Raw genomic sequence first — 40,420 nt, 5'->3', positions numbered from 1 at the left:
TGCGCGCCGGGCACTCTCTCTTTTGTACTCCCCCTTTTTAATCGAGGGCCGCCAGGGCCTGGCCGATGTCGGCATCGATACAGATGGCCCGCCCCGCCAGCTCCCGCGGGGCGGAGGCCTCTCCCAGGTTGATGCAGCAGTAGGTGGCCCTGGGGTTTTCGGCGCTCATCTGCCAGAAGGGGTACTTGATGATGACCGGGGTGTTGCCCCCCACCCCCAGCGCCAAAAAGAGGAGGCGTCGGCCCCGGTGACCCTCCAAAAAGGCCCGGTAGCGCAGGGCCGCCTCATGCCAGCCCTCGTCCTCCACAAAGCGGCCGTCACAGCGCAGGTTCATGGCCATGGGCGCCCCACAGACCGGGCAGCGGGGCACCAGTTCACCGGGGACCCGCTGATCCTTTTGGCGCCGGACCATCTGCCGCACCACCTCCTCGTTGTCGTAGGTGCGGTCGTGACAGGGGCGGGAACACTGCCAGAGGCCGTAATCCCCCTGGGTGTAGAAAAGCCGCCTCTTGTCAAAGCCCGCCAGTTGAAACTGGTGGTCCACATTGGTGGTGAGGACAAAGTAGTCCCTCCCCGCCAGCAGCCGCAGCAAGTCGAGATAGGGTCCGCCCGGCGGCTGGTCGTAGCGGTTGAGGAGGATGTGGCGGCTCCACCAGGCCCAGTACTCCTCCAAGCTGCCGTAGGGGTAGAAGCCGCCGGAGTACATGTCCCCGATGCCGTACCGGGCCTTGAAGTCGGCAAAGTTCTTCTCGAACCGCTCCCCCGTGTAGGTCAGCCCGGCCGAGGTGGAGAGCCCGGCCCCGGCCCCCACCACCACCGCGTCGGCCGCCGCCAGGGCCTGCCGCAGCCGTTCAACCTCTGCCCAGCAGCAGCCGGTAGAGGGCGAGGTCCCTCTCTGTAAAGACATTGAACACCACCTCCAGTGGTCGCTTTGACAGGGCCCGGTGGGCCCGCACGGTTTTGACGGCGATCTCGGCCGCCGCCTCGGCGGGGAAGTGAAATTCCCCGGTGGAGATACAGCAAAAGGCCAGGGAGCGCAGCCCCCGCTCCTCCGCCAGCGCCAGGCAGGCGCGGTAGCAGTCGGCCAGTTGACGGCGGTGCCCCTCGGTCAGGGGGCCGGCCACGTAGGGGCCCACCGTGTGGAGGACGTACCGGCAGGGTAGGTTGAAGCCGGGGGTGATTTTGGCCCGGCCCACCGGCTCCTCCTCCCCCTGGCGGGCCATCAGCTCGGCGCAGGCCAGGCGCAGCTGCACCCCGGCGTAGGTATGGATGGCGTTGTCGATGCAGCCGTGGCAGGGGCAGAAGCAGCCCAGCAGTTGGCTGTTGGCGGCGTTGACGATGCCGTCGATGCGCAGGGCGGTGATGTCCCCCCGCCAGAGGGCGATGCCCCCCTCCACCGGGGCGAGGTCCGCCCAGTCGACGATCCCCTTGCGGGCGGTCTCCTCCTGCAAGTAGGCGTCCTGCACCTGTAAAAACGCCTCGCTGACCGGTTTGGGCTGGCGGATGTTGAAAAGGCTGCGCAGCAGCCGCCACTGTTCCCCCGGCGAGGAGGGGATCGTCCCCCCTTCCTCCTGCCGCTCTGCCAAAAGGGCCTGCAGCAGGTAGACCCTGCGCTCGTCCTGATCCATCGCTCCTGCTCCTCTCTTTATATCTGTCAAAGGGGACGGCAACGCCCCCGGCCGGTTTTGCCCTGCCGGGGGAATTGGCCCCTGCCGTTCAATTCGGTTGGTTTACCGCCCCCACCGGGCAGGCGTCCGCGCAGTTGCCGCAGTGGATGCAGTGGGCCGGGTCGATGGTGCGGGGGCTCTCCCCGCTGATGCAGCCGGTGGGGCAGACCTCCCGGCAGGCCTGGCAGCCGATGCAGCGGGCCGGGTCGATTTGGTAGGCCGCCGCCCGGCCCTCCTCCCCGCCAAAGGAGAAGGTCTGGCGAAAGGGCGGCAGCTGGGAGAGGTCGAAATACTCCCCCTCCCCCCGGTAGAGGCAGAACACCTCCAGCGCCCGGCGGCTGGCCTCGGTGGGGTAGATTTCCCGCATGTAGGGGTTTTTCTCGAGGATCTCCTCCAGCCGCTGCCGGCCGAGGGGCTTCACCCAGCCCCGCACCGAGACGGCCACGGTGGAGAGGGTGTCCTCCCCCTTCATCCCGCCGAGGGCCAGATAGCGCCGGGCCATCAGCCGCCGGTAAAAGGCCTTGCCCCGGGCGGTGAGGAAGTAGAGGCCCCCCTCGTCGGCGAGCATCATGTCGATGGCGCAGGTGTGGGGCAGCCCCTGCTCATCCACCGTGGCCGCCACGGTGGAGTGGATCTCCTCCACCAGGTAGGTCAAACACTGCTGTGCGTTCACCGCGTCCCCTCCCCCTTAAAGGGTGTACTCCCGGGGCGGGTTGCCGGAAAAGTCGGCCAGGACCGCCTTGGCCCCCTCCAGGTAGAAGACCACAAAGATCGGGTTGTCGGCGCTCTGGTACTGGCCCTTAACGATGGGGTTTTCCATGCACCCCTCCTTCGCCGCCCGGTCGTCGGCAAAGACGGCCTTGCCGCTCAGGCGGATCCAGGCGTAGGCGGGGCTGGAGGTGGAGACCTCCACATAGGGGTTCTCCTGCAGGTCCTTGTAGACCTCCTTGGTGTTGTTGGTGCAAAACCAGAGTTTGCCCTCTCTCTCAAAACAAAACATGAACGGCCGGCATTTGGGCTTGCCGTCCCGCCCCACGGTCGCCAGGTACTGCACCGGGTTCTCCTGCAAAAATGTGACCACTTCGTTCATCATAAGGCACCTCCTGTGTCGCTCAGGGGGAGGAGTTGACTTTTCCCTCCCACGACCCTATACTAGTCCCACAGGCGCTTTTCGTAAAGTACGCACTATAAAGTGGTGTAGTTACCAAATGGAAACCATTGTGTGATCGTGCGGTTTGTGGGGAACTTCCTTTTCCCCCCCGCGCGCAGAAAAAGGAGGAAACGAGATGGAAAAACAGCTGCCCGCCTGCCCGGTGGAGACCACCCTCACCCTCATCGGCGACAAGTGGAAGGTGCTGATCCTGCGGGACCTGCTCTCCGGCACCAAGCGCTTTGGCGAGCTCAAGCGCTCCATCGGCAGCGTCTCGCAGAAGGTGCTCACCGCCCAGCTGCGGGCCATGGAGGCCAGCGGCCTGGTGAGTCGCAAGGTCTACCCCGAGGTGCCGCCCCGGGTGGAGTACACCCTCACCGAGACCGGGTACAGCCTCCGCCCCATCCTCGACGCCATGTGGGACTGGGGCGAACAGTACAAGGCCCAAAACACCCCCTCCGCCTAGGAAAAAAGAAAAGAGGGCGGGCTGCCAGCTCTGCGCCGGCGGCCCGCCCTCTCCCTTTATCTCTCCCCCCGCCGCCCCCATCTCAGGGCAACGGGGCGGGCAATCAGTACAGGGGACGCCCCTCCCCCGCCCGGCAGAGGGCCTCGACATCGCCGCTGCGGATGGCGGGCAGCAGCGCCTCGATGGCCGGGCGCGGCAGGTCCCACCAGCGGGCCGCCAGCAGCCGCTGCACCGTCTCCTCGTCAAATCGGCGCTTGATGGGTTTCGCCGGCACGCCCCCCACCACGGTGTAGGGCGGCACGTCCTTGGTCACCACCGCCCGCGCCCCGACGATGGCCCCGTCGCCGATGTGGACGCCCGAGAGGACGACGGCCTCGTAGCCGATCCAGACGTCGTTTCCGACGACGATGTCCCCCCGGTTGTCCCAGGCGGTGGCGACCTCGGCCACCGGCAGCCCCCACTCCTCGTAAAAGAGGGGGAAGGGGTAGGTCGAGAGGGAGCGCTGGGTGTGGTTGGCACTGGTAAAGAGGAACTTGGCCCCACAGGCAATCGAGCAGAAGCTGCCGATGATCAGCCTGTCGCCGTTGACGGGGTAGTGGTAGAGCACATTGTTCTTGGCAAAGTCCACCGGGTCGTTGACAAAATCGTTGTACATGGTGTAGGCCCCCACCTGAATGCGGGGCCCCTCGGTGACCGCGTCCAGATAGACCGTCTGGCGGTCCCCGGTGCGCGGGTAGATGGTTTTGGCCGGAATAGGCATAACTGAAAAACCTCCTTGTAAGCGGTGTTTTAGTTCGGTGCTATCCCGGCGGCGGCAATGCAGCGCTTCACCTGATCCCCTTCTCTCTGTCTCTGCGGGCCGGGCGGCCCGCCTTCCCCTCTATCCTACCCCACAAAAGAGCCGTTGTCCACACCCGGGCGGTGGGAAAGGCAGAGGAACATCCTCCCCAGCCGCACAAAAAAGGGGCGTCCCCCGGCGCGGCCTCTCGCCGCGCCGCAGGGCGCCCACTGTATTTTGAAAGCGTTCTTCGCCGTCGGCCCATCAGCCCAGGGTCAACTGGCTGGCCAGGTCCTCCGCGGCGATTTTGGCCCCCATGGAGGGGATGGTCTTGGTGCGGTAGCGGTGCTCGTCGGCCAGCTCGGCCTCCCGCAGGGGGCGCACGCTCTGCAGCACCGCCTTTTTGGTCAGCTTGATGCCCGCCACCCCCTGGGTGTTCTTGGTCTGCTTGGGGGCGATGAGGGCCGAATTGACGATGAGCATCCGGTCCAGCGAGGTGCGCAGCAGATACTCCTTGTCCTCGGGGGCGTAGTCGATGGCCACCAGGGGGGACTTGTCGCTGTACGCGCCCACCAGCTTTTTGCGGTTGGTCTTGGTCTGGTAGGCCGAGAGGCCCACCTTGGCCACCTTGCCGTTTTCAAAGAAGAAGAGCATATACCCCTCAAAGGTCTTGGTGGCCACCATGTAGAGGCACTTCTCCCCCGGCTCCATCTCCAGCTTGGCGGGGATGAAGTCGCCGATGAGGCTGGCCTTGGTGTCGGCAAAGTCGGCACAGCGGGCCTTGTAGACCTGCTGGCGGTCGGTGAAGAAGAGCAGCTCGCAGTCGTTGTTGGCGTCCATCTCCTGGGCGATGAAGTCCCCCTCCTTGAGCTTGTGCACCTGGCTCATCCGCCAGGACTGGGGGGTGATCTTCTTGAAGTAGCCCTCGGCGGTGAAGAACAGCCGCACCTCGTAGCTCTGCACCTGCTCCTCCTCCGGCTCGTAGACGTGCTCGTCCACATAGCTGATTTCGGTGCGGCGGTCCTGGCCGTACTTGGCCATCACCTCTTTGAGCTCGCCGATGATGATTTTGTCCAGCTTCTTCTGACTGCCGAGGATCTCCTCCATCTCGGCGATCTCCGCCTTCAGGGTCTCGATCTCGCCGGTGCGGGCGAGGATGTACTCCCGGTTGAGGTGGCGCAGCTTGATTTCGGCCACGTAGTCGGCCTGGATCTTGTCGATGCCAAAGCCGATCATCAGGTTGGGGACGACCTCCTGCTCCTCCCTGGTCTCCCGCACGATGCGGATGGCCTTGTCGATGTCCAGCAGGATCTTTTCGAGCCCCAGCAGCAGGTGCAGCCGGGCCTTTTTCTTCTCCAAATCGAAATAGACCCGGCGGCGGACGCACTCCCGGCGAAAGGCCGTCCACTCCTGTAGCAGCTCCCGCACCCCCATCACCCGGGGCGACCCGGCGATGAGGACGTTGAAGTTGCAGGAGAAGTTGTCCTGCAGGGGGGTCATCCGGTAGAGTTTGGCCATCAGCTTGTCCGGCTCCACCCGGCGCTTTAGGTCGATGGCGATCTTGAGCCCGCCCAGGTCGGTCTCGTCGCGGATGTCGTTGACCTCCCGCAGCTTGCCCTGTTTGGAGAGGTCGATGATCTTGTCGATGATGGCCTCCACCGTGGTGGTGGGGGGGATCTCGGTGATCTCCAGGCAGTTTTCCTTCTCGTCATAGCGGTACTTGGCGCGGATTTTAAAGCTGCCCCGCCCGGTGTCGATGACCTTGCGAAGCTCTGCCTCGTCGTAGAGGTAGATGCCCCCCACCGGGAAGTCGGGGGCCTTGATGGTCTCGCTGATGTCGCAGTCCGGGTCCTTGAGGATGCCGATGGTGGCCTCGCAGACCTCCCGCAGGTTGAAGGAGCAGATGGCGCTGGCCATCCCCACGGCGATGCCCAGGTTGGCGTTGACCAAGATGGTGGGGAAGGTGGCCGGCAGCAGGGTGGGCTCCTTCATGGTGTTGTCGTAGTTGTCGACAAAGTCCACCGTGTCCTTGTCGATGTCGCGAAAGAGCTCCTCGGCGATGGCGTCCAGCTTGGCCTCGGTGTACCGGGAGGCGGCGTAGGCCATGTCCCGGGAATAGGCCTTGCCGAAGTTGCCCTTGGAGTCCACGTAGGGGTGCAGCAGGGTCTGGTTGCCCTTGGAGAGGCGGACCATGGTCTCGTAGATGGCGGCGTCCCCGTGGGGATTGAGCTTCATGGTCTCGCCCACGATGCGGGCTGACTTGCTGCGCCCGCCCTTGAGCAGCCCCATCTTGTACATGGTGTAGAGGATCTTGCGGTGGGCGGGCTTGAAGCCGTCGATTTCGGGGATGGCCCGGGAGACGATGACGCTCATGGCGTAGGGCATGTAGTTTTCCTGCAGGGTGTTGGTGATGGGCTGTTCCACCACGATCCCCGCCCCGGCGATCTCGGCGTTGGGGATGGCCCGCTTCTGCCGCGGGGCCTCTTTTTTCTTTTTGGGTGCCATATCATTTCCCTCTCAAAAGCGTTTTCCTGGGGCGCGTCTGGATCAGGACACGTCCAGCATGTCCAGGTAGTCCTGTCCGCGCTCGGCGATAAACTCCTTGCGGCCGGCCAGGTTGTCCCCCAGCAGGATGTCGAACATGGTGGCGGTCTCCTCCACCGAGTCGGGGGTGACCTTGATCAGCCGCCGGCTCTCGGGGTTCATGGTGGTCATCCACATCATGTCCGGGTCGTTTTCGCCCAGCCCCTTGGAGCGCTGGATGGTGTATTTCTGGCTGCCGATCTCCCGCAACATGTCGGCCTTTTCGCTCTCGTTGTAGGCAAAGTAGACCTTGTCCTTGGTGGTGATCTCATAGAGGGGCGACTCGGCGATAAAGACGTACCCCTCCCTTATGAGGGTGGGGGTCAGCCGGTAGAGCATGGTGAGGATCAGGGTGCGGATCTGAAAGCCGTCCACGTCGGCATCGGTGCAGATGATGACCTTGTTCCACTTGAGCTGGTCCAGGTTGAAGCTTAGGAGGTCCTTGTTGGCCTTGCTCTTGACCTCGACCCCGCAGCCCAGCACCTTGATCAGGTCGGTGATGATCTCGCTTTTAAAAATCTTGTCGTACTCGGCCTTGAGGCAGTTGAGGATCTTCCCCCGCACCGGGATGATGGCCTGAAACTCGGCGTCCCGCGAGAGCTTGCAGGCCCCCAGGGCCGAATCGCCCTCCACGATGTAGACCTCCCGCCGGGAGACGTCTTTGGTGCGGCAGTCCACAAACTTCTGCACCCGGTTTGCCATGTCGATGGTGGCGGTGAGGGTCTTTTTCAGGTTTTTGCGGGTGTTCTCCGCCTTCTCCCGGCTGCGCTTGTTGATGAGCACCTGGTCGGCGATCTTCCCCGCCTCCTCCGGCTTCTCGATGAAGTAGACCTCCAGCGAGCGCTTGAGAAAGTCGGTCATGGCCTGGGCGATAAAGGCGTTGGTGATGGACTTTTTGGTCTGGTTTTCATAGGAGGTCTGGGTCGAAAAGGAGGAGGAGACCAGCACCAGCGCGTCGGCCACATCCTGGTAGGTGATCTTGCTCTCCCCCTTGAGATACTTGGCGTTTTGCTTCAAGTAGGCGTCGATCTGGTAGACAAAGGCCGTCTTCACCGCCCGCTCGGGGGAACCGCCGTGCTCCAGGAAGCTGGAGTTGTGGTAGTACTCCACCACCTGCCGCCGGTTGGAGAAGCAGCAGGCCACCGACAGTTTGACCTTGTAGTCCTGCTTGTCGGCCCGGTCCCGGCCGGCCGTCTCGGTCTGCCAGTACTGGACAGCGGTGAGGGTGTCCTCCCCCGCCAGCTCCTGCACATAGTCCTTGATGCCGTTTTCGTACCGGTAGGTGAACTCCTCAAAGCCGCCGTCCCCCTCTGCCCGCAGCAGAAAGAGGACCCCCGGGTTGACCACCGCCTGGCGCTTGATGGTCTCCTGGTAGTACTCCAGTGGGATGTCGATGGCGGTGAAGACGTCCAGATCGGGCCGCCAGCGGATGCGGGTGCCGGTCTTTTTGCGGGTGGTGGGCTCCTTTTGCAGCTCCCCCACCGGCTCGCCCTTTTGAAAGTGCATCTCGTAGCGGAAACCGCCCTGGTAGATCTCCACGTCCATGTACTCGCTGGCGTACTGGGTGGCGCAGAGCCCCAGGCCGTTGAGACCCAGGGAGTACTCGTAGTTGTCCCCGCCCTGGCCATACTTGCCGCCGGCGTAGAGCTCGCAGAACACCAGTTCCCAGTTGTACTTTTTCTCCCGGGTGTTGTAGTCCACCGGGATGCCCCGGCCAAAGTCCTCCACCTCGATGGAGTTGTCCCGGTACTTGGTGACCACGATCTTGTCGCCAAAGCCCTCGCGGGCCTCGTCGATGGAGTTGGAGAGGATCTCAAAGACCGAGTGCTCGCAGCCCTCCAGCCCGTCTGAACCAAAAATAACACCGGGGCGCTTGCGGACCCGGTCAGCCCCCTTCAGGGCGGTGATGCTTTCGTTGCCGTACTGCTTGGCTTTCGCTGTCATATCTGCTCTACATCCTTTTTCTCTGTCGGTGCGGCGTCGGATAACGGGAGCGGCGCCCGGCGGACCCCTTAGAATCAGGGGGCGGCGGGCGCACTTCCCAACTTTATTAGAGTATCTCAAAACAGGGCGGACTGTCAAGGGCCGACAGCCGTCTTTGGTGATTCTGCGCCCTTTTTGCCCACTTATGCGCCCGCCCCGGGGCGCGCACAAAAGGGGCGCGGGGGGCCGGCCCACTGTGCAGCCGGTCCCCCGCGCCATCTATTTTTCTGCCGGCGGGCAAAAGGGAGCTATCCCCAGACCCCGCCGGGCAGCTTTCGGCGCAACAGCGCCGCAATTTCCTGCGCCTGTTCCAGGGGCAGGCCGCGGCGGTCCACCGCCAGGTGCCGCGTTCCGTCGCTCAGGTAGATGACGCCGCCCTGTTCGCGGGCACGCACCACCTCGGCGTATACAAGGCGCCATTCCCGCCCACCGGCGGTACAAATCATCTGCCGCCGCCCCAGCATCAGGTGCTGGCGGCCCAGCAGAGGGCCGTTTTTCCGGCAGTAGAGCTGGGGCAGCAACCCCTCCCAGAAGAGGGCGAGGGCCAACACGGTAAGCCCCAGCAAGAAGAAGGCGGCCTGCAGGAAGAGCCCGCCCCACACCGAGGAGAGGGCCGGGGCAAGGGCGGCGGCAAAAAAGAGGAGGGCGGTGGCAAGCAGGGCGGCGCGGGTGGCGCGCTGTACCCCGCGCCCGGGGGCCAGCGCCGCGCCCATGGCCTGCAGCCCCTCTCTCGTCACATAGCTGTCGATTTCGTAATAGCAGTCCATCGTGCCACCTCCCTGTGTTGATAGGATACCCAGCTTTTATGAAAAAACGGTGACGGGGCGGTGAGATTTGGGTAAAAAATGGGCGTCAAAGAGGAGGGCAAAAACCGCACCGGCCGCCAAGCAGATGCCCCCCTACGAGCGGGCGCAAAAAGGCGGCGGCCGGTAGTTCGGCAGCCGCCTATCTCTGTTTGGTAAAAAGTGCTATGCTTGGGGGCCGCTCTTGTCCTCTTCTCCGCCCTCGCCCGCATCGGGCTGGGCCGGAGGAGCGGGGGGCGTCGGCAGACCGCCGTTCCCCTCGGGCAGGACCGGGGGTTCGCCCGCCGGAGCCGAGAGGGCCGGAGCCGCCTCTTCCCCTTCCAGCAGCGGGGTCTCCATCAATTTGATGAAGGTCTCGCCGTCGACCTTTTCGTATTCCAGCAAAACCTTGGCCACGGTGTGCAGGGCGTCGGTGTGCTCCTCCAAAATGGTCTTGGCCTGGCTGTACGCCCTGTCGATGATGGCCCGCATCTCCTTGTCGATCTTGGAGGCCACCTCTTCGGAGTAGTTGCGCGCCTGGTTGAGGTCGCGCCCCAAGAACACCTCCTGCTGGTCGGTGCCGTAGACCAGGGGGCCCAGCTCCTTGGAGAAGCCGTAGCGGGTGACCATCGCCCGGGCGATGTTGGTGGCCCGCTCGATGTCGTTGGAGGCGCCGGTGGAGATGTCGTCGAGCATCAGCGACTCGGCCACCCGGCCGCCCAGCAGGGTGACGATGTCCTCAAACATCTGGGAGCGGGTGCGGTAGTTGCGGTCCTCCTTCGGCAGGCTCATGGTGTAGCCGCCCGCCTGGCCCCGGGGGACGATGGAGATCTGGTGGACCGGGTCCTGGGACTTACAGTAGTAGGTGACGATGGCGTGGCCCGCCTCGTGGTAGGCCGTCAGGCGGCGCTCCTTGTCGGAGACCACCCGGCTCTTCTTCTCGGGGCCGGCCACCACCTTGATGGTGGCTTCCTGAATGTCGGCCTCGGTGATGGCCTTGCGGTTTTTGCGGGCCGCCAGCAGGGCCGCCTCGTTGAGGAGGTTGGCCAGGTCGGCGCCGGTGAAGCCGTTTGTTGTCTTGGCGATGACGCCCAGATCCACGTCGGGGCCCAGGGGTTTGTTGCGGGCGTGGACCTGCAAGATCTCCTCCCGCCCCTTGATGTCGGGGTAGCCCACATAGACCTCGCGGTCAAAGCGGCCGGGCCGCAGCAGGGCGGGGTCGAGGACGTCGCGGCGGTTGGTGGCGGCGATGACAATGACCCCTTCGTTGGCGCCAAAGCCGTCCAGTTCCACCAGCAGCTGGTTGAGGGTCTGCTCCCGCTCGTCGTTGCCGCCGCCCAGGCCGGCGCCGCGCTGGCGGCCGACCGCGTCGATCTCGTCGATGAAGATGATGCTGGGGGCGCTCTTCTTGGCCTGGTCAAAGAGGTCGCGCACGCGGGAAGCGCCCACGCCGACAAACATCTCCACAAAGTCGGAGCCGGAGATGGAGTAGAAGGGGACTTTGGCCTCCCCCGCCACCGCCTTGGCCAGCAGGGTCTTGCCGGTGCCCGGAGGGCCGATGAGCAGCACCCCTTTGGGGATGCGGGCGCCCAGGGCGGAGAACTGGCCGGGGTTTTTGAGGAACTCCACCACCTCGCGCAGCTCTTCCTTCTCCTCGTCGGCGCCCGCCACATCCTGGAAGGTGACCCGGCCCGGGCCCTCTCCCTGCTGGGGTTTGACCTTGGCCTTGCCGAAGGAGTTCATCTTGCCGCCGCTGCCCGCAGACTGGCGGAACATGAAAAACCACAGCAGCGCCATCCCGCCGATGAGCAGCACGTAGGGGATCATGGCCGCCCACCAGGGGGCCTCCACCGGCGGGGTGTAGTCGTACTCAATGGGGGCGTCGGGGTGCTTCTCGTTGTACTCGAGCACGCCGGGCTCCACATGGTCCACAAACATCTTGACATTGGGCACGTTGTAGGTGACGGTCTCCTCCTGGCCCCGCAGCTTGGCCTTGAGTTCCCCGCTGCCGAAATCCAGGGTGAACTTCTCCACCTTCTGGTCGTCAAAATACCCGATGACTTCTTGGTAGGTCCTGGTCTCGCCCGTCTTGAGGTTGAGCAGGACGAAGGCGCAGACCACCAGCCCCAACAGGATGAGTACATAGATTCCTGTGCCGGAGCCTTTCCCTCTCTTTTTTGTCAACGGCTTAGCCTCCTAACTGACTGCTTTTGCTATTTCGTGTAAACTTCTGGTTTGAGAACGCCGATATAGGGGAGGTTGCGGTACTTCTCGTCGTAGTCCAGCCCGTAGCCGATGACGAATTCGTCGGGGACGGTAAAGCCCACATAGGCGGGGGCCACCGACACCTGGCGGCGCTCGGGCTTGTCGAGCAGGGTGCAGATCTTTACCGAACTGGGCTCCCTGGCCTCCAACATCTCCATGATGTAGCTGAGGGTCATGCCCGAGTCGAGGATGTCCTCGACGATCAGCAGGTCATAGCCCTTGAGGTCGATGTCCAGGTCCTTGATGATCTTGACCACGCCGGAGGTCTTGACCCCTGCGCCGTAGCTTGAAACCGCCATGAAGTCGATGGACAGGGGCAGGTCGATGGCCCGCATCAAGTCCGCCATAAAGGCAATCGAGCCCTTGAGCACGCTCACCAGCAGCAGGTTCTTGCCCTGGTAGTCCCGGGTGATCTGCTCGCCCAGCTCCCGCACCCGCTCCTTGAGTTCCTCTTCGCCGATCAGGGTCTTCAGCACGTCGTCTTTCATCATTTTATACGTCCTCCCCGCAGTACAGTACCGCTATCCTCTCGGTTTTTCCGGTCACGGCGACCCGGGCCGCCACGTCCACGCCGGGGATGCAGACCACCCCTTCGCCGTCGGCGACCACCGGGACCCGCCCCCGCTCTTCGGGGGGGATGCCCAGCTCGCAAAACAGCTTTTTCAGCGTTTTGGTGACGCCCCGCCGGGAGAGGGAGATGCTGTCCCCTTCCCGGCGGCCGCGCGCAACAAGTGTAGTCTTTAGTTTATCATAGTCCATACAATTTATTAAGTGGTTTTTGTGAACTTTTTCTAGAATTGCGCCATTTTCCGCTGTTGTGACACAGAGGGTGAGGGTTTTGCCAAAAATACTGGCGCTTTTGCCCACCGCCAGCTCGCAGGGCGCCGCCGGCGGCGGGGGGACGGTCCGCTCCCGGCAGACGAGAAGCCCCTCCTGGCGGCGCAGGTAGCGCCCGGCGGCCAGCTCCCGCTCCCCCTCTTCCCCGGCGGCCAACCGCGCCACCGCCTCGGCGGCCAGGGCGGTGGCGGGCAGGGCGCAGTCGGGCAAAAAGAGCCGGGCCACCCGCCCCTGCAACGCCGGGTGGAGGGCCGCAAAGGCGGCGGCGTTCAGGCGGGGGAACACCCCGCCGCCGGGGCCCTTGCAATCAGCGTATGCCTCGGCGGCCCGAAGATTGAGAAAATCCCGGTCCTGGGCCAGGTAGCCGGCGGTGGCGGCCACCGTTTTTTCCAGGCTGGGGTTGAGCTGCCGCAGGTCGGGCAACACCTGCAGCCGGATGCGGTTGCGGGCATAGGTCTCGTCCCCGTTGGTGGAGTCCACCACAAAGGGGAGCCCCTCCTCCCGGCAGTAGTCCTCCACCTCGGCCCGGGTGCAGCCCAGCAGGGGGCGGATAAAGGGGCCCCGCACCGGAGGGATGCCACAGAGCCCGTCGAGCCCGGCGCGGCGGGTGAGGCGAAAGAGGACGGTCTCCACCTGGTCGGTGAGCTGGTGGGCGGTGGCGATCTTCGCCCCCTCTCGCTCGGCCAGCTCGCCGAAGAGGCGGTAGCGGATCTCCCGCCCGGCCAACTCCTCTGAGATGCCCCGGGACCGGGCGGCGGCCCGCACGTCCTCGGAAAAGGCGTACAGGGGCACCCCCCACTCGGCGCAGAGGGCGCGGACAAAGGCCTCGTCCCGTCCGGCCTCGTCCCCCCGCAGCCGGTGGTTGAGATGGCAGGCCGAGAGCCGGGCCCCCAGCTCCTCCCCGCTTGCCAACAGGGCGTGGAGGAGGGCCACCGAGTCCGGCCCGCCCGAGAGGGCCACGATCACCCGCTCGCCGGGGGAAAACATCCGGTGCCTCCGCACCGCGGCGCAGACGGCCGCCCGCAGCCCCTCCCCCTCTGGGTTACGGGGCATCGCGGTAGGTTTCCAGCGAGGCGAAGCGGGTGTAGGAGCCGTCCCAGCTCAGCTTCACCGTGTCCACCTCGCCGTGGCGGTTTTTGGCCACGATGCACTCGGCGATGTTCACGTCCTCGGTGTCCCGGTTGTAGTACTCGTCCCGGTAGAGGAACATGACGATGTCGGCGTCCTGTTCGATGGAGCCGGACTCGCGCAGGTCGGAGAGCATCGGCCGCTTGTCGGGGCGGCTCTCGGGCCCGCGGGAGAGCTGGGAGAGGGTGATGATGGGCACGTCCAACTCCTTGGCCATGATCTTCAGGCTCCGGGTGATTTCGGACACCTCCGCCACCCGGCTCTCGATGCGGCGGCCGGAGGTCATCAGCTGCAGGTAGTCGATGACCACCAGCCCCAGGTTCTTGATCCGCCGCAGCCGGGCCTTCATCTCGGGGACGGTGATGCCCGAGGAGTCGTCGATGTAGATCTCCTTTTGGGAGAGGTGCTCGGCCACCGCCACCAGGTTGGCCCACTCCTGCCCGGTCAGGTCGCCGGTGCGAAAGGCCGAGTTGGAGATGGACGCCTCGCTGGAGAGGACGCGGGAGACCAGCTGCTCCTTGCTCATCTCCAGCGAGAAGATGACCACCGCCTTGTCGCTGCGGTTGGCCACGTTGGTGGCGATGTTGAGGGCGAAGCTGGTCTTGCCCATGGCCGGGCGGGCCGCCAGCAGGATCAGGTCGGACTTGTTGAGGCCGAAAATCAGGCTGTCCACCGCCGAAAAGCCGGTGGAGAGGCCGGTGAAGGCCTGCTTGTCGTCGCCGGAAATCTGCTGCAGGCTGTCGAAGGTGTCGATGATGATGCCGTCGATGCGCTGGGGCCCCTGGGTGGTGCGCCCCTGGCGGATGTCGAAGATCTTCTGCTCGGCGATGTCCAGCAGCATCTTGGCGTCCTGCTCCCCCTCGGAGGTGGTGTCGATGATGTCCCGGGCGGTGTAGAGGAGGGTGCGCAGGTAGTACTTCTCCTCGATGATGCGGGCGTAGGTCTCCATGTTGGAGAGGGAGGGCACCATCTGGGCGATGTTGGTCAGGTAGATCTTGGCCTGGTCTTTGGTCTCAAAAATCTGCCGGTCACAGACCTCGTTGAGCAGGGTGACAAAGTCAATGGGCTCGCCGGCGGTGAACATCCGGATGATGCAGGCGTAGATCTCCCGGTGTTGGGGGTTGTAAAAGTGTTCGGGCTTCAGCCTTTCCAACACGGTGGAGAGGCAGTTGGGGTCGATGAGGATGCCGCCCAGCACCGACTGTTCGGCTTCCAGGTTGTAGGGCATATTCAGGCCGTACACGTCCCCGGTTGGTTGCAGCGGTTCCACCGCAGTCCCTCCTTCTTGGGCGGGCGCCCCTCGGGGCCCGCCTCGACTTCTCACTTACACGGCGAAAGGGGACGCGGGCGGGCCGGTTTTCCCGGCCCGCCGTCGTCCCCCTGCGGCGCTGTTACAGCTCGACTACCGAAACCTTGATCTCCGCCTCGATGGAGTGGGCGAATTTCACCTGGGCGCTGTAGCTGCCAAAGGCCTTGATGGCCGTGTCCAGCTTGATCTTGCGCTTGTCCACCGCCACGCCGTAGGCGTCCTGCACGGCCTGGGCGATCTCCTTGCCGGTGACCGAGCCGAAGAGCTTGCCCTCTTTGCCGGCCTTGGCCTTGACGGTGACGGTCTTGCCGTCTATCTTGGCGGCCTCCTCCTTGCAGCGGGCGATGTCCTCCTGGGTGTGGTGCTCGGCGGCGGCCTGCTTGTTTTTCAGGTCGTTGATGGCCTGGGCGTCGGCCTCGATGGCCAGCCCTTTGGGGAGCAAAAAGTTGCGGGCGTACCCGTCGGAAACTTTATGTAACTCTCCCTTTTTTCCCGTTCCCTTCACGTCCTGTTTCAAAATGACCTGCATGGCAGTTCTCTCCCTTCTCTCCCCCGCTCGCGGGGGCCTTTTCATCTGGTGGTATCTATTGAATGTGGTTTTGCTCGTAGTAGAGGTCGATGGATTTTTCCAGCATCTTCACCGCGGTGTCCAGGCTGGTCTCCCGCAGCTGGGCGCCGGCCATGGTGTGGTGGCCGCCGCCGCCCAAACTCTCCAAAATCAACTGGACGTTGAGCTGCCCCAGGGAGCGCGCCGAGATGTTCACCTGGCTGCCCTGGGAGAAGAGGACGAAGGAGGCCCGCACGTCGGAGATCTCCAGCAGCTCGTCCGCCGCCTGGGCAGACACCACCCGGATGTCGGGGATGTCGTCGGGGGATTTGGCGATGGCGCAGCTCTTGTAGACGTGGGCCCCGGTGACGATGGCGGTGCGGTTTTGAAAGTCCTCCATGGTGGAGGAGAAGAGCCGCTTGACCTCCACCGTGTCGGCCCCCAGGGAGCGCAGATAGCCCGCCGCCTCAAAGGTTTTGACCCCGGTCTTGACGGCGAAGTTCTTGGTGTCCAAAACCAGCCCGGCCAGCAGGGCCTCGGCGAAGACGGCCTCCACCTCCTTCTCCCCGTCGCCCAGGTACTGCAGCAGCTCGGCCACCATTTCGGAGGCGGAGGAGGAGTAGGGCTCGTGGTAGAAGATGACGGCGTTTTCGATGTAGTCCACCCGCTTGCGGTGGTGGTCGATCACCACCACCGACTTGCACCGCTCCAGCAGTTCGGGCACCTCGACCATCGGCTTGGCGTGGGTGTCCATCACCACCACCAGGGTCTCGTCATCCACCAGGTCGCGGGCCGCGGCGGCGTCCACAAAGAGGGACTCAAACCCGGCGGCGCCGATCTGTTCGATGAGGGGGGCCGAGAGGGTGGTCTGCCGGTCGACGGCCACAAAGGCGTCGATCCCCAGCAGCCGCAGCCCCCGGCAGAGCCCGGCGGAGGAGCCCACGCTGTCCATGTCGGAGAAGCGGTGGCCCATGATGATGACCTGCCGGTGGATCTTGCAGAGTTCCAGCAGGGCGGAGGCGATGATCCGCGCCCGCACCTTGGTGCGCTTCTCCACCCCCTTGGAGACCCCTCCGTAGAAGTCGTAGCCGTTGACGGTCTTGACCGCCACCTGGTCGCCCCCCCGGCCCAGGGCCATGTCCAGGGCGTGGCGGGAGGTCTCCAGGTTGCCGGTGAGGTTGTCCGGCTGCATCCCCACCCCGATGGAGACGGTGATGGGCACCTTGCCGTCCACCGTGATCTTGCGCACGTCGTCGAGGATGGGGAAGCGCTCCTCAATGATCTTGTGCATGTAGCGGTACTCCACCACGGCGAAGAAACGGCGGTTGTTCATCTTGATGAGGATGCCGTTTTGCCGGCCCACAAACTCCTCCAAGCTCCGCTCCACCTCGCCGGTGACCCGGGCCTTCTCGCTCTCCTTGTAGGACTGGAGGATGTCGTCGTAGTTGTCCACCAGGATGCTGAAGATGCAGGGGCGGGATTGCAGGTACTCGATGGAGTCGCGCTTGAGCTTGGTGGTCTCGCAGAGGTAGACCACCGAGGTCTCCCGCCCCTCCCGCAGGGAGACGGCGGCAAAGGCCGAGAAGAACCGGTCGCCGATGCGCACCGGGCAGCCGGTGGGCTGCTTGGCCTTGGCCAGGTTGAAGCCGGAGATGAGCCGGGAGAGGCCGTCGCTGAAACAGTCCCCCTCCCCCTTGCCGAAGATGGCGGCAAAGAGGCCGTTGTGCCAGAGGATCTCCCCGTCCGCCGCGGTGACCGCCGTGGGCAGGGGGAAGGATTGGATGGCCGCCCCCCGCTCAAAGGTGATGTCGGAGGCCACCACGTCGATGACCTGAAAGGCCCGGCGGCGCAGCCCGGCGATCATCCACCAGGTGACGGCCACCACCCCGGCAGAGACCACACCCATGGCCGCGCAGAGCAGCGGGTGGACAAACCAGGCCAGCGCCGTCAGCAGCACACAGCAGCCGGCGATCACATAGAGGAGGGGGTAAAATCCCTTGTAGCTTTTTTTCACGCCTTCACCTTCCCAATGGCGCCGCCCCGCCGGGGGCGGCCAGATCGTTGCCTCAGACCTCCATGATGATGGGGAGGATCATGGGGCTGCGCTTGGTCTTTTGAAAGAGGAACATGGACAGGGCCTCGCGGATGTTCAGCTTGAGGTCGGCCCAGTCGTTGACCTCCCTCTCCAGGCACTTATCGAGGGTTTTGGCCACCACCGCCCGGGCCTCTTTGATGAGCTGTTCGCTCTCGCGCACATAGACAAAGCCGCGGGTGACGATGTCGGGGCCGGCGACCACTTCGCCGGTCTCGGAGTCGATGGTGATGACGATGGTCAGCAGCCCGTCCTCGCTCAGGCGCTTGCGGTCGCGCAGGACGATGCTGCCCACGTCGCCCACGCCCAGGCCGTCCACCATGACCTTGCCGGCGGTGACCAGCTCGTCTTTCTTGACGCCCCGGGGCCCGAACTCGACCACCCGGCCGTTTTCGCTGATGACGATGTTCTTTTCGGGGATGCCCAGAGAGCGGCCGAGGCCGGCGTTTTTGATGAGGTGGCGGTACTCGCCGTGCACCGGCATGAAGTACTGGGGCTTGGTCAGGGCGAGGATGGTCTTGAGCTCGCCCTGGCAGGCGTGGCCGGAGACGTGCACCTCGTACATGCTCTCGTAGATGACCTCGGCCCCCAGCTTGAAGAGGGCGTTGACCACGTTGCCCACATGCTTTTCATTGCCGGGGATGGGCCGGGCCGAGATGATGATGAAGTCGCGGCTGTTGACCGACAGCTGCCGGTGGGTGCCGTTTGCCATCCGCGAGAGGGCGGCCATGGGCTCGCCCTGGCTGCCGGTGGTGATGACCACCAGCTTCTCCGGCGGGTAGTCGCCGGCCTCGGCCAGTTCGATGAGCTGGCCCTTGGGCACCTTGAGGTAGCCCAGCTCGATGGCGCGGGCGGTGACGTTTTCCATGCTGCGGCCGCTGACGAGGACCTTGCGCCGGAACTTGTGGGCGGTGTCGATGATCTGCTGGATGCGGTGGATATTGGAGGCGAAGCTGGCGATGATGATCCGCCGGTTGCCCGCCTTGGCAAAGAGGTTTTCAAAGGAGCGGCCCACGCTGCGCTCAGAGGCGGTCATGCCGGGGCGCTCGGCGTTGGTGGAGTCCATCAGCAGCGCAGTGACCCCCTCCTTGCCCAGTTCGGCAAAGCGGGCCAGGTCGATCATCTCCCCGTCGATGGGGTCGTAGTCGATCTTGAAGTCGCCGGTGTGCACCAGCGTCCCCGCGGGGGTGTGGAAGGCCAGCGCCACCGCGCCGGGGATGGAGTGGTTGACCCGGATGAACTCGACTTGCATCCTGCCCAGCTGCACCCGGTCGCCGGCGGCCACCACGTTGAGCTTGCTCTTTTCCAGCAGGCGGTGCTCCTCCAGCTTGCCCTCCACCAGGCCCAGGGTGAGCCGGGTGCCGTAGAGGGGGACGCTGATCTCCTTCAACAGGTAGGGCAGGCCGCCGATGTGGTCCTCGTGCCCGTGGGTGAGGACCACGCCGCGGATCCGCTTTTTATTTTCGATCAAATAGGTGAAGTCGGGGATGACGATGTCCACCCCGGGCATGTCGCTGTCGGGGAAGGTGAGGCCGCAGTCGATGACCACGATGTCCTCGCCGTACTCGACGGCGGTGCAGTTTTTGCCCACCTCGTGCAGCCCTCCCAGGGGGACGATGCGCAGCGGCAGGGCGCCGCCCTTTTTGCCGGAAGCCGATTTTTTGCGGCCGCCGAAGGGGGTCTTTTTCTTCCCCTCGGCCTGGGGCTGCTCCTGGGGCGCGGCGGCCGGGGCCAGCGCGGCGCTCTGGGCGGCGGCTGCGGTCTTGGCCGCCTGGGCCGGGGTCGCCTTTTTGGGCTGGCGGCTGCGGCTCGAGGGCCGCCGCTGGCCGCCCTGGGCGGACTGTTTGGCCGCCGCGGCCTGCTTTTTCTGGGGGGCCTGTTTTTGGGCCGGCTGCTTGGCCGCGCCCGCCTGGGCCTGCTCCTGCGCCTTGGCCGCCTGGGCCGGGGTCGCCTTTTTGGCGGGGCGGCCCTGCCCCTGGCGGGGACGGCGGTTGCCGCCGCTGCGGCCGCTCTTTTTCTGCTGGGGCTGAGAAGCGCCCTGGGTCTTGTTCTTGTCGGTGGTTGATTCTGCCATTTGTTCCTCCTGTAACTGCGGGGCGGACCCTTTTGGGCACAGCCGCCGCAGGCGCCCCGCAGGGCGCCTCTTTATTTTCGTTGATTGGATTGTAGGATTTTCCGAATGCCCGGAAAGGGTGCGCGGCCGCCCGGCTCTGCCGACGCGCAGAGGGTCTGCGGCCACGCGCTGCGCCAAAGGGCGCAAGGAAAAACGTACAGATACAGATAAAATCATACTATCCGTTTTCCCCGCAAATGTCAAGGAAGGGGGAGCGTCTTCCCCGCCCTTCCGTCTTTTCCCAGTATGGGCCGATCGGGCGAGAAATATCTCCCTTTCGCCAAGGGGCGGCGCTTGTGCCGCCGCCCCTTTTTGGGTATACTGGAAAAAGCGCCGGGCCCCGCCGCAACGGGCGGGGGCCAGGCGGGAAAGGGAGGCAGAGAGATGCCGGCAAATCACGTGGAAATTTTTACCGACGGCGCCTGCAGCGGCAACCCCGGCCCCGGGGGCTGGGGCGCCATCCTCCGCTGCGGCGACGCGGTGCGGGAACTCTCCGGCGGGGAGGCGCAGACCACCAACAACCGCATGGAGCTCACCGCCGCCATCGAGGCCCTGGCCGCCCTCAAGCGCCCCTGCCGGGTGGAGCTCTACTCCGACTCCAAATACCTGGTGGACGGGGTGCAGAAGGGCTGGGCCGTGAGCTGGCGGAAAAATGGCTGGCGCAAGGGGAACAAGGAGCCCGCCCTCAACCCCGACCTCTGGGGGCGGCTGCTGGACCTGCTGGAAGTGCACCAGGTGACCCTGCACTGGGTCAAGGGCCACGCCGGCCACCCGGAAAATGAGCGCTGCGACGCCCTGGCGGTGGCCCAGCGCGACCGCTTCGGCGCCGCCGGGCGCTGAGGCGGCGAGGGCGGCCGGCTGTCGCCAATCGGCGCGGCGGGGAATACCCTTTGATGAGGGCCCGCTTTTGGGCTGGGGCCCCTTCCCCCCTCCGACGGCGGCCCCCTTTGAAAAAAGGCGGGCGGCCCCCTTGCAATTCATACTAAATTGGTGTATATTAGAGCCGACGGGTCCCCCAGCCGCGCCGGACGGCGCAGCCGGCCCCCATTTTACAGAGATATGAGGTGTGTTCCATGAGCAGATATATCTACGCGGACAACGCCGCCACCACCCCGGTGAGCGAGCCGGTGCTGGAGGCCATGCTCCCCTTTTTAAAGGAGGAGTACGGCAACCCCTCCAGCATCTACCAAAAGGGGCGGGCCGCCCTGGCGGCCATCGAGCACGCCCGGGTGCAGACGGCGAACGCCCTGGGCTGCGAGCCGGGGGAGATCTACTTCACCGGCTGCGGCTCGGAGGCGGACAACTGGGCCCTCAAGGCGGCCGTGATGGCCCTGGCCAAAAAGGGGAAGACCCACCTGATCACCACCGTGTTTGAGCACCACGCCATCCTCCACACCGCCCAGAAGCTGGAGCGGCTGGGCTGCCAGGTGACCTACCTGCCGGTGAGCCCCGAGGGGCTGGTGGACCCGGCCGACGTGGCCGCCGCCATCCGCCCCGAGACGGCCCTGGTCTCGGTGATGTACGCCAACAACGAAATCGGCACCATCCAGCCCATCGCCGAGATCGGCGCCATCTGCAGGGAGCGGGGGGTCTGGTTCCACACCGACGCGGTGCAGGCGGTGGGGAACGTGGAAATCGACGTGAAGGCCCAAAACATCGACATGCTCTCCCTCTCGGCCCACAAGTTCCACGGCCCCAAGGGGGTGGGCGCCCTCTACCTGCGGCGGGGGATCGCCCTCCCCAACCTGCTCGACGGCGGCGGCCAGGAGCGGGGCCACCGCGCCGGGACCGAGAACGTGGCCTCCATCGTGGGGCTGGGCCGGGCCATCGAGCTGGCCTGCGACCCGGCGGCCATCGCCCGCAAGCGGGAGCACCTGACCCCCCTGCGGGACCGCATCATCGCCGCGGCCCTCGAGCTGCCCCACACCCGCCTCAACGGCGACCCGGTGAAGCGGCTGCCCGGCACCATCAACCTCTCCTTCGAGGGGGTGGAGGGCGAGTCCCTGCTGCTGATGCTGGACTTGAACGGGATCGCGGCCTCCTCCGGCTCGGCCTGCACCTCCGGCTCCCTCGACCCCAGCCACGTGCTGCTGTCCCTGGGGCTGACCCACGACGTGGCCCACGGCTCCCTGCGCCTCTCCCTGGCCGAGGACATCACCGAGGAGGAGGCCGACTACATCATCGAGACCATCCCCACCGTGGTGGCGCGGCTGCGCGCCATGTCCCCCCTGTGGGAGAAGATCGTCAAGGCCGAGCAGTAGCGGCCCGGCCGGGCGCGGGCGGACCTTTCCCCCGAACGCGCCCCTCTCAACACACATTTTTACAACTGGAAAGGCGGATGACAAATGCTCTATTCTGAAAAGGTACTGGACCACTTCTCCAACCCCCGCAACGTGGGCGAGATCGAGGACGCCGACGCCGTCGGCGAGGTGGGCAACGCCAAGTGCGGCGACATCATGAAGATGTACTTGAAGATCGACGGGGACACCATCACCGACGTGAAGTTCAAGACCTTCGGCTGCGGCGCGGCCATCGCCACCAGCTCGATCGCCACCGAGATGATCAAGGGCAAGAAGATCAGCGAGGCTCTGAAGCTCTCCAACAAGGCGGTGATCGAGGCGCTGGACGGGCTGCCCCCGGCCAAGATCCACTGTTCGGTGCTGGCCGAGCAGGCGGTGAAGGCCGCCCTGAGCGACTACTACCGCAAGCAGGGCATCGACCCGACCCCCATCGTGGGGGAGATCGGCGACTGCGAAGCCTGCCATGGCTGAGCGGATCCTGGTCGCCATGAGCGGGGGGGTGGACTCCTCCGCCTGCGTCTCCCTGTTGCAAAAGCAGGGCTATGAGGTGGGCGGGGTGGTCTTCGACATGTCCCCCGCCCACCATCAGGCGGTGGAAGACGCCCGGCTGGCGGCCGACTTCTTCGGGGTGCCCCTGACCGTCTGCAACCTGAGAGAGCGCTTTTCCCGCCAGGTCATCGACTACTTCTGCCAGAGCTACCTCTCCGGCGAGACCCCCAACCCCTGTGTCCGCTGCAACCCCACCGTCAAGTTCGCCGCCCTCTACGAGGAGATGCGCCGCGGCGGCTACGACCGGATGGCCACCGGCCACTACGCGGGGATCGTGCGCCGGGGGGAGACCTACTACTTCACCCAGGCCCAGTCGGCCCAGCGGGACCAGAGCTATATGCTCTACCGGCTGCCCCAGGAGATCATGGCCCGGCTGCTGCTCCCCCTGGCGGGGATGGAGAAGCCCCAGGTCCGCCAGTTGGCCCGGGAGGCGGGGCTCCCCACCTTCGACAAGCCCGACAGCCAGGAGAACTGCTTCATCCCCGACGGCGACTACCCCGCCTATGTGGAGGGGCGCTGCGGCCCCTCCCGCCGGGGACAGTTCATCGCCCCCGACGGCAGCCCCGCCGGGCCCCACCGGGGCATCGCCCACTACACGGTGGGCCAGCGCAAGGGGCTGGGCATCGCCCTGGGGCGGCCGGTCTTTGTCCGCGCCATCGACCCCGCCAGCGGGGACGTCCTCCTCTGCGACGCGGGGGAGGAGTACGCCGGAGAGATCCGCCTGCGGGAGGTCTGCGCCCCCGACCCGGCCCAGCTCACCGAAGGGGCGCAGGTGCTGGTGAAAATCCGCTCGGTGGCCAAACCCTGCCCCGCCACCCTGCACCCCCTGCCCGGCGGCGGGCTGACCGTCCGCTTTGCAACGCCCCAGCGGGCACCGGCCCCCGGCCAGTCGGCGGTCTTTTACCGGGACGGGCTGGTGATCGGCGGCGGGATCATCAACCGGCCCCGGCCGGAGAACGGAGGTGCTGCAGGTGGACCCCAGACAACCGCGTGAAAAGCCCTCTGCCATGAAGGTGCTGGTGATGACCGTCGGGGTGATCGTGGCCCTGGTGCTGCTGGGCTACTTCTTCGGCGGAAAATAGCCCCCTTTTTAAAGAGAGCGACCAAAAAGAGCTGTGCCCCGGGCCGACCGGCCGGGACACAGCTCTCTTTTTTTCTCGGTCCGGGAAGGGCGCTTATCCCCTCCCCCTCACCCCTCCGGGGTGTAGGGCGGGTATCCGGTGGCCGCCAGCTCCCGGTCAAAATCGGCCCGGGCGCGCTTCATGGCGTCCTCCATCGTCCCCTGCACAAAGGTGAAGGGCACCCCCAGAAAGAGGTTGTAGGGCAGCCCCCTGTCCTCGATGAGGTAGCTCTGCCCGTCCACCCAGCGGCCCTCCAGATTTTGGTGCTTGGCGCCGGAAAAGCGCTCCACCAGGGGGCGGATGTCCTCCATAAAGGCGTAGCAGCGCAGCCCCAGGGCCCAGGCGGCCCCGCACTCAAAGGCGGTGCCGGAGTCGGGCTCCTGCCCGCGGCGGAAGTCGTTCAGGTTGGCGATGATCATGTCCGAGCGGTAGATCTGGTTCATGTCGTGGGTGAAGATCTTCTTCTCCAGCTCCTCCTGCGAGTTGTCCACCGGGGTGTACTCCCGGTACTGGTCCTCCCTGGCGGGGTCGGGGGGGAAGATGCCGTCGATGCCGTAGCGGTGGCTCAACTCCACATACCCGGCGCCGATCTCCATTCCGTTGGGCCAGAACATGTCCGGCCCGGCCAGATAGGCCACCGGGCGGCGGACCACCCCATTTTTGTCTACAAACACCGGTGTGCGCCCCCTTCCTCGTCCTGCTGGATCCGCTCCAGCGCCTCCTCAAAGCCGCCCTCCACCATGGGCGCGTGGGCGGACATCATCAGGTTCAGGGGGCCGTTTTCCAGAACGATCCCCTCCTTGTCCCGCCAGCCCTTGGAGACGGTGCCCTTGTTCTGGTTTTCGGGGGCGGTGATGTCGATTTGCTCCCCCGGCTCGTCCTGGTACTTCTCCTCGGTGAACTTCTCGGCGCAGCTGCGCAGGTCGTCTAGGTAGAGGTAGATCTTCTTCCCCCAGACATAGCCCGCGCCCAGGACAAAGCAGGCCCCCGAATCGGGCTCCCAGCCGCGGAAGTTGTTCATGTCCCCCACCAGGATGTCGCAATGCTGAACGGTCTCCATCCAGACGCGAAAGTCATCCTCCACCCGCTGCCCGGCGCAGGCGGGCTCCAGCAGGGCAAAGCCCCGCGCCTCGCAGGCCCTTTGGTATCTCTGTCGCTGCTGTTCCCAATCCGGCGCATACCGCTGGGGGGTGCACAGGCAGATGGTCTGTTTGCTTGCCATTTCATCACTCCTCGATCGATTTGGCACACCACCAGTACAGGCCGATGGAACCGGTCTCCACCAGCATTGACCAATGCGTACGCCACCAGTATAGGGAGAAATCGCCGGGCTGTAAATGCGCAAAGCCCCCAAAGATAAACGGCGCTTTTGATGCCCCTCTACAAGGATCGCCCCGGGCCGTTGACAGCCCCTCTCCCCTTCGCTATACTGGGCTGGAAACCAAAAAACAGAGAGCCCCTTCCCGCTGTTGGGAAGGGGCTCTCGCTCTCTTTTCAGGCGGGGAAACCGCCCCCCACCTCCAGCACCTGGCCGGTGATGAAGGAGGCCCCCTCTCCCGCCAAAAAGAGGACCGCCTGGGCCACCTCCTCCGGCCGGCCCAACCGGCCCAAAGGGGTGGCCTCGGCCAGCTCCCGGCGGTCGGCGGGGCCGAGGTGGGCGTTCATCTCGGTGTCGATGACGCCGGGGGCCACACAGTTGACCCGCACCCCGCTGGGCCCCACCTCTTTGGCCAGGGCCTTGGTCAGGCCGATGACCCCCGCCTTGAGGGCGGAATAGGCCACCTCGCAGGAGGCCCCCTGCACCCCCCAGACCGAGGAGAGGTTGACGATGCTGCCGCCCCCGGCGCGGATCATCCCCGGCAGGGCCCGCTGGCAGCAGTAGACCGCGCCGTCCAGGTCCACCCCGCAGAGCCGCCGCCAACCCGCACTGTCCAGGTCGGTGAAAAGGCCCTGGCGGGGGGCGATGGCGGCGTTGTTGACCAGGGCCGCCACCGGGCCCAGGTCCCGCTCGACCCGCGCAAACATCTCCTCCACCGCACGGCGGTCGGAGACGTCGGCCTCCACCGCCAGCACCGCCGCACCGGCCGCCGCCAGCTCCCCCGCCAGGGCCTCGGCCACCCCGCGGCTGTGGCAGTAGTTGATGGCCACCTTCCACCCGGCGGCGGCAAAGGCCCTGGCGCAGGCGGCGCCGATGCCCCGAGAGCCGCCGGTGATGAGCGCCGTTCTCCCCATCGCGCTTCCCCTCCATCCTTTTTTCTTCAGTGTGAGTATAGCACAGCCGCCCCCTTTTGGGCAAATGCGCGCCGGCCGGCACAGCGAAGGGCTGCACCGGCCGGCGCGCAAACTGGTCAGGGGGCCTGCCCCCTCGCCCCGGAAAGGACAGAGGGGGCAGTGGCGATGGCCCCCAGCGGCCCTTTACAGCCGCACCGAGTCGCGGATCTTTACAAACTCACTCTGCTCCATGCCGAAATAGCTGCTCACCTTGATTTTCTTCTCGACGATCTCACCCTTGATCTCCTCCAGGTAATCCCGCACCTCCTAGGGGACCATCTCCTTGTAGTAGTCGTCCTCCACCAGGGCGGTGACCTCCTCTTTGACCCCCATGGTCTCCAGGGTGCCGTAGGCGAGGGTGCCCTCCACCGTGCCTTTGAGCATGTTGTACATGGCGATGTCGTTTCGCTTGAGCATGGAGGTGATGATGACGTCGGCGATCTCGGGCTTGCTGTCCAGGAAGAAGGCCCGCTGGTCCGCGTCCACGCCGATGCCCAGGGCCCCCTTCTCCTGGCAGGCCTCAAACATCCCCAGTCCGGCGGCCCCCGCCACCTGGTGCAGGATGTCGGCCTTCTGCTGGATCATCAGCAGCCCCATCTCCTTGGCCTTGGTGGCGTTGACAAAGTCGCCCACATAGGAGATGGCGATCCTGCCGTTGGGGTCGGCCCGCTTGCTGCCCTCGACAAAGCCCACCAGGAAGTCGTTGATGACGATCACCTCTGCGCCGCCCAAAAAGCCCACGATGCCGGTCTTGCTCATCTTCTGGGCCAGGACGCCCGCCAGGTAATCCCCCTCGTTCTGGGCGTAGTAGACGGCAAAGACATTGGGCATCTCCACCTGGTAGTCGGGGGGGATGTCGACGCCGATGAACTTGGTGTCGGGGAACTCCTGGTAGTGCTTCTCCACGATCTCCATGAACTCGTTGCCCGAGAAGGCCACGATGTCGTTGTTCTCCGCCGCGTCGATGACCGAGGGGTCAAACTTGGATTTGTCCGTCCCGTACTCCACCACCTTGATTTCCAGCCCAAAGTCCCGCGACGCCTTCTGAAATCCCTCCCAGGCGATGTCGTTGAAGGCCTTGTCGCCCAGCCGGTCGCAGAGGTAGGCCGCCTTGAGCGGTTTCTTCTCCTCCCCCGCGTCCCCCTTTCCACAGCCCGTCGCAAAGGCCGAAAGGCCCAGCACAGCCACCAGCAAAATCGACAGCATCTTCTTTTTCTTCACGGTACCATTCTCCTCTCTGCACCGGCTGGCCGCCGGCTCTCATCACTGTTTGGCAAACGCCTCCGCCACCTCTCTGCAGGCGCGGGGCGACAAGTCGGCGTAGGGGCCGCCGGGGGTTTTGAGACAGCTGCCGATGATAAAGCCCTGCGCCCGCCCCTTGAGCTGCCCGACGTTTTGGGCGTCCACCCCGCCGCCGATGAGCAGGGGGGCCCCCGTCGCCCGGCCGGCCGTCTCCAGCATCTCCTCGGTGCCCCGCTGGTCCTTGCCGGTGAGGATCAGCCCGTCGGCCTTGCAGCTCTGCACCGCAAAGCGGGCCATCTCCCCCAAATCGGTGTCCCCCAGGGGGTACCCCTCCCTGTCAAAGACGTCGGCGAGAATGTCCACCTCCCCGGCGCCGATCTCCCGCCGGTAGCGGACGGCGTCGTAGTAGAGCCCCTCCAACATGCCGGTCATCTTCACCATGAGGCCGCAAAACACCTTGATGCGCACATAGTCGGCGCCGGCGGCCTTGGCGATGGCGATAGGGGCCTTCCCGTCGTGGTCCAGCAGGGTCACCCCCAGGGGGATGGAGAGGGCCTTCTTGACCTCCCGCGCCAGAACGGCCATGTTGGCCACCGTGTCCGGCGAGGCGGCGCGGCCCACCGGCTCATCCCCCACGTTTTGCAGGAGGACGGAGGAAAAGCCGCTCTCCTCCAGCACCCGGGCGTTTTTCACACAGTGCTCGACGATCTCCTCCAGGCTCCGCTCTCCCCCCAGCACGCTGGTGGGAAAGGGGGGGACGTGCAGGACACCGATGGTGAAGCAGCCCTCTCTCAACTGGCTCAAAATGCTCATTTTTGCAGTTCCTCCCGGTAGGCGCTGTTGTGCAGCGTGTTGTAGTGCTCCTCCTTGGCCTCGTCGCTGGCAAAATCGCAGCTCTCGACCCCGCTCACCTTGCAGATGTGGTAGCCGAAGAGGCCCAGCAGGGCGCTGATGACTAGGGGGGTGTACCGCTCGGGCAGACCGGGGGCGTAGGTGATCCGGTGGCTGGCCTCCGCCCTGTCCAGGCCCCTCTCCGTAAAGAGGATGCTGTTGGCGCCGATAAAATTCATCTCCCGGATCAGCTCCACCGCCCGGCTGTACCCGCCGCCCTGGGGGGCGCAGATCAGGATGGAGGTGTCCGGCCCGCTGACGAAGAACTTGAGGTGGGCCCACTCCTCCAGATCCTGGGGGATGCCGTCGATCCGCTTGCCCTCCACCAGTTTGGCGGCGCCGAAGTGGGCCATCGACTGGTTGGGCCCGGCCCCCAAGACGGTGAACTGCCCGGCGTCAGCGCAGCCGGCGCAGATGTCCCGCACCCCCTGCTCGTTTTCGGCCAGGGCCTCCTCCACCGTGTCGGCGGCCCGCAGCAGCCAGGCCCGCTCCCGCCGGGCGTCCTCCTCGCTCAGGTGCCCGGTGCGCAGCCCGATCTGCAGGGCGCAGAGCTGCAGCATCAGCAGGGCCGCCGTAAAGGAGATGGTGCCGGGGGCGTACCCCAGGGAGACCACCTGGTAGCACAGGGCCCCTTCCGCCGCCCTTGCCAGGGGGCTGTCGGGATTGCCGGTGACGGCGATGACCGCCGCCCCCCTCTTCTTGGCGATCAGGGCCGACTCCACCGTCCGCGCCACCGTCCCCGAATAGCTGATGACCAGCACCAGCGACCCCTCCGGCAGATGGTCCGCCTCGTAGCGGCAGAACTCCAGCGCCTCGCAGGCCACACAGTCCACCCCGGTCAGGTCCAAAAAGGTGTAGCGGGCTGCCTGGGCGGCAAAGAGGGAGTCCCCGCACCCCACCGCGTAGATTTTCTTGAGCCCGCTCTCGGGAAGGAGATGGGCCTTCTCCCGGATGGCCGCCTCAAAGTCGGTCACCCCTTTCCGGATGACCTCCGGCGTCAGCGCCAGTTCCTCCCGCATGATGTCAATTCCTGTTGCCACTGTCTTCACCACTCCTCTTCTCTTTTAAATAGGCTTCCAACCGCCCCTCGGCGGCGCTCCCTTCGGCCTCGAACAGCCCCTGGGGGCCAAAGCTCTCCACCGCGTAGGAGGCGGAGATCGTCCCGCAGCAGGCGGCTTCCACCAACTTCCCGGTGCGCAGGAGACCCGCTGCCAGCCCCCCGCCGAAGGTGTCGCCCGCGCCGGTGGTGTCCACCGCGCGGGTGGGGCGGCAGGGCAGCCGCACAAACCGGTCCTCCGCCCGCTCGTAGAGCAGGCACCCCTCTGCCCCCCGCTTGATGACCACCGCGCCCGGACCCCAGGAGGCAAAGGTCCGCGCCGCCCCCTCAAAGTCCCGTTCCCCCTCCAGGGGGCCCAGCAGCCGCACCGCCTCCTCCTCGCTGGGGAGAAAGACGTCCACCCAGCGCAGGGCGTCCCTCACCGCCTCCCGCCGCCCGCTGGCGTCCCCCTCGTAGGGGTCCAGCAGGACCAGGGCCTCCGCGCGGTGAAAGGCCTCGGCCAGCTCCCGCTGGTTGTCGATGGGCAGGGCCGAGAGGAAGGCCGCCCGGCAGCGCCGGTAGGCGGGAGGGATGTCCTCCGCCCGGGGCGACATGGCCTCCCGGGTGCCCGGGGGCGACAGCTCGGTGAACTGCCGCCCGCCGTCGGCCTGGTAGACGGCCAGGCTGTGCAGGCTGGCCCCCGGAAAGAGGGGGACGCCCGCCAGGTCGATGCCCGCCTCCCGGCACCGCTGCAAGCTCTCGGGGGAGAAGTCGCCGGCCCGGCGGGAGAGCATCCCCACCCCAGGGCACCAGAGGCGGGCCCCCAGCGCCCCGTAGAGGGCGTCGCCCCCAATGACGTTTTTCTGCCGGCTGCCGTCGGGTAGGGAGACGTCGTCCAGCGACAGGTTGCCCGCAACCACCAGTTCACAGTTCATTCGATCCCTCCTTGTCGGTCTCTGTTTGACAGCCTTAGGATAGCACAAAAAAAAGAGAGGCCATTCGATCCTCTCATTTATATACAAAACATTTTCTATTTTTGCGCCGGATGTGTATTATTTCACCGGCGGGCCGATGGGCGGGTCGAACAGGGCCCAGTACTGCTCCGCCAGCTTGCGCAAAACCAGCATCACCGGCACCCGGTCGGACACCTCGTAGCCCTCGATCTCCATCTTCTGGGTGTAGCAGTAGAGGCGGCAATCCGCCATCTGCGCCAGGGTGTTGCGGCAGAGGGAGGTCAGGCTCACGCAGTAGGCCCCCCGCGCCTTGGCCATCTGCACCGCCTTGATCAGCTGGTCGGTCTCCCCCGACACGCTGATGACAAAGACCAGGTCCCCCGGCTCGGCGTGGTCGGCGCTGTAATACATGTCGTGCCGGTAGTCAAAGGACTCGGCCGTCTTCCCTGTGCACTTGAGGTAGTGGGCCATGGTCTCGCAGAAGGGGTTGGTGTTGCCGATGCCGTAAAAATAGACCCGCCGCACCCGCTTCAGCCGCCGCGCCACTGCGGCCATCTGGCCCTCGTCGAGCATCTCCAGCGTCTTTTGGATGTTGATGGGCACCTCCACCCTGCCGGCCGGGGCGTCATACTCCGCCCGCAGGGCCACCTTGAGTTCGGCAAAGCCGGTGTAGTGCAGCTTTTTGGCAAAGCGGACCAGGGTGTTGGGGACGGTGTAGAGGGCCGCGGCCAGCTTTTGGATGGAGAGTCGCTCCAGCTCTCCCCGGTGCTGCCGCAGGTAGTCGGCAATGGCGTCGTCGGTGTCGTTCAAACTGTCCTCATAGGCGATCAGCCGCTCGGCAAAGGTCACCCTTCATCCCTCCCTTTTGGGTCGTCGTTTTTTCTATTGTATCTGAATTCCCGGCAAAAAACAAATCGCACCGGCGCGAATGCGGGGACGAAAAAAGCGCCCCGGGCCGGTGGGCCGGGGCGCGAACAGCTAGAGTTCCTGCGAGGGGGGGACCGAGTGGTCGGTGTAGAGGGGCACCCCGGTGATCCGCGCCAGGGCGCGGGTGGGGCGGCCGGGGGCCGGCATCTGGTGGGGCGGCTCAAAGCCGGAGAGGTGGACCATCTCAAAGTCGTCGTTGTGGCGGCGGTTGTAGAGAAACAGGCTCTGCAAAGCCGGATTTTCGCCGGTGTAGTAGAGCTTGTCCAGCACCAGGTTCCAGTCGTAGTCGGGGATGTAGTGGCGCAGGGCCAGCCGCGGGAAGAGGAGGGAGAGGGCCCGGTAGACCCGGTCGCGCCAACTGTGTTGGTAGGGGAGAACGTAGGTGAAGCGGTACTCCCGCTCGCCGCTCTGGACGGGCTTTTCCCCGCGGGCGGGGCGCTGGAGCAAAAAGGCCACCTTGACCCCCGCCCCGGCGAAGATGGGGCTTCTCTCCAGCAGGTCCTGCGCCCGCTCCCGGGAGACGCCGGAAATGGCCACCGTCGGTTTCCCCCGCTTGACAAAGGCGGAGTACTTCTTCTCCAGGTGGATGAGCATGTTGCCCGCATAGCCCATGAACATCCAAAAGATGGCGGTGGTGAAGTCGATGTGAAAGACCAGGGCCTTTTCGGCAAAGGCGTAGATGCCGTAACTGAGGATAAAGGCCATGACGTAGGGCAGCACCCCCCGGTCAAACTTGCGGTATTTGCGGTTGAACACCCCGTTGAGGATGGACCAGAGGTAGCTGACAAAAAAGGTGCAGCAGCAGGCAAAGCCCACCACCCCGGTGCCCACCAGGATGGTCAGGTAGGCGTTGTGCAGGTCGGGGAAGCGCAGCCCGTCCTCCAGGTAGCGGTCCCCCGCCGTCTCGATGTTGGCCGGGCCCACCCCGAAGAGGGGCTTGTGGGTAAAGATCTCCAGCCCCTGCTTGACCAGCACGTCCCGCCCGCTGCCCAGGGGCCGCTCGCTGCCGCCCAGCACCACCACCCAGTCGTCGGTGTCCTGCACGCTGACCTCGTTGAGCAGCTCCTCGTTCTCGGTCATGGTGTACATGATGGCGTCGGCCGTCCCGTCCTGCACCGCGGTGCGGGTAAAGAAGATGCCCCCGCAGATGAGCACGGCGGCCAGCAGGAAAAAGACAGACTGGCGGCCCACGGTCTTCCAGTTGATCTCCTTGAGGTAGCTGATGCGCAGCCCGCAGGCCAGCATCACCCCATAGCCTCCCAGCAGCACCAGGGCGGCGTTGCTGTCGGTGAACCAGAGGGAGACCAGGTTGACGGGGATGGAGAGCCAGAGGAAGGCCTTGGCCACCTTCCGCATCTTCTGTTTGCGGCGGTGGTCGATGGTCAGGAGCATCTGGGCGCAGACAATGCTCAAGGCGTTGAGGAAACCGGCGTAGTTGGGGTTGGTGAAGATGCCGTAAAAGCGCCCCTCAAAAAAGCCGAAGTGGTAGCCGTCGATGGTGATGCTGAGCCGGTAGGTGACAAAGAGGGCCCCCGCCAGGGTGATGGCGGTCACCAGCAGCACGATGATTTTTAGGAGGATGCGCAGTTCCCGCTGGGCCTTGTGATAGTCCATCAGGCTGGTGCAGCCGAAAAAGACCACAAAGTAGAGGGCGGAGTACCCCAGGGTGAAGAAGTTGAAGAGCAGGTTGTCCCGCCAGTTGAGGAGCACCGAGAGCAGCGAGGCCAGCATGAACAGACCAAAGGTGAACCAGTGGCGCATCTGAAAGTAGAGGCGCTTGATGAACACCACGTTGACAAAGACGCAGATCGCCCAGATCCCCAAGACCAGGTTGACGGGGTTGAAGATGCGGTCGTAGAAGTTGACATAGTAGAAGATGGTGGCGGCCAAAAAGGCCACGCGAAAAACGCCGGCGTTGCCCAGCGTCTTGTCAAAGAGATGATATGCTTTTTTGAGCGGAGCGCTCAACTCATCACTTCCCGTCCCCCTGCACAAAGGGGGCATTTCTCTTCTCTTCAAAGTACTCCCATTATACGGCCTGGGCCATTTTGTTGTCAAATTTCGCCCTTCTTTTTGCCGGTCCCGCTCTTCCGCCCCCCGTCCCGCTGCCGGGCGGCGGGCAGCACCTCCTGCCGGATATAGGAAAAGACCGCTTCCTCCCCCTCGTCCTTCAGCCGGCAAAGCAGGTCTTCCAGCAGGGCCCGGGTCTCGGGATGGAGGATGTAGTGGGGCTTGGAGCGCTGGTAGTAGTCCCAGGGGTCTCGGTCCACATAGGCCTCTTTGCGGTAGGTGCGGCTGGCGGCGATGCGGTCGCAGAACATCTCCACCACATACCGCACCGGCATCTTCATCCCTGCCAGGGCGTGGTCGCCCTCGGGGGAGTAGTCGATCCAGTATTCCAGGTGGTGCTTGTTGCGGCCCTTGTGGTGCAGCCAAGCCGAACTGTACCCCCGGTCCTGCCGCTCGGCGTCGTTGGGGCTGCGGTTGCCCTGAAAGTAGCGGGCCCCCACCCAAAACTCGGCGGGGCTGTATTTGGAGAGGTCGTGCAGCAGGCCCTGCCGGTAGAGCCCCACCTTGAAGCAGTACCGGCGCACCAGTTTTTTGTGGTGGTTGACCGTCTTTAAATGGGAGAGCCACTTCACGGCCCTCACCCCTTTCGCGCTGTAAAATCGGGCGGCGGGGGCCTCCCCCTTTTCCGCCTTTCCCCATCATATCGGATTGGCCGGGATTTGACAACTGAAAAATCACCCCAAAGGCCCCTTCTCCGAGGGGCGGCTGCGGCGGTCGCGCGCCCCGCGCATTTTCAAAGCAAAATGAAATGCACATTCCCTTCTCATTTGAGGGCGCGGTCCGGCTTAGGAGGCGGCCCCAATAGGGCCTGAAGAAAAGAGCCTCTGCGGAGGGGCCAACCCGGTGGGAGACTGCGTTCACGGATGAATTGCAGTGGGGTACAAGCCGGCAAAAGCCCCGTCCTTTCTGTATGGTCTCACGGCGCTTCTACCAGGTCGACAGAGGCCTGTGCAAAGGCCCTCCCGCCTGCAACGAGAACAGATTTGGGGAAAGCGCTTGGGAGGGGAGGCAGCAACTCGCCCCTTTGGGAATCCAGCCGATGGAGGCCTCCCCTCCCTGCGGGAAAAGACAGGCTGCCGAACGCGCACCGAAGGGGCCTGTACAGGCCCCTTCAGCAATAGCAAAGAGCGAATGGGGAAGACACCGCCCTTCTGTGCGTCCCCTTTTTGGCGATCCCAGCGCAGGGCAGCCTCCAACCGGAAGGCTCCCCCCTCTTCTCCCTGCCGGTCTTTCATCAAAGCAGGTAGGGAACTGGAAAACAGCCGCTATTTCTGCACCCCGTACTGCTCCATCTGGGCCTCGTGCTCCTCCAGTGTTTTGGAGTAGTGGTTTTGGTTGTCGTTCCCGAAGAAGAAATAGAGGTACTCGCTGGAGCTGGGGTTCTGGGCGGCGGCAATGGCCCGGGCGCCGGGGTTGCAGATGGGGCCGGCGGGCAGCCCCTTGCACTTATAGGTGTTGTAGAGGGGGGCGAACTTGCTCTGATTTGCCACCAGAGAGTTGCCGGTGATGTAGTTGTTGACATACTCCCGGGTGGGGTCGGAGTCCAGCCGCATCCCGGCGGCCAGCCGGTTGTGAAAGACCGAGGAGACCATCTTCATCTGCTCGGTGCTGCGGGTCTCCCGCTCAATGATGGAGGCCAAAATCAGGGTCTTTTCAGAGGGCATCCCCGACTTGGCGGCGTAGTTGTTGAGCATCTTGCGCAGAACCGACTCGGCGTCCTCCCCCTGGTAGAACTCGTAGGTGTCGGGGAAGAGGTAGCCCTCCATCTTAAAGGCGCGGTCGGAGGTGGAGGGGACGGTGAAGGACTTGACGGTGTAATTCTGGGCGGTGTTGTAAAAATCCGCCGCCGTGCAGACCCCTTTTTTCTCAAGGGTATTGGCGATCTGCATGAAGGTGCTGCCCTCGGGCACGGTGACCCGCACCGTCTGGCGGGGCTGGCTGCCCTCGCCAGAGCCCTCCTCTCCCTCTTCGCCGGAACCGCCGGTCTCCTGGGCAGCCTTCTCGGCAGCCTCCTTCTCCTCCTGGGCGGCAATGGCCTTGGGGGAGAGGGTCCCCTCCTCTTCGTCGGAGAAGAGGGCGGCGCTCTCCACAAAGGTGGCGCCGGCAGTGGGCGCCGCTGCCTCTGCCTTTTTGCAGCCCGCCAAAAGGGTGAGGCAGACCAGGGCTGCCAGGAGGGCCTTCCAATACGCGTGTTTCATCGTCACTTCCCCTTTTTCGACTATTTTGCTTATTATAATACATTCTCCGACAAATGAAAAGCTGCAGAGGGGTCGTTCATGGAGGCGAGGAGCGCCCTTGACCGCGTTTTTTTGATAGCATTTTGATAACATCTATGTTCTATTTCACTCTACTCTGCGCTATTTTCCATCCCTTTTGTATTTTTACACACAACAAAAAACACCCACAAATCGCTTAACAATGCGGTTTGTGGGTGTTTTCTTTGGAGCTGCTAGGCGGATTCGAACCGCCGACCTCGTCCTTACCAAGGACGCGCTCTGCCGACTGAGCCATAGCAGCATACGTGGCAGGGGCAGAAGGATTTGAACCCTCGGCACGTGGTTTTGGAGACCACTGCTCTACCAACTGAGCTATACCCCTAAATGGTCATATTGGTGGGCCTTCAGGGACTCGAACCCCGGACCGACCGGTTATGAGCCGGCTGCTCTAACCAACTGAGCTAAAGGCCCTTCTGGCTCCCCCTGCCCGGCTCGAACGGGCGACCCTGCGGTTAACAGCCGCATGCTCTACCAACTGAGCTAAGGAGGAATATTTGTGTCGGCATCGCCCTATTTTCCCAGGCAGCTTCCCGCCAAGTATCTTCAGCGCTGCGTAGCTTAACTTCCGTGTTCGGGATGGGAACGGGTGGATCCTACGCGCCATCAACACCGACTTCGCCAATTGCTCTGCAAGTGGCCTTGACATCTGCCTCAAAGTCCACTGGACTTTGTCTTTGCTTTCGCAAAGCACGGCATCTGTCTGTATATAATGAACAGCTTTCGCCGTCATTATTCCTGGTGACCCGTGGGGGAATCGAACCCCCGTTACCGGCGTGAGAGGCCGGTGTCTTAACCGCTTGACCAACGGGCCAAATCAATTGCAGAGCAATTGATTCTGACATTTTCCTCAAAGTCCCAAGGACTTTGATTTTGCTTCGCAAAATACGAAAAATGTCCCCGTCAACTCACTCTACAATCGCCGCCGTTTGCACGGCCTTTTGGTGCACCATCAGGGACTCGAACCCGGGACCCACTGATTAAGAGTCAGTTGCTCTACCAACTGAGCTAATGGTGCCTAAACAAACTGCTTCGCAGCCCGCCGAACTTCCGCCCGGCTTCTTCTGCAAAAATACAGCTTGAAAACTGAATAAAGGGGAATAGACTGAATGAGAACTGCTTCACAAGGTCAAGCCCTCGACCGATTAGTACTGCCCAGCTCAACACGTCACCGTGCGTACACCTGCAGCCTATCTACCTCGTAGTCTTCAAGGGGTCTTACCTGATTGACTCAGTGGGATATCTTATCTTGAGGTCGGCTTCACGCTTAGATGCTTTCAGCGTTTATCCGTTCCGCACTTAGCTGCCCAGCTGTGCCACTGGCGTGACAACTGGTGCACCAGAGGTGCGTCCATCCCGGTCCTCTCGTACTAGGGACAGCTCCTCTCAAATATCCTGCGCCCACGACAGATAGGGACCGAACTGTCTCACGACGTTCTGAACCCAGCTCGCGTACCGCTTTAATTGGCGAACAGCCAAACCCTTGGGACCGAATTCAGCCCCAGGATGCGATGAGCCGACATCGAGGTGCCAAACCTCCCCGTCGATGTGGACTCTTGGGGGAGATCAGCCTGTTATCCCCAGGGTAGCTTTTATCCGTTGAGCGACGGCATTTCCACTCACATACCGCCGGATCACTAACTCCAACTTTCGTTCCTGCTCGACTTGTCAGTCTCGCAGTCAGGCTGGCTTGTGCGTTTACACTCTCTGGCATGGTTTCCGTCCATGCTGAGCCAACCTTTGAGCGCCTCCGATACCTTTTAGGAGGCGACCGCCCCAGTCAAACTGCCCACCTGACAATGTCCTCCGGCCGGTTTCACGGCCGCAAGTTAGAATTCCAGCACTACAAGAGTGGTATCCCAAGGTCGACTCCACCAAAGCTGACGCCTTGGCTTCCCAGTCTCCCACCTATCCTGTACATGTAATACCGAAATCCAATATCAGGCTGCAGTAAAGCTCCATGGGGTCTTTCCGTCTTGTCGCGGGTAACCGGCATCTTCACCGGTACTACAATTTCGCCGGGCGGGTTGTTGAGACAGTAACCAGATCGTTACACCATTCGTGCGGGTCGGAACTTACCCGACAAGGAATTTCGCTACCTTAGGACCGTTATAGTTACGGCCGCCGTTCACTGGGGCTTCGGGTCAAAGCTTGCACTCATCTCCTTAACCTTCCAGCACCGGGCAGGTGTCAGCCCCTATACTTCATCTTTCGATTTAGCAGAGACCTGTGTTTTTGCTAAACAGTCGCCTGGCTCTATTCTCTGCGGCTCATGTTTCCATGAGCACCCCTTATCCCTAAGTTACGGGGTCAATTTGCCGAGTTCCTTAACAACCCTTCTCCCGTTGGCCTTAGAATCTTCTTCCTACCTACCTGTGTCGGTTTGCGGTACGGGCACCTCAGTTATTCCCAGAGCTTTTCTCGCCTCCGTCCAAGCATGCTTCCCTACTAAATTTCAGTCCCTTACGCCCGGGTCTACCATCGCCCGGGTCATGCCCTTTCAGAGTGTCCCTCTGCTTAAAACTTTCGGTGGTTACGGAATCTCTACCGTATGTGCATCGGCTACGCCTTTCGGCCTCACCTTAGCTCCCGACTAACTTGGAGCGGACGAACCTTCCTCCAAAAACCTTAGGCTTTCGGCCATCATGATTCTCACATGATTCGCGCTACTCATTCCGGCATTCTCACTCCCATGCAGTCCACCACCGCTTCCGCTATGGCTTCACCCCGCATGCGACGCTCCCCTACCCATCATCTTACGACGATGCCCAAGCTTCGGTACAGGTTTTAGCCCCGTTACATTTTCGGCGCAGGGGCACTCGACTAGTGAGCTATTACGCACTCTTTTAATGTATGGCTGCTTCTAAGCCAACATCCTAGTTGTCTGTGCACCCCCACATCCTTTTCCACTTAAACCTGTTTGGGGACCTTAGCTGTGGGTCTGGGCTGTTTCCCTCTTGACTATGAAACTTATCTCCCATAGTCTGACTCCTGCGCATCGATTTTCCGGCATTCTTAGTTTGATAGGGTTCAGTAACCTCTCGGCCCCTAGCCCATTCAGTGCTTTACCTCCGGAAATCTAACGCAAGGCTAGCCCTAAAGCTATTTCGGGGAGAACCAGCTATATCCGGGTTCGATTAGAATTTCTCCGCTATCCACACCTCATCCGCCACTTTTTCAACAGGGGTCGGTTCGGTCCTCCATTGGGTCTTACCCCAACTTCAACCTGGACATGGATAGGTCACCCGGTTTCGGGTCATATACATGCAACTAATTCGCCCTATTCAGACTCGGTTTCCCTGCGGCTTCAGGCCTTAAGCCCTTAACCTCGCTGCATACATACACTCGCCGGACCGTTCTACAAAAAGTACCATATCACACTTTGACGTGCTCTATGTGCTTGTAGGCACAGGGTTTCAGGTTCTATTTCACTCCCCTCCCGGGGTTCTTTTCACCTTTCCTTCACAGTACTATACGCTATCGGTCACCAGGTAGTATTTAGGCTTGGAGGGTGGTCCCCCCGGCTTCCCACGGGATTCCTCGTGTCCCGCGGTACTCTGGATCCTGCTCGGTGCGCTCGCTTTTCAGATACGGGGCTCTCACCCTCTCTGGCCGGCCTTCCCATGCCGTTCTCTTAAACTCGCACAATCCTAAATGCAGTCCACAACCCCAGAGGTATTTCTACCCCTGGTTTGGCCTCTTCCGATTTCGCTCGCCACTACTTTCGGAATCTCGTTTGATTTCTCTTCCTCGCCCTACTTAGATGTTTCAGTTCAGGCGGTTCACCTCCTGCACCTATGTATTCAGTACAGGATACCTAGACATGACTCTAGGTGGGTTGCCCCATTCGGACATCCGCGGATCAATACTTATTTGCAGCTCCCCGCGGCTTTTCGCAGCTTATCGCGTCCTTCATCGTCTCCTGGTGCCAAGGCATTCGCCCTGCGCCCTTCTTAGCTTGACCTTTTTTCTTCGGCTGTTCTCTCGACATAAATTGTAGTGTACCATAGAATTTCTTCCATGTTACCCTTTAGATTTCTATCGCAGTCTATTGCTTTATTCAGTTTTCAAGGTGCATTTTTGCTCCAGGTCCCTTGTCTTTGCCCGGTTTCCCAGGCCGTGGTGGGCTCAAGTGGACTCGAACCACCGACCTCACGCTTATCAGGCGTGCGCTCTAACCACCTGAGCTATGAGCCCATACTCAAGGGCGCTCCGCTTTCCTAGAAGTCAGTACTCCTTGTCCCTCCCACGATCACCTCTCGGCTCTCGCGTCCACCAGTGGTGGAGATGAGGAGGCTCGAACTCCTGACCCCCTGCGTGCAAGGCAGGTGCTCTCCCAGCTGAGCTACACCCCCGTCTTCAACAAGGTTCCTCTTGCTTGAAAGCCTGTCTTCACAGACCTTCAAAATTGAACAATACTTAAAGCTCAAACGTCCCTCTCTTCCTTAGAAAGGAGGTGATCCAGCCGCACCTTCCGATACGGCTACCTTGTTACGACTTCACCCCAATCACCAGCCCCACCTTCGGCAGCGTCCCCCTTGCGGTTAGACTACTGACTTCGGGTGTTACCGGCTCTCATGGTGTGACGGGCGGTGTGTACAAGGCCCGGGAACGTATTCACCGCGGCATGCTGATCCGCGATTACTAGCAATTCCGACTTCATGCAGGCGAGTTGCAGCCTGCAATCCGAACTGAGACCGCTTTTATAGATTCGCTCCACCTCGCGGTTTCGCTGCTCGTTGTTTGCGGCCATTGTAGTACGTGTGTAGCCCAGGTCATAAAGGGCATGATGATTTGACGTCATCCCCACCTTCCTCCGTTTTGTCAACGGCAGTCCCGTTAGAGTGCTCTTGCGTAGCAACTAACAGTAAGGGTTGCGCTCGTTGCGGGACTTAACCCAACATCTCACGACACGAGCTGACGACAACCATGCACCACCTGTCTTACCGTCCCCGAAGGGAACTCCCAATCTCTTGGGATAGCGATAGATGTCAAGACCTGGTAAGGTTTTTCGCGTTGCTTCGAATTAAACCACATACTCCACTGCTTGTGCGGGCCCCCGTCAATTCCTTTGAGTTTCAACCTTG

At 63.4% G+C, this 40,420-nt stretch carries 31 protein-coding genes, 8 tRNA genes and 3 rRNA genes; 5 read left to right on the top strand and 37 right to left on the bottom strand.

The features are described from left to right. Positions 1–37: 37 nt before the first annotated feature. From GT748_RS10465 to GT748_RS10450, 4 genes are all read right to left on the bottom strand, one after another. Positions 38–907, bottom strand: a complete 870-nt coding sequence (locus GT748_RS10465; protein ID WP_044992737.1) for an SIR2 family NAD-dependent protein deacylase — start codon at positions 905–907, stop codon at positions 38–40. After that, positions 852–1,628 (bottom strand): protein-ADP-ribose hydrolase, encoded by a 777-nt coding sequence (locus GT748_RS10460; protein ID WP_021659773.1) that lies wholly within the window; start codon positions 1,626–1,628, stop codon positions 852–854. The genes GT748_RS10465 and GT748_RS10460 overlap by 56 nt, the downstream gene beginning before the upstream one ends. Positions 1,629–1,716: 88 nt before the next feature. Then, positions 1,717–2,340, bottom strand: a complete 624-nt coding sequence (locus tag GT748_RS10455; protein WP_021659772.1) for a 4Fe-4S binding protein — start codon at positions 2,338–2,340, stop codon at positions 1,717–1,719. Between the two features lie 15 nt (positions 2,341–2,355). Continuing rightward, positions 2,356–2,757 carry a pyridoxamine 5'-phosphate oxidase family protein gene (locus GT748_RS10450; RefSeq protein WP_044992736.1) on the bottom strand — a complete coding sequence of 134 codons (402 nt, stop codon included), beginning with the start codon at positions 2,755–2,757 and terminating at the stop codon, positions 2,356–2,358. A gap of 196 nt (positions 2,758–2,953) precedes the next feature. Between GT748_RS10450 and GT748_RS10445 the strand changes: the two genes are divergently transcribed. Next, complete coding sequence (locus tag GT748_RS10445) at positions 2,954–3,283, top strand: winged helix-turn-helix transcriptional regulator (RefSeq protein WP_021659770.1); 330 nt, start codon at positions 2,954–2,956, stop codon at positions 3,281–3,283. A 103-nt stretch (positions 3,284–3,386) separates the two neighbouring features. Here GT748_RS10445 and GT748_RS10440 read toward each other — a convergent pair whose 3' ends face one another. From GT748_RS10440 to GT748_RS10390, 11 genes are all read right to left on the bottom strand, one after another. After that, complete coding sequence (locus GT748_RS10440; RefSeq protein WP_021659769.1) at positions 3,387–4,043, bottom strand: CatB-related O-acetyltransferase; 657 nt, start codon at positions 4,041–4,043, stop codon at positions 3,387–3,389. A gap of 282 nt (positions 4,044–4,325) precedes the next feature. Next, entirely contained in the window at positions 4,326–6,566 is a 2,241-nt protein-coding gene (locus tag GT748_RS10435; RefSeq protein WP_021659767.1) for a DNA gyrase/topoisomerase IV subunit A, read from the bottom strand. Between the two features lie 42 nt (positions 6,567–6,608). Continuing rightward, complete coding sequence (locus tag GT748_RS10430; protein WP_021659766.1) at positions 6,609–8,588, bottom strand: DNA gyrase/topoisomerase IV subunit B; 1,980 nt, start codon at positions 8,586–8,588, stop codon at positions 6,609–6,611. A gap of 287 nt (positions 8,589–8,875) precedes the next feature. Further along, positions 8,876–9,394 (bottom strand): hypothetical protein, encoded by a 519-nt coding sequence (locus GT748_RS10425; protein WP_073260884.1) that lies wholly within the window; start codon positions 9,392–9,394, stop codon positions 8,876–8,878. A gap of 201 nt (positions 9,395–9,595) precedes the next feature. Continuing rightward, a complete protein-coding gene (gene ftsH, locus GT748_RS10420; protein WP_021659764.1) occupies positions 9,596–11,593 on the bottom strand; it encodes an ATP-dependent zinc metalloprotease FtsH in 1,998 nt (665 codons plus the stop codon). Between the two features lie 29 nt (positions 11,594–11,622). Continuing rightward, positions 11,623–12,162, bottom strand: a complete 540-nt coding sequence (gene hpt / locus GT748_RS10415; RefSeq protein ID WP_044992738.1) for a hypoxanthine phosphoribosyltransferase — start codon at positions 12,160–12,162, stop codon at positions 11,623–11,625. A gap of 4 nt (positions 12,163–12,166) precedes the next feature. Further along, positions 12,167–13,564: a tRNA lysidine(34) synthetase TilS gene (gene tilS, locus GT748_RS10410; RefSeq protein WP_161222341.1), complete on the bottom strand. Its 1,398-nt coding sequence runs from the start codon at positions 13,562–13,564 to the stop codon at positions 12,167–12,169. Continuing rightward, the gene (dnaB, locus tag GT748_RS10405) at positions 13,554–14,909 is read right to left on the bottom strand and encodes a replicative DNA helicase (RefSeq protein WP_021659429.1); all 1,356 of its coding nucleotides are present in this window, start codon (positions 14,907–14,909) and stop codon (positions 13,554–13,556) included. The genes tilS and dnaB overlap by 11 nt, the downstream gene beginning before the upstream one ends. 121 nt (positions 14,910–15,030) lie before the next feature. Beyond that, positions 15,031–15,477 (bottom strand): 50S ribosomal protein L9, encoded by a 447-nt coding sequence (gene rplI / locus GT748_RS10400; protein ID WP_021659427.1) that lies wholly within the window; start codon positions 15,475–15,477, stop codon positions 15,031–15,033. A gap of 55 nt (positions 15,478–15,532) precedes the next feature. Then, complete coding sequence (locus GT748_RS16030; RefSeq protein ID WP_021659426.1) at positions 15,533–17,509, bottom strand: DHH family phosphoesterase; 1,977 nt, start codon at positions 17,507–17,509, stop codon at positions 15,533–15,535. Between the two features lie 52 nt (positions 17,510–17,561). Next, positions 17,562–19,661, bottom strand: coding sequence for a ribonuclease J (locus GT748_RS10390; RefSeq protein ID WP_083546596.1), 2,100 nt, complete (start codon positions 19,659–19,661; stop codon positions 17,562–17,564). Positions 19,662–20,084: 423 nt separating this feature from the next. Between GT748_RS10390 and rnhA the strand changes: the two genes are divergently transcribed. From rnhA to mnmA, 4 genes are all read left to right on the top strand, one after another. Next, positions 20,085–20,540: a ribonuclease HI gene (rnhA, locus tag GT748_RS10385; RefSeq protein WP_044992965.1), complete on the top strand. Its 456-nt coding sequence runs from the start codon at positions 20,085–20,087 to the stop codon at positions 20,538–20,540. Positions 20,541–20,773: 233 nt separating this feature from the next. Further along, on the top strand, positions 20,774–21,961 hold the full coding sequence (nifS, locus tag GT748_RS10380; RefSeq protein WP_021660232.1) for a cysteine desulfurase NifS: 1,188 nt from the start codon (positions 20,774–20,776) through the stop codon (positions 21,959–21,961). Positions 21,962–22,045: 84 nt separating this feature from the next. Next, on the top strand, positions 22,046–22,471 hold the full coding sequence (gene nifU / locus GT748_RS10375; RefSeq protein WP_021660233.1) for a Fe-S cluster assembly scaffold protein NifU: 426 nt from the start codon (positions 22,046–22,048) through the stop codon (positions 22,469–22,471). Then, positions 22,464–23,543, top strand: coding sequence for a tRNA 2-thiouridine(34) synthase MnmA (gene mnmA / locus GT748_RS10370; RefSeq protein WP_021660234.1), 1,080 nt, complete (start codon positions 22,464–22,466; stop codon positions 23,541–23,543). The genes nifU and mnmA overlap by 8 nt, the downstream gene beginning before the upstream one ends. A 195-nt stretch (positions 23,544–23,738) precedes the next feature. Here mnmA and GT748_RS10365 read toward each other — a convergent pair whose 3' ends face one another. The 22 genes from GT748_RS10365 to GT748_RS10260 form a co-directional block, all read right to left on the bottom strand. Further along, a complete protein-coding gene (locus GT748_RS10365) occupies positions 23,739–24,344 on the bottom strand; it encodes a nucleoside 2-deoxyribosyltransferase (protein WP_021660235.1) in 606 nt (201 codons plus the stop codon). Next, the gene (locus GT748_RS10360; protein WP_021660236.1) at positions 24,335–24,892 is read right to left on the bottom strand and encodes a nucleoside 2-deoxyribosyltransferase; all 558 of its coding nucleotides are present in this window, start codon (positions 24,890–24,892) and stop codon (positions 24,335–24,337) included. Before GT748_RS10360 ends, GT748_RS10365 begins: the two co-directional genes overlap by 10 nt. A 272-nt stretch (positions 24,893–25,164) precedes the next feature. After that, complete coding sequence (gene ymfI / locus GT748_RS10355; protein WP_073260880.1) at positions 25,165–25,902, bottom strand: elongation factor P 5-aminopentanone reductase; 738 nt, start codon at positions 25,900–25,902, stop codon at positions 25,165–25,167. A 306-nt stretch (positions 25,903–26,208) separates the two neighbouring features. Then, a complete protein-coding gene (locus GT748_RS10350; protein WP_161213612.1) occupies positions 26,209–27,162 on the bottom strand; it encodes a BMP family ABC transporter substrate-binding protein in 954 nt (317 codons plus the stop codon). A 42-nt stretch (positions 27,163–27,204) separates the two neighbouring features. Continuing rightward, positions 27,205–27,996 (bottom strand): BtpA/SgcQ family protein, encoded by a 792-nt coding sequence (locus GT748_RS10345; protein ID WP_161213611.1) that lies wholly within the window; start codon positions 27,994–27,996, stop codon positions 27,205–27,207. Then, a complete protein-coding gene (locus GT748_RS10340) occupies positions 27,993–29,114 on the bottom strand; it encodes an SIS domain-containing protein (protein WP_143161529.1) in 1,122 nt (373 codons plus the stop codon). The genes GT748_RS10345 and GT748_RS10340 overlap by 4 nt, the downstream gene beginning before the upstream one ends. Next, positions 29,098–30,045 carry a carbohydrate kinase family protein gene (locus GT748_RS10335; protein WP_021659283.1) on the bottom strand — a complete coding sequence of 316 codons (948 nt, stop codon included), beginning with the start codon at positions 30,043–30,045 and terminating at the stop codon, positions 29,098–29,100. The genes GT748_RS10340 and GT748_RS10335 overlap by 17 nt, the downstream gene beginning before the upstream one ends. A 117-nt stretch (positions 30,046–30,162) precedes the next feature. After that, positions 30,163–30,912 (bottom strand): MurR/RpiR family transcriptional regulator, encoded by a 750-nt coding sequence (locus tag GT748_RS10330; protein WP_021659284.1) that lies wholly within the window; start codon positions 30,910–30,912, stop codon positions 30,163–30,165. A gap of 129 nt (positions 30,913–31,041) precedes the next feature. Continuing rightward, positions 31,042–32,958 carry an O-antigen ligase family protein gene (locus GT748_RS10325; protein ID WP_161213610.1) on the bottom strand — a complete coding sequence of 639 codons (1,917 nt, stop codon included), beginning with the start codon at positions 32,956–32,958 and terminating at the stop codon, positions 31,042–31,044. Between the two features lie 86 nt (positions 32,959–33,044). Then, on the bottom strand, positions 33,045–33,632 hold the full coding sequence (locus GT748_RS10320; protein WP_044992437.1) for a DUF5662 family protein: 588 nt from the start codon (positions 33,630–33,632) through the stop codon (positions 33,045–33,047). A 693-nt stretch (positions 33,633–34,325) separates the two neighbouring features. Then, on the bottom strand, positions 34,326–35,258 hold the full coding sequence (gene mltG / locus GT748_RS10315) for an endolytic transglycosylase MltG (protein WP_021659287.1): 933 nt from the start codon (positions 35,256–35,258) through the stop codon (positions 34,326–34,328). A gap of 243 nt (positions 35,259–35,501) precedes the next feature. Continuing rightward, positions 35,502–35,577: transfer RNA gene (locus GT748_RS10310), tRNA-Thr, on the bottom strand. A gap of 5 nt (positions 35,578–35,582) precedes the next feature. Continuing rightward, positions 35,583–35,658: transfer RNA gene (locus GT748_RS10305), tRNA-Trp, on the bottom strand. Between the two features lie 12 nt (positions 35,659–35,670). After that, positions 35,671–35,747, bottom strand: a tRNA-Ile gene (locus GT748_RS10300). Between the two features lie 3 nt (positions 35,748–35,750). Continuing rightward, positions 35,751–35,826, bottom strand: a tRNA-Asn gene (locus tag GT748_RS10295). Between the two features lie 7 nt (positions 35,827–35,833). Next, positions 35,834–35,950: ribosomal RNA gene (gene rrf, locus GT748_RS10290) — 5S ribosomal RNA — on the bottom strand. 122 nt (positions 35,951–36,072) lie between these two features. Continuing rightward, positions 36,073–36,147, bottom strand: a tRNA-Glu gene (locus tag GT748_RS10285). 128 nt (positions 36,148–36,275) lie between these two features. Beyond that, positions 36,276–36,351 (bottom strand) — tRNA-Lys (locus tag GT748_RS10280). A 107-nt stretch (positions 36,352–36,458) separates the two neighbouring features. Beyond that, positions 36,459–39,297 (bottom strand): 23S ribosomal RNA (locus GT748_RS10275). 156 nt (positions 39,298–39,453) lie between these two features. Beyond that, a tRNA-Ile gene (locus tag GT748_RS10270) sits at positions 39,454–39,530 on the bottom strand. An 82-nt stretch (positions 39,531–39,612) separates the two neighbouring features. Then, positions 39,613–39,688 (bottom strand) — tRNA-Ala (locus tag GT748_RS10265). Positions 39,689–39,782: 94 nt separating this feature from the next. Beyond that, positions 39,783–40,420 (bottom strand): 16S ribosomal RNA (locus tag GT748_RS10260); the annotation flags it as partial.

The sequence above is a fragment of the Bittarella massiliensis (ex Durand et al. 2017) genome (genome assembly GCF_009876955.1).
Lineage (GTDB): Bacteria > Bacillota > Clostridia > Oscillospirales > Ruminococcaceae > Bittarella > Bittarella massiliensis.
The sequence above is the reverse complement of the archived record's forward strand: the minus strand, read 5'-3'. Positions and strand labels throughout refer to the sequence as shown.

Bases quoted from the DNA above. Each gene is read 5' to 3' on its own strand.
- GT748_RS10345 (WP_161213611.1), bottom strand. From the start codon at position 27,996: ATGAGCATTTTGAGCCAGTTGAGAGAGGGCTGCTTCACCATCGGTGTC.
- rnhA (WP_044992965.1), top strand. From the start codon at position 20,085: ATGCCGGCAAATCACGTGGAAATTTTTACCGACGGCGCCTGCAGCGGC.
- GT748_RS10335 (WP_021659283.1), bottom strand. From the start codon at position 30,045: ATGAACTGTGAACTGGTGGTTGCGGGCAACCTGTCGCTGGACGACGTC.
- mnmA (WP_021660234.1), top strand. From the start codon at position 22,464: ATGGCTGAGCGGATCCTGGTCGCCATGAGCGGGGGGGTGGACTCCTCC.
- GT748_RS10445 (WP_021659770.1), top strand. From the start codon at position 2,954: ATGGAAAAACAGCTGCCCGCCTGCCCGGTGGAGACCACCCTCACCCTC.
- GT748_RS10390 (WP_083546596.1), bottom strand. From the start codon at position 19,661: ATGGCAGAATCAACCACCGACAAGAACAAGACCCAGGGCGCTTCTCAG.
- GT748_RS10460 (WP_021659773.1), bottom strand. From the start codon at position 1,628: ATGGATCAGGACGAGCGCAGGGTCTACCTGCTGCAGGCCCTTTTGGCA.
- rplI (WP_021659427.1), bottom strand. From the start codon at position 15,477: ATGCAGGTCATTTTGAAACAGGACGTGAAGGGAACGGGAAAAAAGGGA.
- GT748_RS10450 (WP_044992736.1), bottom strand. From the start codon at position 2,757: ATGAACGAAGTGGTCACATTTTTGCAGGAGAACCCGGTGCAGTACCTG.
- tilS (WP_161222341.1), bottom strand. From the start codon at position 13,564: ATGCCCCGTAACCCAGAGGGGGAGGGGCTGCGGGCGGCCGTCTGCGCC.
- GT748_RS10425 (WP_073260884.1), bottom strand. From the start codon at position 9,394: ATGGACTGCTATTACGAAATCGACAGCTATGTGACGAGAGAGGGGCTG.
- GT748_RS10435 (WP_021659767.1), bottom strand. From the start codon at position 6,566: ATGGCACCCAAAAAGAAAAAAGAGGCCCCGCGGCAGAAGCGGGCCATC.
- GT748_RS10440 (WP_021659769.1), bottom strand. From the start codon at position 4,043: ATGCCTATTCCGGCCAAAACCATCTACCCGCGCACCGGGGACCGCCAG.
- nifS (WP_021660232.1), top strand. From the start codon at position 20,774: ATGAGCAGATATATCTACGCGGACAACGCCGCCACCACCCCGGTGAGC.
- GT748_RS10430 (WP_021659766.1), bottom strand. From the start codon at position 8,588: ATGACAGCGAAAGCCAAGCAGTACGGCAACGAAAGCATCACCGCCCTG.
- nifU (WP_021660233.1), top strand. From the start codon at position 22,046: ATGCTCTATTCTGAAAAGGTACTGGACCACTTCTCCAACCCCCGCAAC.
- ymfI (WP_073260880.1), bottom strand. From the start codon at position 25,902: ATGGGGAGAACGGCGCTCATCACCGGCGGCTCTCGGGGCATCGGCGCC.
- GT748_RS10360 (WP_021660236.1), bottom strand. From the start codon at position 24,892: ATGGCAAGCAAACAGACCATCTGCCTGTGCACCCCCCAGCGGTATGCG.
- hpt (WP_044992738.1), bottom strand. From the start codon at position 12,162: ATGAAAGACGACGTGCTGAAGACCCTGATCGGCGAAGAGGAACTCAAG.
- GT748_RS10465 (WP_044992737.1), bottom strand. From the start codon at position 907: ATGTCTTTACAGAGAGGGACCTCGCCCTCTACCGGCTGCTGCTGGGCA.
- mltG (WP_021659287.1), bottom strand. From the start codon at position 35,258: ATGAAACACGCGTATTGGAAGGCCCTCCTGGCAGCCCTGGTCTGCCTC.